Here is a 46698-nt window from a genome sequence, read left to right on the forward strand (position 1 = left end):
CCACTTGGCCATGATCGAGCCGCCACGGGAAACAATACCGGTCACACGTTTGGCGGTCAGCGGCACGTAGCGCAGCAATACGCCGGCATGGATGGTGAAGTAGTCGACGCCCTGCTCGGCTTGCTCGATCAGCGTGTCGCGGAACAGCTCCCAAGTCAGGTCTTCAGCGGCGCCGCCGACTTTTTCCAGGGCCTGGTAAATCGGCACGGTACCGATTGGCACCGGCGAGTTACGGATGATCCACTCGCGGGTTTCGTGAATATGTTTGCCGGTGGACAAGTCCATGACCGTGTCCGAACCCCAGCGAATGCCCCAGGTCAGCTTCGCTACTTCTTCTTCGATGGACGAACCCAGCGCGCTGTTGCCGATGTTGCCGTTGATCTTCACCAGGAAGTTACGGCCGATGATCATCGGTTCCAGTTCGGTGTGGTTGATGTTGGCCGGAATGATCGCGCGACCGCGGGCGATCTCGTCACGGACGAATTCGGGGGTGATGATTTTCGGCACGCTGGCGCCGAAGCTGTGGCCGGCGTGTTGCTGGTCCAGCAGGCCGGCGGCGCGGGCCACTTCCAGCTTCATGTTTTCGCGGATGGCAACGTATTCCATCTCGGCGGTGATGATGCCTTTGCGGGCGTAGTGCATCTGGCTGACGTTAGCCCCGGCCTTGGCGCGGCGCGGATTGTTGACGTGGGCGAAGCGCAGTTTGGTCAGTTCGGCATCAGCGAGGCGTTCCTGGCCGAAGTTGGAGCTCAAGCCCGGCAGGCGTTCGGTGTCGCCACGGGACTCGATCCACGCTGAACGCACATCGGCCAGGCCTTTGCGCACGTCGATGATGACATTGGGATCGGTGTACGGGCCCGAGGTGTCGTACACAACCACCGGCGCATTGATCTCGCCGCCGAAATCGGTCGGGGTCACGTCCAGGCTGATTTCGCGCATAGGCACGAGGATGTCGGGGCGCGAGCCCTGAACATAGATTTTTTGCGAGCGGGTAAACGGTTGAACCGACTGTTGATCGACTTGGGCCGAATCACTCAGGTTCATCGTATTTTTTGGTTTTATCGTCATCACGGGCTCTCCAGACAGCATCCAGGCAGTGGAATTTTGTCGGAGCGAACCTGTAACGAATGGACGCAGCCAATCAGCCATGACAATGCTGTTGGTGCTGTGCTCAGTGCTCGAGGGGTGTTCGATTGTCGAACAACATCCCGGACGAAGCACAAGAGGACTCGCCGGGTGACGAGAAATCTTGTTCCCTACGCAGGCGTTAACCTGATCAGGTTCAACGGGATCCGAAATTATTCGATCTCAGCCTCATAGCAAGGCACCCCGACAAGAACCCGGCCAGTCTAGACACAACTGACAGAGAACGCCAATACCGCTATAAACACCATGATGAATGGCGTATTCCGGATTGTTCCCGCCCTCTCGCACAACTACACTCGCTACGCCAAGCCACGCATTGACGTGGTACGTGCCGCGCCTTAGCCTTGGCGCTCAAATTATTTGTGTAATATTTTTTCTAGGGAACGCCTATGCTGCGCAAACTCTCACTGGCCATTGCCGTGTCTTGTGCGTCCAATGGAATGGCCTGGGCAGCAGAAGCGCCCGTTTCAAACAAGAACGATCTGGTCAGTGTCTACCAGGAAGCAAAGGCCAACAACGCCGACCTCGCGGCGGCCATCGCTCAATATGGCGCACAGAAAGAAGTCGTGCCCCAGGCCCGTGCCGGCCTGCTGCCCAATCTTTCGGGCGGTGCCGAACTGGCTAACGTGCGCACCTCGATCGATCAGCCTTCATCGACGGCCAATCGCGCTGCAAATTCGTATCAGGCCACCCTGGCGCAGCCGCTGTTCCGTGCTGATCGCTGGTTCCAGTTCCAGGCCGCCAAGGACGTCAACGAACAGGCCGCCCTGCAACTCTCGGCCACCGAGCAAAACCTGATCCTGCAGACGGCTGAAAATTACTTCAACGTGTTGCGTACCCAAGACAACCTGGCGTCGACCAAGGCCGAAGAAGCGGCGTTCAAACGCCAGCTCGACCAGTCCAATGAACGCTTCGATGTTGGCCTGTCGGACAAGACCGACGTGCTCAACTCACAAGCCAGCTACGACACCGCACGCGCCAACCGAATCGTTGCACAGCGCCAGGTAGATGACGCGTTTGAAGCACTGATCACTTTGACCAACCGTCAATACAAGTCGATTTGGGGCGTCACCCACAGCCTGCCGATCTTGCCACCGTCTCCGAACGACGCCAAAGCCTGGGTCGATACGGCGGCCAGACAGAACTTGAATTTGCTGGCCAGCAACTTCGCGGTCAGTGCTGCAGAAGAAACCCTCAAGCAGCGCAAGGCCGGTCATTTGCCGACGGTCGACGCTGTGGCGAAATACGAAAAAGGTGACAACGACGCACTGGGTTTCAGCAACCCGAACTTCGCTGGTCAGCCGTACAGTGGCAACGTCGAGCAAACGACCCTGGGCCTGCAACTGAACATCCCGATTTACAGCGGTGGCCTGACCACCTCCCAAGTGCGTCAATCGTATGCTCAGCTGGACCAGACCGAGCAGCAACGCGAAGCGCTGCGCCGGCAGATCGTGGAAAGCACCCGCAATCTGCACCGCGCGGTGAACACTGACGTTGATCAGGTTTCGGCGCGCAAACAGTCGATCATCTCCAACCAGAGTGCGGTGGAAGCGACCGAAATCGGTTATCAGGTGGGGACACGCAACATCGTCGACGTACTGGATGCGCAGCGTTCGCTGTACACCTCGGTGCGCGACTACAACAACACCCGCTACGACTACATCCTCGACAACCTGCGCTTGAAACAGCAGGCCGGGACACTGAGCCCGGGAGATCTGGAAGACCTGAAGCGTTACCTCAAGGCCGACTACAACCCCGACAAGGACTTTCTGCCACCGGGTCTGGCGAAGGCGGCTGAGGAGCAATTAAAAGCAAGACCTCCGCAGTAACAGGTCATCACTGTGGTGAGGGGGCTAACCCTCTCACCCCATTTATCAGCGATCGATCAACCGCCCCAGTCCATCCAGCAATCGCTGCAATGCGCCTTGATTGGTGCGCATCACCTTAAGTCCCGCCTCTGCCATCCTCTGCGCATCGCGCGGCAACTCGAACAACCGCTGCACCGCCAGCGCCAGGCCTTCGGCATCCTCCACTTCCTGCAACGCCCCGGCACTGCGCAATTGCGCGGCGATTTCGAGGAAGTTGAACAGGTGCGGGCCACTCAGGACAGGCTTGGCCAGCGCGGCCGGTTCCAGCAGGTTATGCCCGCCGTTCGGCATCAGGCTGCCCCCCACGAAAGCGCTGTCGGCCACGGCGTAGAGAAACAGCAACTCGCCCATAGTGTCACCCAGCAGCACCGAGGTGGCCGAAGTCACCGGTTCGCCTGTGGAACGACGCAGCGTGGCAAAACCCTGCTGCTGACACAGTTCGAACACCGTGTTGAAACGCTCCGGATGGCGCGGCACCAGAATCAACAACGCATCGGGATGATCGACCAGCAACTGACGATGGGCCGCGAGGACCACTTCGTCTTCGCCTTCATGGGTGCTGGCGGCGATCCACACCGGTCGTTCAAGCGCCTGCCACCGGGTACGCAGTTCGACGGCCCGTTGCAGCAGGTGCGGGTCGATGGTCAGGTCGAATTTGATCGAGCCGGTGACCTCCACGGTGTCAGGACGCGCGCCCAAATCACGGAACCGCCGGGCTTCGGCCTCGGTCTGTACCGCAAACAGGTTCATCTCGGCGAGCATCGGCTGGGTCAACTTGCTGAAGCGGCCATAACCCTTGGCCGAGCGTTCGGACAGACGTGCATTGGCCAGTGCCACCGGAATCCCGCGTTTGGCGCATTGATGAATGTGGTTGGGCCAGAGCTCGGTCTCCATGATCACCGCCAGGGTTGGTCGGACTCGATCAAGGAAACGCGCAGCGGCGCAGGGTAAATCGTAAGGCAAATAGCAGTGCTGGATGCGCGATTCATTGGCGAACAAGGCCAGGATGCGCTCGGATCCGGTCGGGGTCATGCAGGTCACGGTAATCGGCAACTGTGGATAACGTTGCAGCAAGGCGCGAATCATCGGCGCGGCGGCAATGCTTTCGCCCACCGACACCGCGTGCACCCAGATACCGCCCGGTTTCATCACCGGCAGTCCAAGGGAGAAACGCTCGCCAATACGCTTGGCGTACGCCGGCGCCTTACGCGCCCGTAGCCACAGCCGAATTGCTACCAGTGGCAGCCCCAGGTAAAACAGCGCGGTATAGAGAGTTCTATTCATGGCGGCGGAGTTTATCGACTTTTCTCGCCGATCGCCTGCAAGTGCACGGCAAAACGTTCCGCCAGCCAACGAGCCGCCGGGCCCAGCGGTTCATCACGACGCCATACCAACTCCACCACCAGCGCCGGCGGGGTCCATTCGCTGTCCAGTTCAACCATCAGGCCCTGATAAGCCGGGTACTGCACCACATGCCGTGGCAACCAGGCCCAACCGAGGCCGCGCACCAGCCATTCGGCCATGACGTAGAAACTGTCCGCGCGCCAGACTTGCGGGCTGGCCGGTTCGCTACCGGGATAGACGCTGGACTGTGTGGACATCAGCAACTGCCGATGCTGCGCCAGCGCCTGACAATCGACTTGAGCCTGTTTCGCCAGTGGATGGCCAACGCCGCACACCGTGACCATCTCGACGCTCCCCACCACTCGCCGCTCAAGAGCTTCGGGGATCTGGTCGTGATAAAACAGCAACCCCAGATCGGCGCGGCGCTCCACCAGTTTGCGCGCCACATCGCCCTGGGCGGCACTGGTCAGTTGCACTTCGAGGCTGGGAAATTTTTCGGCCAGGGCTTCGAAGCTTTCGATGATCGGCTGATAGGGCATGGCCTCATCCTGCGCCACACGCAAACGCGCTTCTTGGCCGCGCATCATGGCCAGCGCACGGCCATTGAGGCGCTCACACTGACGCAACACTTCGCGCGCCTCTTCCAGCAAGGCATTGCCGGCCTCGGTGAGTTTCGGCTGACGGCCACTGCTGCGGTCGAACAGGCTGACGCCCAAGTCTTCTTCCAGCAATGCAATCGAACTGCTGACCGCCGACTGCGCCTTGCGCTGATTGCGCGCCACGGCAGAAAAAGAGCGCTGCTCCGCTACGCTGACAAACAACCGCAGTTGCTCAAGATTCCATTGCATAGACCAACCCATCTTCATTACAGATAGGTAATGACTTTACCGCATCTGAAGAGTCTCTAAAATGCCGACCTCAGAAAGCAACACTTCACCCGAGGATGCCCCCATGACCGCTTACTACTACCTGGCCATCGCCATCTGCGCCGAAGTGATCGCGACTGTTTCGATGAAAGCCGTCAAAGGTTTCAGTACACCCCTGCCTCTGGTTCTGGTGATAGTCGGCTACGGCATTGCCTTCTGGATGCTGACCCTGGTGGTGCGCAGCGTTCCGGTGGGCGTCGCTTATGCGGTTTGGGCCGGTATGGGCATTGTGATGGTCAGCGTCGCGGCGCTGTTTATCTACGGACAAAAACTGGATGTGCCGGCGATGCTGGGGATGGCGTTGATTGTGTTGGGCGTTGTCGTCATCCAGTTGTTCTCCAAAACTGCAGGCCACTAAAGCCTGAAACACAAGCCCGCTCCCACAGGTTTTCATCCATCCAGTTGATCACCATCAATCCCCTTTTCTTCGAGTCTGTATACTGCGCCATCGTCTTGAACACTGAGGTCGCCGCCATGCCATCCCCTATTTCCACCGACGTTCTGATTGTCGGCGCTGGTGTCGCCGGCCTCTGGCTGAATGCGCGTCTGCGCCGCCAGGGGTTTTCGACCGTGCTGGTGGAAAACGCCAGCCTCGGCGGCGGGCAGAGTGTGATGTCCCAGGGGATCATTCACGGCGGCGCCAAGTACGCGCTGCATGGCGCCCTGACCGGGGCGTCGGAAGCCATTGCCGACATGCCGCGTCGCTGGCGTGAGGCGCTGGCAGGCGATGGCGAACTGGACCTGTCTGGCGTGCGTCTGTTGTCCGAAGCGCACTACCTTTGGTCCCCCGGCACGCTCGCCGGCAACCTCACCAGCTTCTTCGCCAGCAAGGCCGTGCGCGGCCGTGTCGATCAGGTCAAGGGCGAGCAATTGCCGCCGGCCCTGCAAGACAAACGCTTCAAGGGCAAGGTCTATCGCCTGGCAGAATTGGTGATCGATGTGCCAAGCCTGATCCAGCGCCTGGCCGATCTGGCCGGTGATGGCCTGCTCGCCGGACAGAAGATCGAACCGCTGCTGGAAGGTGGCGTACTGGTCGGCCTCAAGGTCGACGAACGCGAGATTCGTGCCCAGCGCATTGTCCTGAGCGCCGGTGCCGGCACGGCGGAGTTGCTGCAAGCGTTGGGGCTGAGTCAGCCCGCCATGCAGCGCCGGCCGTTGCACATGATCATCGCCAAAGGCCCGGGCCTCAAACCGATGTACGCCCATTGCCTGGGGGGCGGCACCAAACCGCGCCTGACCGTGACCACTCACCCGGCGGCCGATGGCCAGTGGGTCTGGTACATGGGGGGCGATATCGCCGAAGACGACGGCGTTGCCCGAGAACCCGCCGAGCAAATCGCCACCGCCAAGCAAGAAGTCGGGCAGTTGCTGCCATGGATCGACCTGAGCACCGCGCAATGGGCCACCTTGCGCGTAGACCGCGCCGAGCCGCTGCAATCGGGACTTATCCGCCCCGACAACGCCTTTGTTTCCGAGCAGGGTCGGCTATTGGTCGGCTGGCCAACCAAACTGGCGCTGGCGCCGGACTTCGCCGACCGGGTCATCGCCAGCCTGACGCGTGACGGCATCCAGCCGGGCCAGACCGCGCCACTGCCGCCGCTGCCAAAACCACCGATGGGCGTGCCCGCCTGGGATCAACTGCTGCCATGAGCCAACCGACCCTGCACGATCTGCACCGCCCGCTGGGCAGCACCGGTCTGCTGGTTTCGCCGCTGGGGCTGGGCACGGTCAAACTCGGCCGCGACCAAGGCGTGAAGTATCCCAACGGCTTCCAGATTCCCGACGACGACGATGCCCGCCGACTGCTCAAACTCGCCCGCGACATGGGCATCAACCTGATCGACACCGCACCGGCTTATGGCCGCAGTGAAGAACGCCTCGGTCCACTTTTGCGAGGCCAGCGTCAGGACTGGGTAATTGTCAGCAAGGTCGGCGAAGAGTTTACCGACGGCCAATCGAGCCATGACTTCAGCGCCGCCCATACTCGACTGTCAGTCGAGCGCAGCCTGCAACGTCTGGAAACGGATTTTATCGACCTGGTGCTGGTGCACTCCGACGGCAACGATCTGGCGATTCTCAATGACAGCGAGGTCTACGCGACCCTCGCCGAGCTCAAGGCCGAAGGCAAGATTCGCGGCTTCGGATTTTCCGGAAAAACCGCCGAGGGTGGTTTGAAGGCGCTGGAGCAAGGTGATTGTGCGATGGTCACCTACAATCTGAACGAGCAGAACGAGAAGCCTGTCATTGACTATGCTGCTGCTCACGGCAAAGCCATTCTGGTCAAAAAAGCCCTCGCCAGCGGTCATGTGTGCCTGAGTCCAGGCGTGGACCCGGTGCGCGCCAGCTTTGAGTTGTTGTTTGAGCATCCAGGTGTTGCCAGTGCTATTGTCGGGACCATCAATCCGCTGCACCTCGCCCACAACGTTGCGACCGTTGCCCAGGTCCTCCGTAGAAACTGATGCCGCCCGCGCGGCCTTAAGCAGGAGCCGACATGCCGCGTACGCTCATACGAAAGAACCCGAGCAACTTCAAGACCCTGCCGCTGTACGTCGAAGCAACTCCCGAAGGCTTGAGCTATCAGAGCGTCGGGATGCCGCTCAATTTCACCCAAACCCTGCAACGCCGTCGCCTCGTGACGGTGGCCAGCACCGAACGGTTTGCGCTGGAATTGGCCAATCTGGGCGTTTCGGTGCGCCTGACCCTGCATTGGCAGAATCGCGATTACTGGGTGTTGGTGCGTCAGCGTCGGCAAGACCGTGGCGACGTGGTGCTCAAGCTGATCTCCGGCTACGTACCGGCCCATGAATTGAACCTGCCGTTGCACACCGCCATTCAGGAAATAGCCGAAGAATGCCTGCTGGAAACCCCGGAAGGCTGGCTCGGCGGGCGTTTCAACGACACATGGCTGCCGGCGCCCTATGCCAGCGCCCTGCATTACCGCGAAGCGCTGCCGTTTCGCCTGACGCCGTTGTCCGGTTCGGCGCGCCCGGTGCGCTGCGCCAAACTTCAGTTGATCGAACGGCCGCGGGCTTACGTGCATCTGCCCACCGCGTCGTTGCAATTGATCTATGACTTGCGCCTGGAAGTGCCTAAAGAAGCCAAATCCCTGAGTCTTTTTCACGTCGACGAACGACTGGAAGGCGATCAACTGGTGGCCCGGCTCGACCGCAAGCGTCCGGACTTGTACCTGATGCCATTGCAGGACGGTCAGCCGATGGCCGAGCTCTACACGTTGAAGAAAGATCAGCTATACCCGGCAAGCACTCGCGGCTTGTTTCTGGCGGAGAGCTTCGCCAAGCAGGAAGGCTGGGTAGTGCGTGACGAGCGAATTCGCTGGAAGGACTGGGTACGCCAGCAGGGATTGAGTCCACCGAAGAAGGATTCGGGTCTGGCGCGGCTACGCGGGAAGGCCAAGCAGTTGCTGAAGAAGATCGTGCCGCGCAAGGCGGCACAATAGGCAAAACACCACTGAACTTTGTGGCTGCGGGGTTTAATTGTGGTGAGCAGGCTTGCCCCCTCACCACAACAAGCCCTCACCACAAGTCAGTTATTACGGATTTTTTCGACTATCGCCGTGGTCGAGCTGTTTGCCACCAACCCCAGCACTTTCACCGTACCGCCGTAAGCAGTCACGATGTCCGCGCCGACCACTTGGTCAATCCCATAATCGCCACCCTTGACCAATACGTCCGGCTTGACCTCACGCAGCAGGTTTTCCGGGGTGCCTTCAGGGAAGCTGATGACCCAATCCACTGCGCCCAATCCGGCCAATACCGCCATGCGACGGTCGACGCTGTTGATCGGACGACCCGGCCCTTTCAGGCGGCTGACCGAAGCATCGTCATTGACTGCAACGATCAGACGATCGCCCTGGGCCCGTGCCTGCTCCAGGTAGGTCACGTGGCCGGCATGCAGAATGTCGAAGCAGCCATTGGTGAAGACGATTTTCTCTTTGTGCGCACGCGCATCGTCGACCGCCAGCAGCAACTGCTCAAAGCCCAGCACACCGCGCTCAGAACCTTCTTCACGCTGGATGGCGCGACGCAGTTCCGGGGCGCTGATGGCCGCCGTACCGAGTTTGCCGACCACGATGCCCGCCGCCAGATTGGCCAGGGCCACCGCGTGCGGCAATTCTTCGCCAGCGGCAATCGCGGCTGCCAAGGTAGAAATCACGGTATCGCCGGCACCGGTCACGTCGAACACTTCGCGGGCGCGGGCCGGCAAGTGCAGCGCAGGATGATCAGGGCGCAGCAAGGTCATGCCGTGTTCACCACGGGTCACCAGCAACGCGCCGAGGTCCAGGTCGTGCATCAGCTGCGCGCCTTTGCTCACCAGCTCGTGCTCATCGGCGCAACCACCGACGATGGTTTCGAACTCGCTGAGGTTCGGGGTGATTACGCTGGCACCACGGTAGATCGAGAAATCCTTGCCCTTGGGATCCGCCAGCACCGGAATGCCACGGGCACGGGCAGCCTGGATCAGAACCTGATGGTTTTTCAGGGCGCCTTTGCCGTAGTCGGACAGCACCAGCACCTTGATGCCCTCGAGCAACTCGTCGACTTGCTCGCCAAGCGCCAAGGCATCGGTGGCGAAGGGTTCTTCAAAGTCGATACGCAGCAGTTGCTGGTGACGACTCATGACCCGTAGCTTGACGATGGTCGGCTGGTGCGCGATGCGCTGGAATAGCGCCCGGACGCCAGCGCCCTTGAGGCTATTGGCCAGGCTGTCGGCAGCTTCGTCGTCGCCGGTCACGCCGACCAGCGAGGCCGGGGCACCGAGCGCGGCAATGTTCAACGCAACGTTGGCGGCACCGCCCGGGCGGTCCTCGATTTGCTCGACCTTGACAACCGGTACCGGCGCCTCAGGGGAAATCCGTGAGGTACCACCATGCCAGTAACGGTCGAGCATGACATCGCCGACCACCAAGACAGGGGCTTGATCGAATCGCGGCATGGACAACTTCATGGAGCAACCCACATACAGAATGAACAGGGGCGCGATATTACCACAGGGTTGGCGTGGCCTTGCGCATGGCATGAACGAGGGCGTAAAAAGCAAAAAAAAGCAGCCTGGTCAGGTTCAAGAACCTCAGGCTGCGATTTTTCAGGCCGTCATTAAAACTGACGGACGCCGAGGGTCAGGCGATGTCTTCAGCCGGGGCGTCGAGGCCCATGGCGTTCAGGCGGGCGTAGTAACCGTTTTGCGCCAGAAGCTCGGCATGGGTGCCGCGCTCGACGATCCGGCCCTGATCCATCACCAGAATCAGGTCAGCCTTTTCGATGGTCGACAGACGGTGAGCGATCACCAGGGTGGTCCGGCCTTTCATTACCTGGTCCAGTGCCGCCTGAATGTGACGCTCGGATTCGGTGTCGAGCGCCGAAGTGGCTTCGTCGAGTATTAGCAATGGTGCGTTTTTCAACAGGGCCCGAGCGATGGCCAGGCGCTGGCGCTGACCGCCGGACAGCAGCACGCCGTTCTCGCCGACCTGGGTGTCCAGGCCTTGTGGCAACTGCGCAATGAAATCCATTGCGTRGGCATCTTTCGCGGCTCTTTCGATCGCGTCACGAGGTGCGCCCGCCAGATCGCCATAAGCAATGTTATTGGCCACCGTGTCACTGAACAACGTYACATGCTGGGTTACCTGAGCAATGTGCTTGCGCAGGTTCAGCAGTTTGTACTGCTCCACTTCAACACCATCGATCAGGATCTCGCCCTTGTCGTGGTGGTAGAACCGTGGAATCAGGTTGGCCAGGGTCGACTTGCCGCTGCCCGACCGCCCAACCAGCGCCACCATTTGCCCAGGCTCGGCCGAGAAACTGATGTCATTGAGTACCTGGCGATCGGTGCCCGGGTAGGTGAAGCTCAGATTGCGCACGTCCAGGCGACCGCTGACGGCATCGCGCTCCACGGTGCCGGTATCGACTTCAGGCTCGACGTCCAGCTGCTCGAAAATACTCTCGGCCCCCGCCACACCTTTCTGGATGGTCGAGCTGACTTCGGACAACTGGCGGATCGGCTTGGGCAACAGGCCGGCCAGGGTGATATAGGCAACCATGTCACCAGCCGACGCATCGCCACGCAGGTACAGCACCAGAAACATCAATACGGCCATGGCGCTGTAGATCACCAGTTGCAGCAATGGCGTGTAAATGGCCCCGGTGCGCGTCATGCGCAGTTGTTTGTCGGTGTTGCCCTGACTGGCTGCGAAGAAACGCTTCTCTTCGTAGACTTCACCGCCAAAGCTGCGCACCACGCGATACCCCTGGATGGTTTCCGAGGCCACGTGAGTCACGTCACCCATCGCCACTTGGATTTTCTTGCTCTGCTTGCGGAATTTCTTGCTCGCGGTGCGCACCATGACGGCGATCAGCGGCAGGATCGCAATCATGACCAGCGTCAGCCGCCAGTTCATGTACAGCAGCGAGGCAAACAGGAAGATCACGGTCATGCCTTCACGGATTACGACCTTGATCGCATCTGTGGCCGCCCCGGTGACCATCGTCACGTTGAAGGTGATACGTGAAATCAGATGACCCGAGTTATGCTTGTCGAAATAGCGATTGGGCAGAACCAGCAGGTTATTGAACAGCTGCACTCGCAGGTCATGAACCAGCCCGAGGGAAACCTTGGCCAGAAAGTAGTTACCCAGATAAGATCCCAGCCCTTGCCACGCCGCGATCAGAATGATCAGCAATGGTACCGCCTGCAACAATTGCAGGTCGCGCAGGTAAGGCACCGTGGGGAAAAGCACCGCCTCAGGGTTGGACAGGCCATCGACAAAGTACTTGAGGATGTAACCAAGCATCGGCTGCGTCGAAGCGAAAATCAAAAAGCCGACAATGCTGATCAGAAACAGACTGATGTACGGCCGGACATAGCCGAGCAGGCGGAAGTAGATTTTCAAGCTCGATGGGCTTGCGGAGAGACTAGAGTCGGTCATATCACGCGTTTGTCGATAAAAAGGACGCTGACTTTAGCACAGCTTCTTCAGGGTTCTGGCAATCGCATAAAGGCTGTTATTGTTAGGCGTCGAAATAAGCATCAAATAGCCATCACCCCGAAATGGCCGATCAACTTCAGGATTGAATCTCTCAGCATGCAACTCAGCGGTTTCAATAGTGTGTCTAATCGAGTTTTCGATTTCATTTGCCTCTGGATTCTTCCACTTGGCTATCTCTTGCTTCTTTGCGCACTGTTCTTCTTGCCGGGCCGAAGTGTGCACCACAAACTTTTTTACGGGTTATTCAGCATTCCGGCGTTGATCGCCCTGTGTCTGCATCCGCGCGAACTCAAGGAATTGGGCCGCAACCCGATCTTCATTGCCGTGCTGGGGTTCACGGTCTGGGCGCTGGTTAGTTTGTGCTGGGCACCGGGAAAAGATAGTTTCTCCGGGCAATTCAAAGCACCGATGCATACGCTGCTGCTATTCGCAGGCAGCTACTTGCTGGTGCGCTATCGCAGCGAAATCATTCACCCCCTGCTGTTCGCCGCGGCATTGGTCGGACTGGTCGGCACCGCCCACAGCCTGTTCATGTTCACTCGTGTGTACGAGCCGGGCATGCGTTTGATCGGTGGCGGTGCATTCGACAACCCGCTGCTCAGCTCACACATGTATGGCTTTTACGCGACCTACTGGCTGAGCATGAGCATGATCTGCAAGCGCCGCCAGATGCTCTGGCTGAGTCTTCCGGCGATGGCAATCATGTTGGCCGCCGTGATTGCCACCGGCTCCAGGACGCCTCTGGTTGCACTGACACTGGCGGCACTTTGGCTGGGTTTCATTTGCTGGAACCGTCGCTCCGTTGTATTGCTGGGCGCGCTGGCCGCCAGCGGAGCCACGGTTTATGTGCTGTTTGCGCAAATGATCATCGAACGAGGCGACTCTTACCGCTTCGAAATCTGGCAAATGGCTATCAATAAAATAGCCGATCATCCATGGATCGGTCATGGTTATAGCGCCAATCTGGCCATCGACCCCGGCCTCGGTATCAACTTTCAGGAACCCCACAGCTTTGCCCTGGGCGTGCTTTATTACGTCGGTATTGTGGGTTTAGTGCCATGGTTGTTTTTCCAGGCCTGGAGTTTGTTGAGCAGTTGGCGTAATCGTGTGCAACCCCTCTTTATCATCGCATCGACCTTGCTGGTATTCGGCATAGGCGCGGGCCTGACCGAGGGTGGCGGCATCATCTCCCGGCCCAAGGAGCACTGGTTCCTGCTGTGGATCCCGCTGGCGCTGATCGTCGCACTGAGCATCAACCAACGCGCCAGACGTTTGCTGGCAATGCCCCTCAAGACGCTGACGCCAACGGCCCAGCAGCAATTGACCGCCCAAGCGCAGGTAATCGAAGAAGATGGCCTGGGCCCCAAAGTCTTGCGTCTAATCGATGGCAGCTTCCTCAAGCTATTCCGCGGCCGTCGCTGGTACACCTCGGGCAGTTTCAATCCTTACTCCGAACGCTTTGCCGTCAACAGCGAGCAACTGCGCAGCATGGGGTTCCCGACCCCGCCTATTCTTGACCTTTATCGCCTCTCAGACGGCAGCAGCGCCGTGCACTACTCGCCGCTGCCCGGCAATACCTTGCGCCAGGTCTTGCAAGGCATAACCGCACCCGCAGTGCGCCAGGCGCTGGTGGAGCGATTTGGCAAGTTCATGGCTCAACTCCATGAACAAGGTGTTTATTTCCGCTCTCTGCACCTGGGTAACGTTCTGGTGCTTGAAGATGGTGAGTTCGGCTTGATCGATGTAGCCGACCTGCGCATTTACCCTTCTTCGTTGAGCCTGTCCCTGCGTCAGCGCAATCTGCGCCATATGCAGCGTTACAACGTAGACAAGCGCTGGCTGTTCGAAGAACACTTTGAAGCACTGCTTCAGGGCTACGCCATGATGGCGTCGAAGTCGGCTGTTGATAACCTGCACAGACAAGTGCTGGCCGGGAGTTCCCCGGTCAAGGCTCATTAATGACTGCAACCAACCCTCTCATTGCGCTGGTAGCTTATTTGCTGGCCATTGTGACGGCCGCCCTGCTGTTGCGCGCCGTGCCGAAAATTGCCCGTCAGATCGAACATTCYAGTGAAAGCCGGTATGCCAGCATTGATGGGCTACGCGGTTATCTGGCATTCGGCGTGTTTGTGCACCACGCGATTATTACCTTGATCTTCCTGCGCACGGGTGTGTTTGGTTTTCCGCCGAGCAATTTTTACTCACAACTTGGCCAAGGCAGTGTCGCGCTGTTTTTCATGATCACCGGTTTCCTGTTTTGGAATCGACTACTCACCCAGGGTCGTCAACACGATTGGCTGGCCTTTGCGGTTTCGCGGCTGTTTCGCCTGTACCCGTTGTACTTGCCTCTGATGCTGATCGTGTTTGTCACGGTGTTCTACCTGCAAAACTGGGAACTCAAGGACTCCGGGCTCGACTTCGTCGGCCAGATCCTGGCCTGGCTGACCTTCGACAGGCCGGACGTCAACCAGTACTACCAAACCGGCATGCTGATCTCCAACGTCACCTGGACCCTGGGTTACGAGGTGTTTTTCTATTTGGCACTGCCCCTCGCCGGCATGGTTTTTATCTACCGAGGCAGCTGGCTGCAGACAGTGTTGTGCCTGATTGGCATTTACGCCCTGTATGAACTGATCGGCCTGGAGCACTCGCTGAAAAAACACTTTCTGGCGAGCTTCCTTGGAGGCATCGGCGCTGCGTACTGGGTTCGCCGACCGAAATGGGTGGCCTGGGGTCAGACTCGAATAGCGGGGATTGTCGCGCTGCTGGCATTGACCATTGCCTTCACGGCATTCAACCGTGCTTTCAGCCTGTGGCCATTGCTGCTCATGTCGTTGTTTTTCGTGATTGTGGCGTCCGGAAACACCCTGTTCGGCCTGCTGAAACCGCGCAGCATCCGCTGGCTTGGCGAAATCAGCTACAGCACCTATTTGTTGCACGGCTTTGTATTGTGGGTATTCATCCAGCGCCTGCCGCTGGTGCTTGATCTGGATGTTCGGGACATCTGGACCTTTCTGCCGCTGCTGGCCCTGTGCAGCTGCCTGCTGATCATCATCAGCAGCCTGACATTCCTGTACATAGAGAAACCGGGCATAACGGCCGGCAAGAACGTCTTGCAGTGGCTGCGCCAAGGCAAAAAAGCCAACAAGGGCCTGACAGAGAACGCTAGCTGAAGCTGACGCATCCCTTGTAGCAGCTACATAGAGCGCATCCAGGCCGGGTCAGTCTTTTTCCAACGGCGAGAAGTACAGCCGCCCCAGACCGCGCCAGGTCTTCTTGTTCCAGGCCTTGAACGGGATCTGCGCCAGCAGCTCGCGGGCCAGCTTGCGGTCACGGTTGGAGGTCTTGAGGAACATTGAGCTGAGGAACTTGTAGCGGACCTCGTCGTACAGTGGGTGATCGCTGAACAGCGCGTAGGTACGCAGGATGCTGTCGATCATGAAGCGGTGGTTCTTGTAAGAGTTGGTGGCGTGTTTACGATAGCGCGCCATCAGCACATTCAGGCCATCGATAAAGTAACCGGCATGGGTCACCTTCAGTTCGATCAACAAATCTTCCAGACGAATATTCGGATCGAACCCGCCCACTTTATCCAGCGCTTCCCGGCGGATCATCAGGGTCGGAGCAGGTGGATAGGGTTTACGCTCCAGAAACATGTCATCGAAATCCAGACGACGAAACGGCACATCACGGCGCTGACGCTTCTCCGGGTACAGATTACCGTCGGCGTCAATCAACTCGATATTGCCGGCGCAAATACCGACCTCTGGCTTGCCATCCATATACGCCACCTGAGTGGCGATGCGCTCCGGCATCATGATGTCGTCCGAACCGAACGGCACGATCAGACTGCCGCTGGAGCGGGCAATGGCACCGTTGAGCGTGTTGGTCAGCCCCTGATTCTGCTGAACACGGAAATCGAATCCATATTGCGCTTGCAGCACCTTGATGCGTTCGACGCTGTCGTCTTTGGAACCGTCGTCGATCACCAACAATTCGATGTTCTTATACGTCTGGTTGAGGACGCTGAGAACGCTTTCCTCGATGTATCGAGCGTGGTTGTACGACGCGATGATGACCGTGACGAGAGGTTGCTCGGCGCTCATGGGTGTTCCTTGCGGGCCTGTTCCAGGCCGGAGTCGATCAGGTTCAGGTATTCCTGACGGAACACTTCGATGTCGTGTTGTTCCTGGAGATAACGGTAGGCTTGCTCACCCTTGGACTTGAGCTCGTCATCCGACAGCCCAAGGTAGTTATCCAGCGCCGCGACCAGGCTCGGTACATCCTTGGGCGTAATCGCCAAACCGCCCGCCCCTTCAATCAGCGGCACCATGGCGGGCACGTTGGAGGCGATAACCGGCAGATGACCGCTCATGCCTTCCAGCAGCGCCAACCCGAGGCCTTCAGCCAGGGACGGCATGGTCCAGATATCAAAGGCGCGAATGTACTGCAAGGCGATTTCCTTGAAGCCCAGCAGGTGCGCGCGCCCGGTCAGGCCCAGGCGCTCAATCTCGGCGTTCAGGCGCGACTCTTCGCGGCCGGCACCGATGATCGCCAATTGGGTGTTCGGGTACTTGTCCTTGAGCGCGGCAAACGCCTGCAACAGATAAGTGTGGCCCTTGACCGGTACAAGACGCCCCAGAGCGCCAATCAAGCGCACCGAGGGGTCGATACCCAACAATTCGCGGGCCCGCTCGCGGCTGTGCTGCAAGCCTTCGGCCTGTTCGATGTCGATGGCGTTGGTGATTGCGTAAGTATTCTGATCGGTAAAACCGCAGTCGCAGTCCAACAGGTACTGTTTGACCGCCGGCGACACGCCGACAAAGCGCCAGTGACGATCAATCAAACGCTGGGTCTGGCGGCGCCGGTAAAACCGGTCGTACTCACCAAAACCGTGGGAAATACCGATGCACAGTGGCACTTTCAACCAGCGGTTAAGCGCCAGCATCATGTTCACGGGTTTGAAGCGATTACAGATCACCACGTCGAATTTTTCCGCGCGGCAAAACTTGTACAGCGTCCACATCGCCCGCAAGCGCATGCCCTTGAGGGACTTGTCGGTAAACTCGAAATACACTGAACGGTCGGCTCGGCTGATAGCCTCACCCGGCGCCGGCTTGCCACGCAGGAACGCCGCCGTCACTTCGTAGCGATCACTGGGCAGCGCCTTGACGATCTGTTCTGCGAGGTCGGCAAAATCATGGGCTTTGACGTTGTAGTCAGGCTGCAATTGCAGAACCTTTAGCCGCTGGCTCATAACTCTCCCCGCTGAGAAGCGTTGATTGGTGTGTGCTTGAGTATCCACAAAAGCTCGTGACGCCGAACGGCCTTGCGAAAGAATTCGTTCTCGCCGTAGACCGGCGGCTTGCGCTTGGCCAACAGCCGCTGGATCAACCGGCGCAGGCGTCGCTTGAACGGCATTGGCGGTTGCAGGTCATGCATCATGCCCAACGCCATGGCTTTGTCGCGTTGAAGCTCCAGCGACAGCGGCAGGCAGCAAGGCTGCATCGGTGTCGCCGGGTCAAAGGCTGGCGGCAATGCGATGCCATGACCGGCATCGCCCATTGGCCAACGGTCGTTGTCGTGCAAATGGTTGGCGTAACCGAGCAGTACGGTCGGCTGCCACTCCAGGCCTTTCAACGCTTCGAGAACCGCTTGTTGGGCACAGATATGATCGGGATGCGGATCAAGGGTCGGGTGCGGCAGTACGATCACTTCGGGGCGCGCACGCAGCAGTACTGCACGTAGATCGGCCAGTAAATTGTTCCAGGTCGGCGCACCGTCGGCATCGCCCGGCAGGGCAAACGGGTTCAACTGGCGAAACAGTCGCGTATCGCTCAGATCCGCTTCCCGCGAAGCGACCGGTTGCGCCGGCGCAGCCTGCATCGCCGACAGTTGGAGGCAGAAATAACCCAGTTGCACACAATGAGCTTCGGGGACGCCAGCCCAACGAGGTACGGCAATGCTGTCCCACGCACGCAAACGGCCCTTGAGCCGCGACGCCTCGACCTTGTTCAGGCCGAGCTGTTGATAGTGTTCGGCTTCGATTTCACCGGCCGTCAGGGTCACGATCCAGGCTTCATCGGCCTGGCTGTACAAACCATAGGCAGCCAGTTCGGCGTCGTCGGCGTGGGGCGCGATTACCATCACCCGTTGCCGACGGAAGTCGGGTTGCTCCAGCGCCCACAACACCGGCTCGCCGAGCAGGCGGCAGTAACGTCCACACAGGCGCAGCTCACCACGCGACAACACTTGCGCCTGCCCACTGAGGTTCAGATAACGCAGGCCATTTACCCCGCGCTCAAACGTTAGTCGGTCCGGGTTGTCACCACCCGACAGCTCCACCACCGGGTCGATAAAGCGCCCCAGCCAGGTGCTTTTCACCCGTAGCGCCAACACCAGCGTGGCGTCGTCGACCAGCATCACGCCTTCGTCCAGACGCAAGCGCTCGCCGTCCAGATACACCTTGGGTTGCGGGGTGTAGGGCGGGAAGCTGTATTGGTAATCGTCTTTAGGGGAATAAAACAGGTGGTCGGCGAACCAGGCCTCGTGGGCAATCCAGCCCAGCACCGCAAACACCAGCGGCAACCACCAGGCGACCAGCACGCCGATGGCAATCAACAGCATCAGCGCGACCAACAGGCTGATACGTTTGTTGCGCCGGTGGCGCTTGAGCAGTTTCTGTTTGCGGCTCATGGGTTCACTCACACGGTAAAAACCGGCACAGAATTGCACCAGCGGTCCTTGTATTCCCGGTCGGCGCGGCCGAAGGAAAACCGTAGGGGTTTATTCAGGGCTCGAGCGTGTTCCCAGGCGCTTTGGGTGTTGAGGAAACTCAGCACGCTGCCAGGGCTGAACTCGCGGGTTTCGGGATCGACGCCACCGTTGATGTACTCGACGCTGATCCACTCCGGTGCTTCGACGCGGTAGACCAGTTGAATGGCGATCGGGGCATCGTTGAGGAAAATCACCGAGCCGATCAGCAAGTCGCGCAACAGTTCGATCACCTCGCCCATGCGCTCGGCACCCGTGGCCGCAAAGCCCCACCGGCGCTGGAAAAGGTCGCAATAAATCGCCGCCAGCTCGGCACTGGAAAACTCGGCGACTGGCCGCACAACCCCACCGGCTTCCTCCAGCAGACGCAATTCACGGCGCTGGTTATAGCGGAATTTTTTCGACAGTTCTTCGGGCGTGCGCGCCATGGCCAGTTGTTCGGCCTGTAGCTTGATATCGGTGAATCGGCCTTCGCTCAGTGCCGACAAATAACGTCCGCGATGGCGCAGCGCTGCTTGTGCATCGGCGGCAGCCGGCAGAATCACCTCGGCATTGCCGAGGTCGAACAGGCCTTTTTTACCACGGCGTTTGAGCACGTCTTTGGACAGTGCCAAGTCGCGCCCCCAGGTCGGGATGGCGGCTTTCACTTCACCGTTGTGCTCCCAAGCCAGATAACGGACCGGGATCTCGGCCAACTGCGCCAGACGCTCAACCACCATGGGATGAGTCGCGACGCTACCGCCAAAACGTTGCCATGCCTTTGCATAAGTCGAGGCGTCGACCAGCGTCCAGCCACGTTCGCGCCAGCCTTGAAATCGGTTGAGCATCAGCCCCTCGGTGCCAGTTCTGTGACGTGTGGCAAATGCCAGAAAGCTTCGCGTACCGCGCGGTCGGAGAAATGCTCACGCAAGCGGTCGAGCATCATCTCGGCACACTGGTGACGTTGCTGCTCGTCCATCGCGGCCAGATGTTGCAACCCTTGAGCCATACGTTCGGCATCGCCCAACGGAAACAGAATGCCAACCCCTTCAACGACTTCCCTGGCGCCACCGCAAGCGGTCGCGAGCAACGGCACGCCAGCGGCCATGGCTTCCAGCAGCACCATGCCGAAAGGCTCGTGATCGGAGCTCAGGGCAAACACATTGAAGGCACGGAAGTAACGACGGGCATCCGGCACTTGGCCGAGGAACAGCACTCGATCACCAATGCCCAATTCGCGGGCCAGCTCCTTGAGGTCCTGTTCCAGCCGACCGCTACCGAGAACTACCAGTTGGCTGTTGGCCGGCAATTGCGGCAACGCCAAGGCAAAACCGTGCAACAGCGTGGTCTGGTCCTTGTCCGGATGCAACCGCCCAACATTGCCCACAATCCAGGCATCCGGCGACAGACCCAGGGTTTCCCGGGCTTCGCGAGCCGAGACCTGACTGGTCTGCAAGGCCGGCACATCGATACGGTTATAGAGCGTCTGAATACGCCCGGCTGGCCATTTCGGCAGGCAACGGCGCATGTCATCTCGCACCGCATCGGAGACCCCGAGCAGGCTGAGGCGCTTGCGGAAAATATGGGCGAACAGTTTGCGGGTGCCGCGTTTGTAATCGCCAAAGGCATGATGCACGCCAATGACCGGCAGCGAGGTGCTGAGCAAGGCGATGTAGATCGGCTTGAAACGGTGGGCAATGCAGAAGCTGAAATTGCGCGAGGCGGCAATCTTGCGCAGATCGGCGATGGCGCCCAGCTTCAGGCCACGAATAGCCTTGGAGCTGTATTCCATAAACAGCACTTCATCGGAAGCGCAGCCCGCAGCGACGTCGCTATCGGCGGCCCCGGTCAGAAAGACCGTGGTCACTCGATAGCCAGTCCCCGCGAACAGGCTGGCGTACTGCCGGGCACAGTCCAGAAACGGGCCGTCATAGCCGTGACAGAACTGCAGCACATGGCGTTCAGCCGAGCGAGTCATAAGCGTTGGCGCCCTCTTTAACCACCAGGATGTCTTCCATGATCAAGTACTGTAGATCGGAACCGAAGAACATGTTCAGGGCATCGGTCGGCGAGCAGATCATTGGCTCGCCACGACGGTTCAGCGAGGTGTTCAGCGATACGCCGTTACCAGTCAGCACTTCCAGCGCTTTCATCATGTCGTAGTAGCGCGGGTTGTACTCGCGCTTGAGCACCTGGGCGCGGGACGTACCGTCTTCGTGGACGACTTCCGGCACGCGGGTCTTCCACTCTTCAGCCACTTCAAAGGTGAAGGTCATGAAAGGCGCCGGGTGATCGATCTTGATCATCTGCGGGGCAACGGTATCGAGCATCGACGGGCAGAAAGGCCTCCAGCGCTCGCGGAACTTGATCTGGTGGTTGATACGGTCAGCCACGCCAACGGCGCTCGGGCAACCGATGATCGAACGACCACCCAAGGCACGCGGACCAAACTCCATGCGCCCCTGGAACCAGGCGACCGGGTTGCCGTCGACCATGATCTTGGCGATGTTTTCCGGCATGTTGGCGAGCTTGCGCCAGACCGGTTTGCTCAGGTGACGGGCGCAGGCTGCGAGCACGTCTTCGTTGGTGTACGAAGGGCCGAGGTAGACGTGTTCCATCTTCTCGACCGGTACGCCACGGGCGTTAGACACATACGCCGCCGCGCCGACCGCCGTACCGGCGTCGCCGGATGCAGGCTGTACGAACAATTCTTTGACGTCGTCGCGTGCGATGATTTTCTGGTTCAGCTTGACGTTCAACGCACAACCGCCGGCGTAGGCCAGCTTGCCGGTTTCCTTGAGCACGTCGCCCAGGTAGTAGTCGATCATCTGCAGCGAGATCTTTTCGAACAGCGCTTGAATGCTCGCCGCGTAGTGGATGTACGGCTCGTCGGCGATATCACCTTCACGCTTGGGACCCAGCCACTCGATCAGCTTCGGCGAGAAGTAGTAACCTTTGCCCTTCTCTTTGTAGCGACGCAGGCCGATGACGTTGGCGTAATCGGTGTTGATCACCAGTTCGCCGTTTTCGAACGAAGCCAGGCGCGAGAAATCGTATTTGCTGGCGTCGCCGTACGGCGCCATGCCCATGACCTTGAACTCACCGTCGAGCATATCGAAACCGAGGAACTCGGTAATCGCGCCATACAGGCCGCCGAGGGAGTCCGGATCGAAGAATTCCTTGATCTTGTGGATCTTGCCGTTCTCGCCGTAACCGAAGAAGGTCGTGGCGTACTCACCCTTGCCGTCAATCCCCAGGATCGCGGTTTTCTCTTTGAAACCGGAACAGTGGTATGCACTGGAGGCGTGAGCCAGGTGATGCTCGACCGGTTCGATCTTGATTTTCTTCGGATCGAAGCCCAGTTGCTCGAGGCACCAGACTATCTTGTTGCGATAGCGCTTGTAGCGACGGTTGCCCATCAGGATCGCATCGAGGGCGCGGTCCGGAGCGTACCAGTAACGCTTGGCGTACTGCCACCGAGCCTTGCCGAACAGGCTGATCGGGGCGAAAGGGATCGCGACCACGTCAACGTCCGACGGCTTGATGCCCGCCTGTTCAAGGCAGAACTTCGCCGATTCGTAGGGCATGCGGTTCTTTGCATGTTTATCGCGCACAAAGCGCTCTTCTTCAGCCGCCGCGACCAGCTTGCCGTCGATGTACAAGGCTGCGGAAGGATCATGGCTAAGGGCGCCGGACAGGCCAAGAATCGTCAATGCCACAGGGGTCTAGCCTCTTTAGTCTGCATGCAGGCGACAAGCGCCTCAAAAATTAATGTGCCCCCGCAAGCAGCGAGAGACAACTAAAGGGCGGGATTATAGCTTAAAAGCAGCGGTAAGCCTCTAGCGGCAAGCGGCAAGCTCACGCGCTGGCAGTAGGAAGACCTCGACATAGTTACCCGCGGCCTGCTCGACCGTAAATACTGAGATTGCCGTCGGTGGTCTGACGGTAAAGGGTATAGGGCAGGCAAACCGAGTCGAGGACACCGGACAAGGCCAGGTCCAGTAGTACGAAGGATGCAAGGTAGCTTGCGGGTTCAGGCGGGGCATTCAAGTAGCAAAAATCGTAGGCCAGGCCGCTGTAAATGCGCGGGATGGTCTGACAGTAGGTTTTTTGTTTTCTGAGACTGCGCGCGGCGTCTTCGTCAGATTGCAGCACCGTGGCAGCGGTACCGCAGCCAGTGAGTGCAAGTGAGAAAGTACTGATCGCAATAGCCGTTTTTATCGTCAAAGTCTGCCCTCCGTGAACGTCAGGCAAACTAGCATCGTGGCTATTCAGGGCACAGTTCATGGTCTCTGTAGATCATGTAGGACGATTCATAAAAACTTGTCCCCAAATCTCGGGTGACTGRTCTGGCCCCTTCGCCGGCAAGCCGGTCTCGCTCMCACAKTGGATCTGCGTCGTAAACAAATCCACTGTGKGAGCGAGACCGGCTTGCCGGCGATGGCGATTCAGGTAGCGCTAGAGATATCTTTGGGAAGACGCTGATCAATGACCTGATACAGCGCACTGCTCTCAGGCCAGTTGCGCATAAACCGCGCCCGATCCCGTGCGTACGCCGGGGCAAAACTGCTCATCGAAGCATGCTGACACATCGAATCCAGATCAATCAGCGCCCAGCGATCTTCCTGCCAGAACAAGTTGTGGCCCTTGAAGTCGCCATGGCTGATTCGCTCACCGATCAGTTCGGCAAACAGGTGATCCAGCGCCAGCAGCTCAGCCTCAGGGGCTTCACCGCTTTCGACGTAAGGCGCGAAGCGTTCGATGATGTCCGGCCCCGGCAAATATTCGGTCACCAGATACGCCCGGCTGCGCAGCCAGAGAAACCGCTTCTCCAACAACGCCAACGGCTTGGGCGTGGCAATGCCGAGGAACGCCAGGCGATTGCCTTCGTGCCACGAGTGCCAGGCACGGCTCGGACGCCAGAAGCGCTTGAGCCAATGCGCAAAACCCTTGATGTTGTAGCGCTTGATCACCAGCGTCCGACCGTCAACCTCGATTTTTCCCACACTCGCCGCGCCGCCGGTCTTGTACAGATGGCCTTGATCGAGCAACGCGTCGGCCTGCTCCAGCACTGGCAGCATCGCAGCTTCTTCTTCGCGACGGATCGCGCGCAAGACAAACGCGCCGCGCTGGACGCTGAACAGCGTGCATTCGCGGCCGACCTTGATCAGGAAGTCCTTCAAACGCCAGGCGCGAACCTTGTCGATCTGCTTCTGCAAGGCTTCCATCGGCAGGGCGTGCTCGCCGTTGCTCAACAGGTAATACACCAGCAATTCTTCGATGTACGGTTCTAGCGTCTTGGGCAGCTGCGCAAAAAATACGCCGAGGTTTTCMAGGACCTTGTTTCGTGACAGCGGCTGTCCCGGCGTTTCAGCACAGACGCCGCCGCCATCGATCAGGTACAACCGACYGCGCTGACGCAAGAGGTTGTCCAGATGCAGGTCTTCCTGCCAAAGCCCCTTGCGATGCATTTGGCCGATAGCACCCAATGCCTCGGCCAGAACGGCGCCTTGCATATCCGCCAGCACCGGCAAGTGTTCGACTTTTTTCCAGGTATCCCCCAGGCTCTCGGCGCTTGCGAGGAAATCGAACAACAGCCAGCCGCCCTCGCCTTCCTTCAGGCCATCGGCCAGCAATTGCGGCGTGGTCAGGCCTTGATCGGCGAGCAAGCGCACGCCGTTCAGTTCACGCCGAAAATGCCGCGCCGCTTTGCTGCCGACCAATAATTTGGCCAGCACCGGCCGGCCGCGCCAGACGCCAGCGCCGACGTAACGCTGTCCCGGCAAGACTCGCAGCAAACTCAGCAGCTGCAATTCGGCGGGGCCGGCGGCATCGGCCAGCGAAATACTCATCGGCAGGCTCGGGCTGCGGCCGGCGCCTTTCAGTTCGGACAAGCGCATCAACGCTTCTCCTTGTGACTGCGCCGCGCGGTCAGACGCGAAACCCAACTGTCCACCAGCGAACTGTTCTGCGGCTGATCGACATAGACCGCCAACATCTCGCGCAACTGCGACTCGGTCCACTCCGGCGCGCGGCGGAGTAACGGTTCCAGGTCCTTGACCCGGTCACGCTGACCGAACAGCAACGGTCGGGTTTTTTCCAGGTCGATCAACTGAGCCTGATAACCGTCGCCCTTGGCTTGCAGAAAAATATGTTTGGGATAGAAGCAGCCATGAACCTGGCGCACGCCGTGCAGCTGTCGCGCCAGAACACCACAGGCTTTGAGAATGGCCGTGTGTTGCGCCCCACTCAGGCTCGACCAGCGCTGCAACAGCGAATCGAGATCATCCCAACCATCCAGCGCGCGGGTCAGCAGCAATGCGCGGACCTCACCATTGACTTTGCGCTCACCAAAAAACACTGCTTGCAGCGCCGGTATGCCCAGCTTTTGATAACGGCTTATGTTGCGAAACTCACGGGCAAAACTCGGCTCGCCGAAGGGCGCGTGAAAAGTACGTGTCAGGTAGTTGCTCTGGCGCTTGAGGTAGAAGCCACGACCTTCCAGATCCAGCCGAAACACGCTGCTCCAGCCACCGCCGACGGTGTTGGGCTCATCCACGGCGTCGAGCTGTTTGGCCCAGAGCGCATCGAACGTGCCGAGGCCATGTCGCTCAAGCAGCGCACGGTCTTCAGCGGCCAGAAAATCAGTCATTCGCGTCCCTCGAAAAATCTCACCACGTGCCGGATGCGTTTCTTGTCGGCGGCATTGAGTCGGTCACGCTGGCGATATTGCAGATAAAAGCGCAGGCGCTGGGTAGCCGACAAGTGATATTTGGCCACCTTGTCGAGGCAGGCCAGGTCTTTGGTGATCCGGTATTTAAGCCAGAAGCCGTGCCAGAAATCACCATTGGGGCAATCGATCAGGAACAGCCGGGCTTGATCGTCGATCAGCAGATTGCGCCACTTCAAATCGTTATGCGTGAAACGATGGTCGTGCATGGTCCGGGTGTAACCGGCCAACTGCCGGCTGACCGTATCGACCCAGGCGCGGTCCGCCAACTTAAGATCGTGCCGTTCAGCGAGAGCCGACAGGTCTTCAGTGTTCGGCAGTTCGCGCGTGATCATGGCCCCACGGTTGTACGCCGCGCCGCGTCGTTCCAGACCCCAGGCCACCACTTCGGCGGTGGGAATGCCCCACTTGGCAAAGCGCTTGAGGTTCTGCCATTCGGCCTTTACCCGAGGTTTACCCAGGTAACGGCGCAGGCCTTTGCCCGCGCCGGTGTAGCGTTTGACGTAGTAATTGACGCCGTTGCGATTGACGCGGATGACCTCGGACAACAGATCACGAGTCAGTCGCTCACCCTGCAGCGCAAACACCGCTTCAAGGCTGCCGAAATCTTCTGCCAGATCGCTATAAGCGGGTTCCAGTTTCCAACCCGCCATCAGAGTGCATCCCCATATCGCTGTTTACGGTCATAAAGTTTATTGGCCTTGCCCTCAAGCCAGGCGAGCAGCGACGCTTCTTCAGCCAGAATCTGGCGCAGCGGCTGCTGGAAGTACCCCTTGAGGAAACGCAATTTGTCGCGCCGGGTCAGGCCAATGTCCAGGGCCGAAAAATACAGCGCCGCCAGATCTTTGTTGCGCCAACGCTGAGTGATTGCCGGGCGGGTCTGGGCACGGTGCAGGTCGATCACTGAGAGCTTGAAATCGTCGGCGGTCACTGGTTTGTCGGTGTGCAGCAGGAAGTGGCAAATGTAGCAGTCGCGATGGTTGACCCCGGCGCGGTGCATCATGCCGGTCATGCGCGCGACTTCGGCAATCAGCGCCCGCTTGAGCTTGGGCTCGGGCGGGTTCTTGACCCAATCAATACTGAAGTCTTCAAGGCTGACGGTCGGCGCCAGTTCTTCGGTGACGATGAACGAATGCTGGTCCGCCGGATTACTGCCCTTCTCGCCGTAAGCGACGGCGGTCATGGTCGGCACGCCGACTTCTTTAAGTCGCTGAATAGCTATCCACTCCTGACCCGCACCGAGGACCGGCAGCTTGGCCGTCAGCAGGTTTTTGAAGATCTCGCCCCAACCGATGCCACGGTGGATCTTCACGAAAAAACCATTGCCGTTCACTTCAGTGCGCAATGTGCGGCGCGCTTCCAGTTCACGGTAAACCTCGCCTTCGAGACCTTCGACTTCGGTGAACGCATCGCGCCCGGCCCAAAGGCTCTTGAACGGTTCAGCCAGCATCAACTTCATTAAGCGTGCTCCGCCAGAATCACATCGGCCGCGTGCTGCGGCATGCTGTAGAGGTCGGCCGTCTCGGCGAAGGCCAGACCGTTGCGGCTCCAGGCCGCCCGTGCTTGAGCGTCGTTCAACATGCCGGTCAGGTACTGAGTCAGTTGGCCCTGATCGAATGGTTCGTCCAATACCAGCCCGGCGTCGGCCTCGGCGATGTAATGGGCATAACCGCATACCGCGCTGACCAACACCGGCAGCCCGGCCACCAAGGCTTCGAGCAACACGGTCCCGGTGTTTTCGTTATACGCCGGGTGAATCAACAGATCGGCACCTAGCAGGAAACGCGGGATATCACTGCGGCCCTTGAGGAACGTCACGTTGTCGCCGAGCCCCAATGTAGCGCTCTGCATCTGGAATAATTTGGGGTCATCCTGGCCAATTACAAACAGCCGGGTGCGTTTCTTCAGATCAGCGGGCAATGCGGCCAGCGCCTTGAGGCTGCGATCCACGCCTTTGGTCTTGAACCCTGAACCGATTTGCACCAGCAGCAGTTCTTCGTCTTTCAGGTTGAATTCGCCCCGGAATCCGGCACGAATCTCGGCAGCATTGGCCGGCGCACGGCGGTCCTGGGAGATACCCGGCGGCAGCAAATGAAAACGCTCCAGCGGCGTATCGTAATGCTTGATGAATAGCGGCTGCTGCACTTCGGAAATCATCAACACTTCGGTCTTGGCGTCCTTGGCGAACACCGCGCGCTCGTATTCGGCGAAGTGGCGGTAGCGACCCCAACGGCGGTACAGCGAATGACGCAGGTTTTGCGCCTTGTCTTCGAAACAGCCGTCGGCGGCGTAGTAAACGTCCAGGCCCGGCATCTTGTTGAAACCGATCAGGCGATCCACGGGCCGCTTGGCCAGATCCGCTTCCATCCACTCGCTGAGCTTTTCATTGCGCCGATGGTTGAAGAACGCCTTGACCGGCGCCACCAGCACTTCGAAACCCGGCGGAACGTCGCCTTCCCAGATCAGCGTGTAGACGCGAATCTTATGGCCGCGCTGCTGACACTCCAGGGCGATGCGCATGAAGTCGCGCTGCAAACCCCCGAATGGAAAGTATTTGTACAAAACGAATGCCAATTGCATCAGCGCAGCTCCTCAGCCAGTAACAACGTGCTCAGTCGGGTCGCGACACGCTCGGGATTCAGACGCGTGAAGCACAGGGGCCACTCGCGTTTCAGGTCGAACTGACGGGCATCCTGTTCCGTCGGTTGATAGGTACATTTTTTTTGCAGGCACGGTGCGCACGGGAAGTCGCTGGCGATATGAATCTGCGCTTTACCGTAGGCGCCGGTCAGGCCTGGATTGGTCGGACCGAACAGCGACAGTGTGGGTACATCGAGCGCGGCGGCCAGATGACCGAGGCCCGTGTCCACGGCCACGCAAGCCTGTGCGCCGGCCAGCACCTTGCCGACACCGGCCAGGTTCAGCTTGGGCAGCACTTCAACATGGCGGAACCCGGCGGCAATGCGCTCGGCCCGGGCCTTCTCGATGGGATTTCCCCACGGCAGCTTCACGGCGACGCCCAGATAACCGACGCGCTCGGCCAGCTCACGCCAGTAGGCTTCCGGCCAGTGCTTGGTGTCCCACGTAGTGCCATGCAGAAACAGCACGTACGGATTCTTGCGCGGCAGTTCCACCAATCGCTCGACGTTCAGGCCGTAATCGCCCAAACCTTTAGGCAAGTCGTAGCCCAAGGCCAAGGCAAACAATTGACGCACCCGTTCTACCGCGTGCTGCCCACGGCCCACCGCCAAGCGACGGGAATAGAAGCGCGCAGCCATAGGTTCGCGCGCCGAATCCTTGTCCAGCCCGGCGACCGGTGCCTTGACGTAGCGCGTCAGCCAGGCACTTTTCAGCAGGCCCTGGGCGTCAATCACCAGATCATATTTTTCGGCACGAACGCTTTGTTTGAAGCGTTTCCACTCGCCACTCTTGACGGTCTGCCAGAGATTCTTGCGCCAGCGGCGGATCGCCACCGGGATCACCTTGCCCACGGCCGGGTGCCAGGTCGGGATCTCGGCAAAGCCTTCTTCCACCACCCAGTCGAATTTGATGCCGGGAATCGCCCGCGCCGCGTCGGTCAGTGCCGGCAGCGCGTGAATCACGTCGCCCAGCGAGGAAGTCTTGATCAGCAGAACCCGCAAACTATTTGACCTCGACCACAGTGCCCTGCAAACGCTGCAAGGCTTCGTTCACGGCTTGCGGCATGAGCTGGCGCAAGCAGTTGTAATGTCCGAAACGGCACGTGCGATCGAAGCACGGGCTGCATTCGATGCCCAGACGCACCACTTCGACATGCTCGGCCAACGGCGGTGTGAAACCCGGCGACGTCGAGCCATAGACCGCCACCAACGGGCGGTTCAACGCGGCGGCGACGTGCATCAGGCCGGAGTCGTTGGACACCACCGCGTCGGCGCAGGACATCAGGTCAATGGCTTCGGCCAGCGAGGTACCGCCACTGAGGTTGACCGCCTCTTCCCGCAGACCGGGAATCAGCCGCGCGCGGATCTCTTCGCCCACGGCGTGATCGTTTTTCGAACCGAACAACCAGACTTGCCAGCCTTCACGAATTTTCGCTTCGGCGACCTTGGCGTAATGTTCGGAAGGCCAGCGCTTGGCCTCACCGAACTCCGCGCCGGGGCATAACACCAACACCGGACGGTCGAGGGCCAGACCGAATTTAGCCAGCGCCGCTTCGCGGGTGACCGGGTCGATCTGCAAGCTCGGGCGTGGATAAGGTGTCGGCAGTTCGGTACCGGGCTCGTATGCCAAGGCCATGAACCGCTCGATCATCAACGGATATCGCTCTTTATCCAGCGTGCGCACGTCATTGAGCAGGCCGTAGCGGAACTCTCCACGCCAGCCAGTGCGTTTCGGGATGCTGGCGAAGAACGGCACCAGCGCCGACTTCAGCGAATTGGGCAGCAAAATCGCCTGGTCGTACTGGCCAGCGAGGGATTTGCCGATGCGCCGACGGGTCGCCAGCTCCAAAGCACCGTGGCCGAGCGGAAAGCTCAAGGCCTGCCTGACTTCAGGCATACGTTCCAGGATCGGCCGGCTCCACTCGGGGGCCAGGACGTCGATTTCGCATTGCGGGTGGCGCTGTTTGAGACTCTGAAACAGAGTCTGCGCCATCACCATGTCACCGACCCAACTGGGCCCAACGATCAGAATTTTCATGTGGTTTCCAAAAACGAACCGGGGAGGCATATGCCTCCCCGCCTCGAGAATTCTACAAAACACTGCAGATCTACTGTGGGAGCGGCGGTGCGACGATTCGACCTGCTCGCGAAGGCGGCGTGACAGTCAGCATATATGCCGGATGTGACGGCCTCATCGCGAGCAGGCTCACTCCCACAGGGTTTGTGCGCCATACCCTAAATCTACAATCACCGCCGCTCCCACCTTTGAATCTTGTCGCTGCAACAAGCGCGTTTCAGCTTAACCCCAACTCACGCCAGATCCGCATGACCTGTCGTCTTTCATCCGCGAACTGGTCGCCTGCTATCACCCCGGCGTCCTTCTGCAAGGCCTGCCGGTGAGCGGCGGCGCGGTAGGTTTTATAGGCCTCGCGCAACAAGCTGGCGTCTTCTGCAGGCATCAGCCCTTCGTTTGCCAGCTCTTCCAGAATGCGGAAATTATCAGACCAGCGCAGCAATGACGGGCACGTTTGGGACCACGCCAGGGCCGCGTATTGCACCATAAATTCAATATCGACGATACCTCCGGCGTCCTGCTTGAGATCAAACGGCGCCGTGGCTTCGAAGGCATTCGCCCCGGTCCCGGCCGCCGTACTCTTGGTGCCGAGGTTATCGCGCATCTTCGCGCGCATCTCACTGACCTCCTGACGCAGGATCACCAAGTCTCGCGGCTTGCCCAGCACCGCCGCGCGAACTCGCTCGAATTCCCGACCGACATCCGCGCTGCCCACCAGCACCCGCGCCCGAACCAGCGCCTGATGCTCCCAGGTCCAGGCCTCGCCGTGTTGATAACGGGCAAAAGCACCGAGCGAACTCACCAGCAACCCCGATGCACCCGAAGGTCGCAAGCGCATGTCCACTTCATACAGCTGACCGGAGTTGGTCTGCGCCGTCAGCAAGTGAATGATTCGTTGCCCCAGGCGGGTGAAAAATTGCGCACCATCGATTGGTTTCGGTCCGTCGGTTTCTGCCAGTGGATCGCCATCGTGGATAAACACCAGATCCAGGTCCGAAATATGCCCGAGTTCCAGCCCGCCGACTTTTCCATAACCGACAATGATAAAATCGGGATCGCACAATCTACCGTCAGCGCGCAACGGTGTGCCGTACTTGGCCACGGTCTGGTGCCAGGCCAGGGCCAACACTTGTTCAAGAATCGCTTCGGCGAGCCAAGTCAGGTAATCGCTGACTTTCATCAACGGCAGGCTGCCGGCAATTTCCGAGGCGGCGACGCGCAAGCGGTGCGCCAGTTTGAAATGCCTCAGGGCTTCCATTTGCTGCTCGAGATCGTCCTCGGGAATCCGCATCAGACGTTCGCGTAATTCGGCGGTCAGTTCCGGCGCCAGGGGCGGCTTGAACAACCGGCCTTCGTTGAGCAATTCATCGAGCAGCAGCGGGAAGCGAGTGATCTGCTCGGCGATCCACGGGCTCGCAGCGCACAAGGTCAGCAAGCGGCGCAGCGCGCCGGGGTTTTCGGTAAGCAATACCAGATACGCAGAACGACGCGCCACGGCCTCAACCAGCGGCAGCACGCGCTCCAGCACCAGATCCGGATTGGCATGCTCCACGGCCTGGGCCAACAAGCGCGGAATAAACGCATCCAGGCGTTCTCGTCCCAGCCGCTGCATGGCACGCAACTGCGGACTGCCGCGCAAACCGGCCAAGGCTTTCAGGGCCTTGATAGCGTCCTTGAAACCCGCCTCTTCCAACTGACGGCAAGCCGCTTCTTCGTCTTGAGCGTCTTCCCACAACGGCAACCATTCCCCGCCCACCACCACTTCGCTTTCGGTGCCTTCTTCTTCGTCGGGATCGGCGATGACCTGAGCGAAGTGCCAGGCTACGCGGCCACGCCAATACATCAGCCGCTCATGGAAAGCGTTCCAGTCGGCGAAGCCCAACATAAAGGCAATGCGCGCCTGATCCTCCTCGCCATCCGGCAACATCTGGGTCTGGCGGTCGGCAATCGCCTGGATCGCGTGCTCGGTGTAACGCAGGAATTCGTAGCCATCACGCAACTCGCTGATCACCGCCGGCGGCAGGTAGCCCTGACCTTCCAGCGTGTTCAATACCTTTAATAAAGGGCGTTGTTGCAGGCTCAAGTCGCGACCGCCGTGAATCAGCTGAAAAGCCTGGGCGATGAACTCGACTTCGCGAATGCCGCCGGAACCGAGCTTGATGTTGTCGGCCATGCCTTTGCGTCGCACTTCCTGCTGGATCAACTGCTTCATGGTGCGCAGCGCTTCGATCGCCGAGAAGTCGAGGTAGCGCCGGTAAACGAACGGGCGCAGCATTTCTTGCAATTGCGCACCGGTCACTTGATCGCCGGCCACCACCCGCGACTTGATCATCGCGTAGCGTTCCCAGTCGCGACCCTGATCCTGGTAATACTGCTCCAGCGCATTGAAGCTCAAGACCAATGCACCGGACGAACCGTATGGCCGCAAACGCATGTCGACGCGGAACACGAAGCCGTCGACGGTCATCGGGTCCAGCGCTTTGATCAGGCGCTGGCCGAGGCGGATGAAGAATTCCTGATTATCCAGCGAGCGCTTCACACCGACGGTTTCGCCGCCCTCGGGGTAGGCGAAGATCAGGTCGATGTCCGACGAAAGATTGAGCTCCACGGCGCCCAGCTTGCCCATACCGAGGATGACCATCGGCTGCGGTTCGCCACTGCGTCGGCCGGTCGGCACACCAAACTGCTGACAATGACGCGCGTACAACCACTGATAGGCCTGATCGATGCTCGCATCGGCCATGTCCGAGAGGTCGCGGCAGGTCTGGACCAGGTCGGCCTGACGGGTCAGGTCGCGCCAGATGATCCGCACTTGCTGGCGGGTACGCTGACGACGCAAGGCACGGCCGAGCTCGTCATCGGTTTGCGCCGCATTCACCGCCGCCGCAATCTGTCCGCACAGTTCACCGGGGGTGAAGCTGCGGTCCAGTTCGCCGGACTGCACCAGCGCCAGCAACATTAAAGGATCACGCACACATTGTTCAGTCACGAAGTCGCTGGACGCCGTGACGCGGGCAAATTGTGCCCAGCGTTCAGGCGTCCAGGCCGACAGGCCATGGTCGTCTTCAAGTGCCGCAACGGCGGTACGGAACGACTGCTCGGCGCGGGTGACAAACGGCAGGAGAATGCCGGGCAGTTCGACAAGCGTGGGAAGGCTCATGGTCTATCCTTGATCGGCGTGCAGACGGCTGCATGTAGTGAATTGTGAAAACCCGCTACCTGAAGGACTGTCGAACAAAAGTTAGAAATAGCTGAAAATTCTTTATTTTTGGCAGTGAACATCAAGCTTTCACCTTTTGTGGTTGGAAAAAGACCAACCTTAACGATTATTCTCACAACGCAGCCGGAGGCCACAAGCCATTCATCTGTAGTTTTACTACTCGTATATACATTCGAAAGGCTGAAATGCCCGAAGATTTGTAGTAAAACTACACGCCGCCGGAACAACCTCTCGGCAATCCAAGAATTTATATCGTCTGCCCACAAGGCCAGTCGCAAACTCAGGCAACCGATTCTGGAAGCCTTTCCGCCCTGGAGCAAGCCATGCAAGACCTCGATCCCGTCGAAACCCAGGAATGGCTGGACGCCCTGGAATCGGTTCTCGACAAAGAAGGCGAAGACCGCGCTCACTATCTGATGACCCGTATGGGCGAATTGGCGACCCGCAGCGGCTCGCAACTGCCTTACGCCATCACCACGCCATACCGCAACACCATTCCCGTTACCCACGAAGCACGCATGCCTGGCGACCTGTTCATGGAACGCCGCATTCGCTCGTTGGTACGCTGGAACGCGATGGCCATGGTGATGCGTACGAACCTGAAAGATTCTGACCTGGGCGGTCACATCTCCAGCTTCGCCTCCAGCGCAACCCTGTATGACATTGGCTTCAACTATTTCTTCCAAGCCCCGACCGACGAACACGGCGGCGACCTGATCTACTTCCAGGGCCACACCTCGCCAGGCGTTTACGCCCGCGCATTCATGGAAGGCCGCATCACCGAAGACCAGATGAACAACTTCCGTCAGGAAGTCGACGGTCAGGGCTTGTCGTCCTATCCGCACCCGTGGCTGATGCCTGACTTCTGGCAGTTCCCGACCGTATCCATGGGTCTGGGTCCGATCCAGGCGATCTACCAGGCACGTTTCATGAAGTACCTGGAAGCCCGTGGCTTCATCCCTGAGGGCAAGCAGAAAGTCTGGTGCTTCCTGGGCGACGGCGAGTGTGACGAGCCGGAATCCCTGGGCGCGATCTCGCTGGCTGGCCGCGAGAAGCTCGACAACCTGATCTTCGTCATCAACTGCAACCTGCAGCGCCTCGACGGCCCGGTTCGCGGCAACGGCAAGATCATCCAGGAACTCGAAGGCGTGTTCCGTGGTGCTCAGTGGAACGTGACCAAAGTCATCTGGGGCCGTTTCTGGGACCCACTGCTGGCCAAGGACGTCGACGGCATCCTGCAACGTCGCATGGACGAAGTCATCGACGGCGAGTACCAGAACTACAAAGCCAAAGACGGCGCGTTCGTGCGTGAACACTTCTTCAACTCGCCAGAACTCAAGGCGATGGTCGCCGATCTGTCCGACGACGAGATCTGGAAACTCAACCGTGGCGGCCACGACCCGTACAAGGTCTACGCGGCGTACCACGAAGCGGTCAACCATAAAGAACAACCGACTGTCATCCTGGCCAAGACCATCAAGGGATATGGCACCGGGGCCGGCGAAGCGAAAAACACTGCGCACAACACCAAGAAAGTCGATGTAGACAGCCTGAAGTTGTTCCGCGATCGTTTCGACATCCCGGTCAAGGACGAAGAGCTGGAAAACCTGCCGTTCTTCAAGCCAGAACCAAACAGCGCCGAAGCCCGCTACCTGAGCGAGCGTCGCACCGCACTGGGCGGTTTCGTGCCACAGCGCCGCGCGAAGAGCATCAGCGTGCCAACGCCGCCACTCGATACCCTCAAGGCAATCCTTGATGGCTCGGGCGACCGTGAGATTTCCACCACCATGGCGTTCGTGCGGATCCTCGCGCAACTGGTCAAGGACAAAGAAATCGGCTCGCGCATCGTTCCGATCATCCCGGACGAAGCCCGTACCTTCGGTATGGAAGGTATGTTCCGTCAGTTGGGCATCTACTCCTCCGTCGGCCAGCTCTACGAGCCAGTCGATAAAGACCAGGTGATGTTCTACCGCGAAGACAAGAAGGGCCAGATTCTCGAAGAAGGTATCAACGAAGCGGGCGCCATGAGCTCCTTCATCGCTGCCGGTACTTCGTACTCCAGCCACAACCAGCCAATGCTGCCGTTCTACATCTTCTACTCGATGTTCGGCTTCCAGCGTATCGGCGACCTTGCCTGGGCCGCTGGCGACAGCCGTACCCGTGGCTTCCTGATCGGCGGCACCGCCGGCCGGACCACGCTCAACGGCGAAGGCCTGCAACACGAAGATGGTCACAGCCACATCCTGGCCGGCACCATCCCGAACTGCCGCACCTTTGATCCAACCTACGGCTATGAGCTGGCGGTGATCATCCAGGACGGCATGAAGAAGATGACCGAAGAGCAGCAGGACGTTTTCTACTACATCACCGTGATGAACGAGTCCTACCAGCAGCCAGCCATGCCGGCCGGTGTCGAGGAAGGCATCATCAAGGGCATGTACCTGCTCGAAGAAGACACCCGCGAAGCGGCGCACCACGTTCAGCTGATGGGCTCCGGCACCATCCTGCGTGAAGTCCGTGAAGCGGCGAAGATTCTGCGTGAACAGTTCAACGTCGGCGCTGACGTATGGAGCGTTACCAGCTTCAACGAACTGCGTCGCGACGGCCTGGCCGTCGAGCGTACCAACCGTCTGCACCCAGGCCAGAAGCCTAAGCTGAGCTTCGTCGAAGAGTGCCTGAACGGCCGTAAAGGTCCGGTCATTGCCTCTACCGACTACATGAAGTTGTTCGCCGAGCAAATTCGTCAGTGGGTCCCGTCCAAGGAATTCAAGGTCCTGGGCACCGACGGTTTCGGCCGTAGCGACAGCCGTAAGAAACTGCGTCATTTCTTCGAAGTTGACCGTCATTTCGTGGTGTTGGCAGCCCTGGAAGCACTGGCTGACCGTGGTGACATCGAACCTAAGGTTGTGGCTGAAGCCATTACCAAGTTCGGTATCAACCCGGAAAAACTCAACCCACTGGACTGCTGAGGAGAGATTCTGTGAGCGAACTCATTCGCGTACCTGACATCGGCAGCGGTGAAGGTGAAGTAATTGAACTGTTTGTGAAGGTTGGCGACCGTGTCGAAGCCGACCAGAGCATCCTGACGCTGGAATCGGACAAGGCGAGTATGGAAATTCCTGCGCCTAAAGCCGGCATCGTCAAAAGCCTGAAAGTGAAGCTGGGCGATCGCCTGAAAGAAGGCGACGAACTGCTGGAGCTGGAAGTAGAAGGTGCCGCTGTTGCGGCCCCGGCGGCTGCCGCTGCGCCGGCTGCACTGACTGAAGCAAAACCGGCTGCAGCGCCTGCTGCTGCCGCGCCAGCCGCTGCACCTGCTGCCGCTTCGGTTCAGCAAGTGCACGTGCCGGACATCGGTTCGTCGGGCAAGGCCCAGATCATCGAGATTCAGGTCAAGGTTGGCGACACCGTCGAGGCTGATCAATCCTTGATCACCCTGGAATCCGACAAGGCCAGCATGGAAATCCCTTCGCCCGCCGCTGGCGTGGTCAAGGCCATCAGCGTCAAGCTCAACGACGAAGTCGGTACCGGCGACCTGATTCTGGACCTGGAAGTGGCAGGTGCTGCTGCACCGGCTGCCGCCCCGGCCCAGGCGGCTGCTCCGGCACCCGCCGCTGCGCCTGCTCCTGCAGCAGCTCCAACTGCTCCAGTGGCCGACAGCGTTCAGGACATCCACGTTCCGGACATCGGCTCGGCAGGCAAGGCCAAGATCATCGAAGTCCTGGTCAAGGCCGGCGACACCGTCGTAGCCGACCAGTCGCTGATCACCCTGGAATCCGACAAGGCGAGCATGGAAATTCCGTCGCCTGCCGCTGGCGTGGTGGAAAGCGTTTCCATCAAGCTGGATGACGAAGTCGGTACTGGCGACCTGATCCTCAAGCTGAAAGTCAAAGGCGTTGCGCCTGCTGCGGCTGCGGCTCCGGCCCCGGCTCCGGCCGTTGCTGCACCGAGCGCTCCCGCCCCAGCCGCTGCGGCGTCTGCTGCTCCGGTAGCTGCCGCACCTGCCGCGGCACCGGCCAAGCCGGGCGCCAAGGTTCACGCTGGTCCGGCAGTACGCCAACTGGCTCGTGAATTCGGTGTCGAGCTGAATGCCGTCGGCGCCAGTGGCCCGCACGGTCGCATCCTCAAAGAAGACGTGCAGGTTTACGTCAAAGCGATGATGCAGAAGGCCAAGGAAGCACCAGCCGCTGCTGCTGGCGCAACCGGCGGCGCGGGCATCCCGCCGATTCCGGTCGTGGACTTCAGCCGCTTCGGTGAAACCGAAGAAGTGCCGATGACTCGCCTGATGCAAATCGGCGCGTCGAGCCTGCATCGCAGCTGGCTGAACATTCCACACGTGACTCAGTTCGATTCGGCTGATATCACCGAGCTGGAAGCGTTCCGCATTGCTCAGAAAGCCGTTGCAGAGAAGGCTGGCGTCAAGCTGACCATCCTGCCGCTGCTGCTCAAATCCTGCGCGCATTTGCTCAAGGAACTACCGGACTTCAACAGTTCGCTGGCGCCAAGCGGCAAAGCGATCATCCGCAAGAAGTACGTGAACATCGGCTTCGCCGTCGACACCCCTGAAGGCCTGCTGGTACCGGTCATCAAGAACGTCGACCAGAAAAGCCTGTTGCAACTGGCAGCCGAAGCCGCTGCGCTGGCCGCCAAGGCCCGCGACAAAAAGCTCACCGCTGACGACATGCAAGGCGCCTGCTTCACCATTTCCAGCCTCGGCCACATTGGCGGCACCGGCTTCACGCCGATCGTCAACGCGCCGGAAGTGGCGATCCTGGGTGTTTCCAAGGCAACCATCCAGCCAGTCTGGGACGGCAAAGCCTTCCAGCCGAAGCTGATGCTGCCACTGTCGCTGTCCTACGATCACCGTGTGATCAACGGCGCCGCTGCTGCACGCTTTACCCAGCGTCTGAGCAGCCTGCTGGCGGACATCCGCACCATCTTGTTGTAACACCGGTCGGCCCTCCCTTACCGGAGGGCCGCTCGCGTTCCACGTTTTCCGAGCGCCACGCTCGTACCTCAACCCCGCCAATTTGGCGGGGCTTTTTTTGTCTTGATTTTTCCTACATCCGTCGCTGATATCGGCCACAGCACCAGTCCACTTCCGCCCGATATTTTTTGCGAGACAATAACTAGTCTTAGTCCGACTGACAGTTGATAAAACTGCATCAGTCATTTTTGCTTAGTTAGCAATTACTTCGAATGGATTCGAACATGTTCAAACCGACTGTTGGCCCTATTATTGGCCACACCACAACTAATCACGCGCGCATATTTGTGCGCGGCGAACTTCAAGACAACTCATTGGTATTTGCAGGCATTCGTTATCGACGCCTGGGTGAAGCAAGTTGGACTCGAGGCGTGTTTGTAAAACTGACGATCCTGCGCGACATGTCCGATGTGATTGCGCTGAATGAACTATCCAGCGACACCGAGTACGAATATCAGGCCGGCTGGTTCACCCCGATGAGCCCGGTGCATACCGTGGAGACAATTCAGGAACTGCCACTGCAATGGCCCCGGGAGATTTACCGTTTCCGCACCCGGTCCAGCAAGGCCACAACACCACGGGCCTATATTGTCGGCTCATGTCGCTACTTGCGCATGACGGCAGGCATACCCGTGGCACCGCAACGGGGAGACCGGATTTTTGCTTCGATCTCCGATCTGGCGCAGCAGGCAGACCCGCCTGTCAGCGCGATGCTGATGACGGGTGACCAAATTTACGTCGATGACCTGAACCTCGTCGCCCCCGACCGGGAATACAAGGAAATAGTCAGCAAGTATCGTGCAGCTTTTTCCCAGCCGAACATAACAAAGTTAATGTCCAACCTGCCGACTTACATGATCCTCGACGACCATGAAATAGAAGATAACTGGCCAGCCAACCAAAGCAAAGGTGATGCATATCTATACAAAAATGCCATCGCTGCGTATGAGCTATATCAAGCCAGCCACAGCCCGGCACATGAACTTTTATCCAACGGGCAAATAAGCAGAAAACTGGAACAGTATTGGTATCAGTTCGCCGAAGGCGATATTGAATGGTTTGTCACTGACAGCCGCACTCGACGCAACCTGTCGGTCGATGATCGCCGTATCCTCAATGAAGAGCAGGAACAGGCGCTGCTCAATTGGCTGATCCACAGCCAGGCAAGGGTAAAATTCGTGGTCACCAGCGTGATGTTCTACCCCGACCGCAAACTCCATGGCGATGACGCCTGGAAAGCCTTTCCGGAACAACGCCTACGATTGCTGGAGACGATTCGTACGCATCGCATCAAGAACGTCGTCTTCGTGTCGGGCGATGTCCACGGCTCGTTGACGAGTCGTTTGACTCACAGCGAAGACCCGGACTTCGAGGTGCACACCATCGTGTCCTCGCCGCTGTGCAACAGCAAATTGCTGCCTTACGCCAAGGCTTCCACGTTCATCCTCGAACAGCCCCTGGTGCAAACGGCTGCGGGGGACTATCGGCATGAACTGACCAGCCATGTGGTCAGCGAGGACAACTTTGCCCACCTGATCGTTGATGGCGAGCAGATTCAGGTCAATTACCACGACCGGGACGGCAAGCCATTACAAAGGGTCGACATCCCTCTGTACTAAGGCGAAGAAGTCCAAATGCAATAGTTTTTAGCCCGTGCTGGAGAAAACTTCATTCCTGCCGACATATTCTTATAGCACTTGGCCTTCATGTCTCTTGTCAGTCGGGGCCGCAATGATGYAACCTTGCCGCAGACAACAGTCAAGAGGGCGAGAGCCCGGCGCGTTCAGCACATTTGAAGCGAGTTCCCCTCAATGAAAAGCCAACCCGATGCCGCCAGCCGTATGGTGGCCGAGGTAGTGACGCAGTTGCCTGTGCCCTCGCGGCTCGGCATGCTGCGTTTCGAAAGGCTGAATGAACCTAGCTGGGCGCTACTGTTTCTGGACCCTAATTGCGAACGTCATTTCGGTCTGCCGGCCGTAGACCTGTGTGCGCTGGTCGACTCTCCCTACGCCAGCCTGATGGAGCCCGAAGCGCGCTACCAGCTGCACGACGCGGTCCAGCAGCAACTCGCCGACAGTCCGAACTACCAGATCCGCTACACCTTGCACACCGCCTCAGGCGCCTTGAACCTGCTGGAACTGGGCGAAGCCTATAAACAGCACAATCGGCACTTGTTGCGCGGCTATCTGCTGGTGGTCGACGACCTGTTCGAAAGCAACCTGCTATTGCCCGACCTGGAATCCCAAAACTCGCGCCTGCAGATCGCCCTGGAACTCAATCAGCTCGCCCAGCAGGTGCAACTGCAACATCTGGAACGGGTGCGCGCCCAGCAGGACCTGATCCTGTTGCTGACTCGCCAGCGCTACAGCAGCAACAACTCCCTGCAAGAAGCCGCTGAACTGATCACCCGTAGCGCCTGTGATATCTACGAAATTGACTGTGCCAGCCTGTGGAACCTTGAAGATTCGATGCTGGTGCCAATTTCCGCCTATCACCGCGCCAACGGGGAATATCAGTTGCCGGAGCCGATCGATGTCAGCGGCTTCCCCGACTACCTCGATGCCTTGCACAGCAGCCGCGCCATCGACGCCCACAACGCCATGCGTGACCCGCGCACCCGGCACATGGCCAAGCGCCTGCGCCCGCGCGATGTGAACGCAATGCTCGACGCCAGCATCCGCGTCGACGGTCAGGTCGTAGGCGTGTTGTGCCTGGAGCAGACCGGTGCGACCCGCGCCTGGCAGTCGGACGAAATCGCCTTTGCCGGCGAGTTGGCGGATCAGTTCGCCCAGGTCATCAGCAACCACAACCGCCGCACCGCCACCAGCGCCCTGCACCTGTTCCAGCGTGCGGTCGAGCAAAGCGCCAACGCCTTTTTGCTGGTCAATTGCGACGGCGTGGTGGAGTACGTCAACCCGAGCTTCACCGCAATCACCCAGTACACCACTGATGAAGTCCACGGCCAGCAGCTGTCGGAACTGCCGGCACTGGAAAACCTCAGCGAACTGCTGTTCGACGCACCCTCGGCGCTGGCCAAGAGCAACAGTTGGCAGGGCGAGTTCAAGAGCCGACGCAAAAACCTCGAACCCTACTGGGGACAGCTGTCGATTTCCAAGGTGTACGGCGATAACCGCGAGTTGACGCATTACATCGGCATCTACGAAGACATCACCCAGAACAAACTCGCCCAGCAGCGCATCGAGCGCCTGGCCTACACCGATAACCTGACCAACCTCGGCAACCGCCCGGCGTTCATCCGCAACCTCGACGAACGCTTCGCCCGCGACACCGATACGCCGATCATCCTGCTGCTGGTAGACATCGACAATTTCAAGCGGATCAACGACAGTCTCGGTCACCAGACCGGCGACAAACTGCTGATCAGCCTGGCCCGACGCCTGCGCAACAGCCTGAGCCCGAGCGGCAGCCTGGCGCGTTTCGCCAGTAACGAATTCGCCGTGCTGCTGGACAACACCGACGTACGTACAGGCCAACAGGTCGCCCACCAGTTGCTGATGACCCTCGACAAGCCGATGTTCGTCGATAACCAACTGATCAGTGTCACCGGCTCCGTGGGTCTGGCCTGCGCGCCGCTGCACGGTCGCGACCCGCAAACCTTGATGCGCAACGCCGGCCTGGCGCTGCACAAGGCCAAGGCCAACGGCAAGCATCAGGTCCAGGTGTTCACTGAAGCGTTGAATGCCGAGGCCAGCTACAAGCTGTTCGTCGAGAACAACCTGCGCCGCGCCCTGACCCAGAACGAATTGGACGTGTTCTACCAGCCCAAGCTCTGCCTGCGCAGCGGCCGTCTGCTGGGGATGGAAGCACTGTTGCGCTGGAACCATCCGGACAAAGGCATGATTCGGCCGGACCAGTTCATCAGCGTCGCCGAAGAAACCGGCCTGATCATCCCCATCGGCAAGTGGATCGCGCGCCAGGCCTGCCGCATGAGCAAATCGCTGAGCGCCGCCGGCCTGGGCGATCTTCAAGTCGCGATCAATCTATCACCCAAGCAGTTCTCGGACCCGGATCTGGTGTCGTCCATCGCCAACATCCTCAAGGAAGAAGCGCTGCCGGCCAATTTGCTGGAACTCGAACTCACCGAAGGCCTGCTGCTGGAAGCCACCGAAGACACCCACTTGCAGCTCGACCAACTCAAGCGCCTTGGCCTGACTCTGGCCATGGACGACTTCGGCACCGGTTACTCGTCGCTCAGCTATTTGAAAAAATTCCCGATCGACATCATCAAGATCGATCGCAGCTTCATCCATGAAATTCCGGACAATCAGGACGACATGGAAATCACCTCTGCGGTGATCGCCATGGCCCACAACCTGAAACTCAAGGTCGTGGCTGAAGGCATCGAGACGGCCGAGCAGCTTGCGTTCTTACGGCGCCACCGCTGCGACGTCGGCCAAGGCTACCTGTTCGACCGGCCGATACCCGGCGACGAGCTGATCGAAAAGCTCAAACGCTATCCGCGCGGCCCCCTGGTCTGACTTCACACCGCAAATCCCTGTAGGAGTGAGCCTGCTCGCGATGGCGGTGTATCAGTGACGTGGGCTCTGACTGACACACCGCCATCGCGAGCAGGCTCACTCCTACAGGGGTAGTGCGTAACGGGAAGGGTTTGGGCACACTGACGGTCTGATTCCCTACATCCCAACCTGACTGAGAGGACTGATCATGGTCTTGCGCTCGGAAATCCTGGTGAACAAAAACGTGCTTCCAACCAAAGAACAAGCTCTGCCTGGCCGCGAAACCCATATGTCCCTGCCGGAAAAACACTTCGTCCACGACTCCCCGCTGCTGGGCCCGTTTGTTACCAATGTCGACTTTGCGATCTTCGGCCTGGGTTGCTTCTGGGGTGCGGAACGTCGCTTCTGGCAGCGTGAAGGCGTGGTCAGCACCGTGGTGGGTTACGCCGGCGGATTCACGCCGAACCCGACCTATGAAGAAGTCTGCTCAGGCCTGACCGGCCACAGCGAAGTCGTGCTCGTGGTCTACGAGCCGGAGAAAGTCAGCTACGACGAACTGCTGAAGATGTTCTGGGAACTGCACAACCCGACTCAGGGCATGCGCCAGGGCAACGACATCGGCACCCAGTACCGCTCGGTGATCTACGCCACCAGCCCGGCTCAGTTGGACGCCGCAGAACACAGCAAAGAAGTGTTCCAGGCTGAACTGACCAAGGCCGGCAAAGGCACCATCACCACCGAAATCGACCAAGCCCCGACGGTCTACTTCGCCGAGGCCTATCACCAGCAGTACCTGGCGAAAAACCCTGAAGGGTATTGCGGGATTGGCGGCACAGGCGTGACCTGCCCGATCTAACCCCGCACTGATCGTTCCCACGCTCTGCTTGGGAATGCCTCAATGGACGCTCCGCGTCCGCTTCGGCAAGGACGCGGAGCGTCCCGGGCTGCATTCCCACGCGGAGCGTGGGAACGATCAATCTTGCAGCTTGCAGCTTGCAGCTTGCCGCTGCTACTCAGCAATCAACCAATCCATCTGCCACCCACCCTGGGTCTGCCCCAACTTCTTGGACAACCACGGCAGCAACTCACGCAATTCCTCTTCCAGCCCCCACGGCGGATTCGCAATCGCCAACCCAGACCCGTTCAGACTGTTCGGCGTATCCAATGGATGCACCAGCAATTCCACACGCAACAACTTCGGCGCGCCCGAGCCCGCCAGATCCTGATAGAAACGACGCAACATGCGTTGGTCCTTCACCGGGTACCAGATCGCCGCCACGGTTTGACGCATCCGGCCAACCGCTTCTTTCAGCGACGCCGCACAGCGCTGCATCTCATCGAGCTGTTCAAACGGCGGATCAATCAACATCACCGCCCGCTTCTCCTGCACCGGCAACATCGCGCGCGGCACATGCCAGCCTTCGCCCAGATGCACCTTGACCCGGCGGTCGCCGGCCATGTTGTCCTTGAGCAGCAAACCGTCTTCCGGATGCTTCTCGTTGAGCATCACCCGATCCTGCGGCCGCGTCAGACGCCGCGCCAGCTCCGGCGACCCCGGGTAATAGCGCAACTGGCCATCCGGGTTCATGTCGTGCAGCACTTTCATGTAATCGGCGGTCAGCGCCGGCAGGTCCGGCTGATCCCACAGACGCGCAATACCTTCCAGGTACTCACCGGTACGGCTCGCCTGATCACCCTGCAGGTCATACAGACCAATGCCGGCGTGAGTGTCGAGATAGGCAAACGGCTGCTCCTTGCGCGACATCAGGGCGATGAGGCGGGTCAAAGTCAGGTGTTTGAACACATCGGCGTGATTGCCGGCATGGAAGGCGTGACGATAATTCATGATTGCTCCTGCGAAGGCCGGGAAGTTTACCTTGTACCGAGGCGAACGTCAGGGCCTCRCAGCCGAGCGGGCAATTGCGTTGCGATGATCGTTCCCACGCTCCGCGTGGGAATGCCTCAAGGGACGCTCCGCGTTCCAGCCACGGCGCCGGTGTCGAGCCAGGCACCGATGTGACGCAGAGCGTCACGGGCTGCATTCCCACGCAGAGCGAGGGAACGATCATGTCCGACGTTATTCCACCGGCATTGCTCGCAACCGCCGCCCAATCACATCCAGCACATCACACCCATCCCGCAACGGGATGGCACAGAGCAAAGCGAAATCACTGAGGATGAACGACTCACACTCGACAGACCCGCGCATCGACATGTTTTCCAGCACCTGTGTCACGGCRCGAATTCGATAGTTGGCCGCGTCATACAAAACATCGAGCGGCGCGTGGGTATCGACGAACAGCGTGGGCATTTCGGTGCAGTTGCTGGTGAGCGCCATGAAGCGGCTTTTGGGGTGGGGAATTGGTTTTTCGTAGGGCGGATCTGGCGTTAGCGTCGTCATTTGCAATTTCCATGAGTGAGAATTTGAGCTGCCAACGCACCCTCCTACAGGTTTGGGTGGCAGCCATGCGCAGGAGTAGGAGTACCGAGCACTCATGAACCTCGGCCACGCCGAAGCGTGTCCCGCGCACAGCCGCCGCGAACGATCTTATGGGCACAAATTAAGTGCCGCAATCAAACGACAGAGCTGTTGCATCATGAGTGAGGGCTCCTACACCCTGCCACCACTTGCGCGGTGACAGCCAAAGACTATCCCTGCAACCCATCGTCCACCAGTTCATGAAAACCGCCACAACTTGAAGGAAACGTCCGACGACCTTGCCCGGAAACTTCGCCTGGCCCTACACCCGATCATTCCAGCTCCGCCATCAAGTGCTCCAACAACTCAGCTTTCGGCCCAGGCGGCAGGTCAGGCGTCGCAAGAAACATCCCAACCTTCCTGCGCAAAACGCTTTCTGAAAACGCCTCCAACAGACTCGGATGCTCTTCACTCAACCACCGCACCAGATTGTTGATCTGGGTCGAAGCATCTTCAGCCCCGAGGTGTTGCAGCAGGGATTCAGAAACCTCCCACCACGGAAAAACCTTCGACGTTTTCAACGCGCTGCCACCGACATCAACCGACTGCCCATTGATCAAACACCTCCCGATCACCGGCAGCAGCTCCGAGGTTTTCACATCATCGGACTGCAAAATCGGCAGCAAATAACGCCCATCCCAAAAACGGAAAAACACCGATTTACCATTCGGCAGCTTCACTTGCGTCAGACTGCGCAAATGCTCGACCACCACCACCAAACTTGCCGAAGACACCGCCAACCACCCCCAATCGCGGGACTCGGTCTCGGCCACCCAATCGAGAAACTCACTGTCAGCGGCGACGATTCCGACATAAGGCATCACCGCTTCCCACTCGGAGTAAATCGTGTCAGCCCAAATCGGGCTCGGCGCGGAGTTCAATGAGCGCTGCCAAGTCTTGAACGGCTCAGCCGCGCTGGCGTTGCTGAAAATGGCGAAGATTTGTTCAGTATTGTTAAGCGGATGGGTTTGTAACCAGTTCCCAATGAAATCAACACTCATAAAAATCGCCCCTAATTTCAGCCCACCAACAACCCAAATTATTCAGAGTCATTAAC

At 59.3% G+C, this 46698-nt stretch carries 35 protein-coding genes and 1 riboswitch; of the genes, 12 read left to right on the forward strand and 23 right to left on the reverse strand.

From position 1 onward, the window contains the following. Window positions 1-1068: phosphomethylpyrimidine synthase ThiC (locus AC1DRJ_RS01910; RefSeq protein ID WP_477800557.1), on the reverse strand; the 1068-nt coding region annotated here is incomplete at its 3' end. 168 nt (window positions 1069-1236) lie between these two features. Then, window positions 1237-1342, reverse strand: a riboswitch (TPP riboswitch). Between the two features lie 193 nt (window positions 1343-1535). Between AC1DRJ_RS01910 and AC1DRJ_RS01915 the strand changes: the two genes are divergently transcribed. After that, window positions 1536-2975 (forward strand): TolC family outer membrane protein, encoded by a 1440-nt coding sequence (locus tag AC1DRJ_RS01915; protein ID WP_477800558.1) that lies wholly within the window; start codon window positions 1536-1538, stop codon window positions 2973-2975. A 45-nt stretch (window positions 2976-3020) separates the two neighbouring features. Here AC1DRJ_RS01915 and waaA read toward each other — a convergent pair whose 3' ends face one another. Continuing rightward, entirely contained in the window at window positions 3021-4298 is a 1278-nt protein-coding gene (waaA, locus tag AC1DRJ_RS01920; RefSeq protein WP_477800559.1) for a lipid IV(A) 3-deoxy-D-manno-octulosonic acid transferase, read from the reverse strand. Window positions 4299-4309: 11 nt separating this feature from the next. Next, window positions 4310-5206 carry a LysR family transcriptional regulator gene (locus AC1DRJ_RS01925; RefSeq protein ID WP_477800560.1) on the reverse strand — a complete coding sequence of 299 codons (897 nt, stop codon included), beginning with the start codon at window positions 5204-5206 and terminating at the stop codon, window positions 4310-4312. A gap of 103 nt (window positions 5207-5309) precedes the next feature. Between AC1DRJ_RS01925 and AC1DRJ_RS01930 the strand changes: the two genes are divergently transcribed. The 4 genes from AC1DRJ_RS01930 (at window position 5310) to AC1DRJ_RS01945 (ending at window position 8741) form a co-directional block, all read left to right on the forward strand. After that, entirely contained in the window at window positions 5310-5642 is a 333-nt protein-coding gene (locus tag AC1DRJ_RS01930; protein WP_015093202.1) for a DMT family transporter, read from the forward strand. A gap of 116 nt (window positions 5643-5758) precedes the next feature. Then, window positions 5759-6934, forward strand: a complete 1176-nt coding sequence (locus AC1DRJ_RS01935) for an NAD(P)/FAD-dependent oxidoreductase (protein ID WP_477800561.1) — start codon at window positions 5759-5761, stop codon at window positions 6932-6934. Next, window positions 6931-7743: an aldo/keto reductase gene (locus AC1DRJ_RS01940; RefSeq protein ID WP_477800562.1), complete on the forward strand. Its 813-nt coding sequence runs from the start codon at window positions 6931-6933 to the stop codon at window positions 7741-7743. Before AC1DRJ_RS01935 ends, AC1DRJ_RS01940 begins: the two co-directional genes overlap by 4 nt. 32 nt (window positions 7744-7775) lie before the next feature. After that, on the forward strand, window positions 7776-8741 hold the full coding sequence (locus AC1DRJ_RS01945) for a metal ABC transporter ATPase (protein WP_477800563.1): 966 nt from the start codon (window positions 7776-7778) through the stop codon (window positions 8739-8741). A gap of 86 nt (window positions 8742-8827) precedes the next feature. Here AC1DRJ_RS01945 and hldE read toward each other — a convergent pair whose 3' ends face one another. Further along, the gene (gene hldE / locus AC1DRJ_RS01950; protein ID WP_477800564.1) at window positions 8828-10249 is read right to left on the reverse strand and encodes a bifunctional D-glycero-beta-D-manno-heptose-7-phosphate kinase/D-glycero-beta-D-manno-heptose 1-phosphate adenylyltransferase HldE; all 1422 of its coding nucleotides are present in this window, start codon (window positions 10247-10249) and stop codon (window positions 8828-8830) included. 172 nt (window positions 10250-10421) lie between these two features. Continuing rightward, window positions 10422-12224 carry a lipid A export permease/ATP-binding protein MsbA gene (gene msbA / locus AC1DRJ_RS01955; protein ID WP_477800565.1) on the reverse strand — a complete coding sequence of 601 codons (1803 nt, stop codon included), beginning with the start codon at window positions 12222-12224 and terminating at the stop codon, window positions 10422-10424. A gap of 156 nt (window positions 12225-12380) precedes the next feature. On the opposite strand from msbA, the gene AC1DRJ_RS01960 reads away from it, so the two are divergent. Further along, the gene (locus AC1DRJ_RS01960) at window positions 12381-14243 is read left to right on the forward strand and encodes an O-antigen ligase family protein (protein ID WP_477800566.1); all 1863 of its coding nucleotides are present in this window, start codon (window positions 12381-12383) and stop codon (window positions 14241-14243) included. Then, on the forward strand, window positions 14243-15457 hold the full coding sequence (locus tag AC1DRJ_RS01965) for an acyltransferase family protein (RefSeq protein WP_477800567.1): 1215 nt from the start codon (window positions 14243-14245) through the stop codon (window positions 15455-15457). The genes AC1DRJ_RS01960 and AC1DRJ_RS01965 overlap by 1 nt, the downstream gene beginning before the upstream one ends. Window positions 15458-15505: 48 nt before the next feature. Here AC1DRJ_RS01965 and AC1DRJ_RS01970 read toward each other — a convergent pair whose 3' ends face one another. The 15 genes from AC1DRJ_RS01970 to glnE form a co-directional block, all read right to left on the reverse strand. Beyond that, entirely contained in the window at window positions 15506-16390 is an 885-nt protein-coding gene (locus AC1DRJ_RS01970; protein WP_477800568.1) for a glycosyltransferase, read from the reverse strand. Then, on the reverse strand, window positions 16387-17541 hold the full coding sequence (locus tag AC1DRJ_RS01975; protein ID WP_477800569.1) for a glycosyltransferase family 4 protein: 1155 nt from the start codon (window positions 17539-17541) through the stop codon (window positions 16387-16389). Before AC1DRJ_RS01975 ends, AC1DRJ_RS01970 begins: the two co-directional genes overlap by 4 nt. After that, window positions 17538-18980 carry a PIG-L deacetylase family protein gene (locus AC1DRJ_RS01980; RefSeq protein WP_477800570.1) on the reverse strand — a complete coding sequence of 481 codons (1443 nt, stop codon included), beginning with the start codon at window positions 18978-18980 and terminating at the stop codon, window positions 17538-17540. Before AC1DRJ_RS01980 ends, AC1DRJ_RS01975 begins: the two co-directional genes overlap by 4 nt. 8 nt (window positions 18981-18988) lie before the next feature. Beyond that, complete coding sequence (locus tag AC1DRJ_RS01985; RefSeq protein ID WP_477800571.1) at window positions 18989-19885, reverse strand: GNAT family N-acetyltransferase; 897 nt, start codon at window positions 19883-19885, stop codon at window positions 18989-18991. Further along, on the reverse strand, window positions 19885-21015 hold the full coding sequence (locus AC1DRJ_RS01990; protein WP_477800572.1) for a glycosyltransferase: 1131 nt from the start codon (window positions 21013-21015) through the stop codon (window positions 19885-19887). The genes AC1DRJ_RS01985 and AC1DRJ_RS01990 overlap by 1 nt, the downstream gene beginning before the upstream one ends. Continuing rightward, on the reverse strand, window positions 20999-22756 hold the full coding sequence (locus tag AC1DRJ_RS01995; RefSeq protein WP_477800573.1) for a carbamoyltransferase family protein: 1758 nt from the start codon (window positions 22754-22756) through the stop codon (window positions 20999-21001). The genes AC1DRJ_RS01990 and AC1DRJ_RS01995 overlap by 17 nt, the downstream gene beginning before the upstream one ends. Window positions 22757-22928: 172 nt before the next feature. Then, window positions 22929-23264, reverse strand: a complete 336-nt coding sequence (locus tag AC1DRJ_RS02000) for a YceK/YidQ family lipoprotein (RefSeq protein ID WP_477800574.1) — start codon at window positions 23262-23264, stop codon at window positions 22929-22931. Between the two features lie 221 nt (window positions 23265-23485). Continuing rightward, window positions 23486-24937 carry a lipopolysaccharide kinase InaA family protein gene (locus AC1DRJ_RS02005; RefSeq protein ID WP_477800575.1) on the reverse strand — a complete coding sequence of 484 codons (1452 nt, stop codon included), beginning with the start codon at window positions 24935-24937 and terminating at the stop codon, window positions 23486-23488. Next, complete coding sequence (locus AC1DRJ_RS02010) at window positions 24937-25689, reverse strand: lipopolysaccharide kinase InaA family protein (RefSeq protein ID WP_477800576.1); 753 nt, start codon at window positions 25687-25689, stop codon at window positions 24937-24939. The genes AC1DRJ_RS02005 and AC1DRJ_RS02010 overlap by 1 nt, the downstream gene beginning before the upstream one ends. Next, window positions 25686-26420, reverse strand: coding sequence for a lipopolysaccharide kinase InaA family protein (locus tag AC1DRJ_RS02015; RefSeq protein WP_477800577.1), 735 nt, complete (start codon window positions 26418-26420; stop codon window positions 25686-25688). The genes AC1DRJ_RS02010 and AC1DRJ_RS02015 overlap by 4 nt, the downstream gene beginning before the upstream one ends. Beyond that, entirely contained in the window at window positions 26420-27226 is an 807-nt protein-coding gene (gene rfaP, locus AC1DRJ_RS02020) for a lipopolysaccharide core heptose(I) kinase RfaP (RefSeq protein ID WP_477800578.1), read from the reverse strand. The genes AC1DRJ_RS02015 and rfaP overlap by 1 nt, the downstream gene beginning before the upstream one ends. Beyond that, window positions 27226-28347 carry a glycosyltransferase family 4 protein gene (locus AC1DRJ_RS02025; protein WP_477800579.1) on the reverse strand — a complete coding sequence of 374 codons (1122 nt, stop codon included), beginning with the start codon at window positions 28345-28347 and terminating at the stop codon, window positions 27226-27228. The genes rfaP and AC1DRJ_RS02025 overlap by 1 nt, the downstream gene beginning before the upstream one ends. After that, on the reverse strand, window positions 28347-29408 hold the full coding sequence (waaC, locus tag AC1DRJ_RS02030; RefSeq protein WP_477800580.1) for a lipopolysaccharide heptosyltransferase I: 1062 nt from the start codon (window positions 29406-29408) through the stop codon (window positions 28347-28349). The genes AC1DRJ_RS02025 and waaC overlap by 1 nt, the downstream gene beginning before the upstream one ends. A gap of 1 nt (window position 29409) precedes the next feature. Continuing rightward, complete coding sequence (gene waaF / locus AC1DRJ_RS02035) at window positions 29410-30444, reverse strand: lipopolysaccharide heptosyltransferase II (protein ID WP_477800581.1); 1035 nt, start codon at window positions 30442-30444, stop codon at window positions 29410-29412. 256 nt (window positions 30445-30700) lie between these two features. Next, window positions 30701-33640 carry a bifunctional [glutamate--ammonia ligase]-adenylyl-L-tyrosine phosphorylase/[glutamate--ammonia-ligase] adenylyltransferase gene (gene glnE, locus AC1DRJ_RS02040; RefSeq protein ID WP_477800582.1) on the reverse strand — a complete coding sequence of 980 codons (2940 nt, stop codon included), beginning with the start codon at window positions 33638-33640 and terminating at the stop codon, window positions 30701-30703. A gap of 383 nt (window positions 33641-34023) precedes the next feature. On the opposite strand from glnE, the gene aceE reads away from it, so the two are divergent. The 5 genes from aceE (at window position 34024) to msrA (ending at window position 44018) form a co-directional block, all read left to right on the forward strand. Continuing rightward, window positions 34024-36669: a pyruvate dehydrogenase (acetyl-transferring), homodimeric type gene (gene aceE, locus AC1DRJ_RS02045; RefSeq protein ID WP_477800583.1), complete on the forward strand. Its 2646-nt coding sequence runs from the start codon at window positions 34024-34026 to the stop codon at window positions 36667-36669. 11 nt (window positions 36670-36680) lie between these two features. Continuing rightward, on the forward strand, window positions 36681-38645 hold the full coding sequence (gene aceF, locus AC1DRJ_RS02050) for a dihydrolipoyllysine-residue acetyltransferase (RefSeq protein ID WP_477800584.1): 1965 nt from the start codon (window positions 36681-36683) through the stop codon (window positions 38643-38645). A gap of 263 nt (window positions 38646-38908) precedes the next feature. After that, window positions 38909-40303 carry an alkaline phosphatase D family protein gene (locus AC1DRJ_RS02055; protein WP_477800585.1) on the forward strand — a complete coding sequence of 465 codons (1395 nt, stop codon included), beginning with the start codon at window positions 38909-38911 and terminating at the stop codon, window positions 40301-40303. Window positions 40304-40495: 192 nt separating this feature from the next. After that, complete coding sequence (locus tag AC1DRJ_RS02060; RefSeq protein WP_477800586.1) at window positions 40496-43183, forward strand: putative bifunctional diguanylate cyclase/phosphodiesterase; 2688 nt, start codon at window positions 40496-40498, stop codon at window positions 43181-43183. 187 nt (window positions 43184-43370) lie between these two features. Beyond that, on the forward strand, window positions 43371-44018 hold the full coding sequence (gene msrA / locus AC1DRJ_RS02065) for a peptide-methionine (S)-S-oxide reductase MsrA (protein WP_477800587.1): 648 nt from the start codon (window positions 43371-43373) through the stop codon (window positions 44016-44018). A gap of 153 nt (window positions 44019-44171) precedes the next feature. Here the strand turns inward: msrA and AC1DRJ_RS02070 are convergent, their stop codons facing one another. From AC1DRJ_RS02070 to AC1DRJ_RS02080, 3 genes are all read right to left on the reverse strand, one after another. Continuing rightward, window positions 44172-45008 carry a 23S rRNA (adenine(2030)-N(6))-methyltransferase RlmJ gene (locus AC1DRJ_RS02070; RefSeq protein WP_477800588.1) on the reverse strand — a complete coding sequence of 279 codons (837 nt, stop codon included), beginning with the start codon at window positions 45006-45008 and terminating at the stop codon, window positions 44172-44174. A 231-nt stretch (window positions 45009-45239) separates the two neighbouring features. Further along, complete coding sequence (locus AC1DRJ_RS02075; RefSeq protein ID WP_477800589.1) at window positions 45240-45563, reverse strand: hypothetical protein; 324 nt, start codon at window positions 45561-45563, stop codon at window positions 45240-45242. Window positions 45564-45913: 350 nt separating this feature from the next. Further along, window positions 45914-46642, reverse strand: a complete 729-nt coding sequence (locus tag AC1DRJ_RS02080; RefSeq protein ID WP_477800590.1) for a DUF4123 domain-containing protein — start codon at window positions 46640-46642, stop codon at window positions 45914-45916. Window positions 46643-46698 lie beyond the last annotated feature (56 nt).

This window comes from Pseudomonas sp. P5_B2 (assembly GCF_056400445.1).

Bases quoted from the DNA above. Each gene is read 5' to 3' on its own strand.
- AC1DRJ_RS01915 (WP_477800558.1), top strand. From the start codon at position 1,536: ATGCTGCGCAAACTCTCACTGGCCATTGCCGTGTCTTGTGCGTCCAAT.
- waaA (WP_477800559.1), bottom strand. From the start codon at position 4,298: ATGAATAGAACTCTCTATACCGCGCTGTTTTACCTGGGGCTGCCACTG.
- AC1DRJ_RS01925 (WP_477800560.1), bottom strand. From the start codon at position 5,206: ATGCAATGGAATCTTGAGCAACTGCGGTTGTTTGTCAGCGTAGCGGAG.
- AC1DRJ_RS01930 (WP_015093202.1), top strand. From the start codon at position 5,310: ATGACCGCTTACTACTACCTGGCCATCGCCATCTGCGCCGAAGTGATC.
- AC1DRJ_RS01935 (WP_477800561.1), top strand. From the start codon at position 5,759: ATGCCATCCCCTATTTCCACCGACGTTCTGATTGTCGGCGCTGGTGTC.
- AC1DRJ_RS01940 (WP_477800562.1), top strand. From the start codon at position 6,931: ATGAGCCAACCGACCCTGCACGATCTGCACCGCCCGCTGGGCAGCACC.
- AC1DRJ_RS01945 (WP_477800563.1), top strand. From the start codon at position 7,776: ATGCCGCGTACGCTCATACGAAAGAACCCGAGCAACTTCAAGACCCTG.
- hldE (WP_477800564.1), bottom strand. From the start codon at position 10,249: ATGAAGTTGTCCATGCCGCGATTCGATCAAGCCCCTGTCTTGGTGGTC.
- AC1DRJ_RS01960 (WP_477800566.1), top strand. From the start codon at position 12,381: ATGCAACTCAGCGGTTTCAATAGTGTGTCTAATCGAGTTTTCGATTTC.
- AC1DRJ_RS01970 (WP_477800568.1), bottom strand. From the start codon at position 16,390: ATGAGCGCCGAGCAACCTCTCGTCACGGTCATCATCGCGTCGTACAAC.
- AC1DRJ_RS01975 (WP_477800569.1), bottom strand. From the start codon at position 17,541: ATGAGCCAGCGGCTAAAGGTTCTGCAATTGCAGCCTGACTACAACGTC.
- AC1DRJ_RS01980 (WP_477800570.1), bottom strand. From the start codon at position 18,980: ATGAGCCGCAAACAGAAACTGCTCAAGCGCCACCGGCGCAACAAACGT.
- AC1DRJ_RS01985 (WP_477800571.1), bottom strand. From the start codon at position 19,885: ATGCTCAACCGATTTCAAGGCTGGCGCGAACGTGGCTGGACGCTGGTC.
- AC1DRJ_RS01990 (WP_477800572.1), bottom strand. From the start codon at position 21,015: ATGACTCGCTCGGCTGAACGCCATGTGCTGCAGTTCTGTCACGGCTAT.
- AC1DRJ_RS02010 (WP_477800576.1), bottom strand. From the start codon at position 25,689: ATGACTGATTTTCTGGCCGCTGAAGACCGTGCGCTGCTTGAGCGACAT.
- AC1DRJ_RS02015 (WP_477800577.1), bottom strand. From the start codon at position 26,420: ATGGCGGGTTGGAAACTGGAACCCGCTTATAGCGATCTGGCAGAAGAT.
- rfaP (WP_477800578.1), bottom strand. From the start codon at position 27,226: ATGAAGTTGATGCTGGCTGAACCGTTCAAGAGCCTTTGGGCCGGGCGC.
- AC1DRJ_RS02025 (WP_477800579.1), bottom strand. From the start codon at position 28,347: ATGCAATTGGCATTCGTTTTGTACAAATACTTTCCATTCGGGGGTTTG.
- waaF (WP_477800581.1), bottom strand. From the start codon at position 30,444: ATGAAAATTCTGATCGTTGGGCCCAGTTGGGTCGGTGACATGGTGATG.
- glnE (WP_477800582.1), bottom strand. From the start codon at position 33,640: ATGAGCCTTCCCACGCTTGTCGAACTGCCCGGCATTCTCCTGCCGTTT.
- aceE (WP_477800583.1), top strand. From the start codon at position 34,024: ATGCAAGACCTCGATCCCGTCGAAACCCAGGAATGGCTGGACGCCCTG.
- AC1DRJ_RS02055 (WP_477800585.1), top strand. From the start codon at position 38,909: ATGTTCAAACCGACTGTTGGCCCTATTATTGGCCACACCACAACTAAT.
- AC1DRJ_RS02060 (WP_477800586.1), top strand. From the start codon at position 40,496: ATGAAAAGCCAACCCGATGCCGCCAGCCGTATGGTGGCCGAGGTAGTG.
- msrA (WP_477800587.1), top strand. From the start codon at position 43,371: ATGGTCTTGCGCTCGGAAATCCTGGTGAACAAAAACGTGCTTCCAACC.
- AC1DRJ_RS02070 (WP_477800588.1), bottom strand. From the start codon at position 45,008: ATGAATTATCGTCACGCCTTCCATGCCGGCAATCACGCCGATGTGTTC.
- AC1DRJ_RS02080 (WP_477800590.1), bottom strand. From the start codon at position 46,642: ATGAGTGTTGATTTCATTGGGAACTGGTTACAAACCCATCCGCTTAAC.